The organism is Streptomyces sp. MMBL 11-1, assembly GCF_028622875.1.
Lineage (GTDB): Bacteria > Actinomycetota > Actinomycetes > Streptomycetales > Streptomycetaceae > Streptomyces.
The window spans coordinates 1-57,671 of record NZ_CP117710.1; the positions used below are offsets into that span (position 1 = coordinate 1).

General features: G+C 71.6%; 47 protein-coding genes, 1 tRNA gene and 2 pseudogenes. 11 read left to right on the forward strand and 39 right to left on the reverse strand.

Annotated elements, in window-relative coordinates:
* Positions 1-695: 695 nt before the first annotated feature.
* The 9 genes and pseudogenes from PSQ21_RS35370 to PSQ21_RS35405 all read right to left on the reverse strand — a co-directional run bounded on the left by PSQ21_RS35370 (position 696) and on the right by PSQ21_RS35405 (position 10,638).
* Complete coding sequence (locus PSQ21_RS35370; RefSeq protein WP_274036202.1) at positions 696-1,076, reverse strand: hypothetical protein; 381 nt, start codon at positions 1,074-1,076, stop codon at positions 696-698.
* Between the two features lie 14 nt (positions 1,077-1,090).
* A pseudogene (locus PSQ21_RS37925) lies at positions 1,091-1,195 on the reverse strand (hypothetical protein); the annotation flags it as partial.
* Positions 1,196-1,509: 314 nt separating this feature from the next.
* Entirely contained in the window at positions 1,510-1,779 is a 270-nt protein-coding gene (locus PSQ21_RS35375; RefSeq protein WP_274036204.1) for a hypothetical protein, read from the reverse strand.
* Between the two features lie 507 nt (positions 1,780-2,286).
* Positions 2,287-4,500 (reverse strand): hypothetical protein, encoded by a 2,214-nt coding sequence (locus PSQ21_RS35380; RefSeq protein ID WP_274036208.1) that lies wholly within the window; start codon positions 4,498-4,500, stop codon positions 2,287-2,289.
* A 74-nt stretch (positions 4,501-4,574) separates the two neighbouring features.
* On the reverse strand, positions 4,575-5,189 hold the full coding sequence (locus PSQ21_RS35385) for a hypothetical protein (RefSeq protein ID WP_274036210.1): 615 nt from the start codon (positions 5,187-5,189) through the stop codon (positions 4,575-4,577).
* A gap of 700 nt (positions 5,190-5,889) precedes the next feature.
* A pseudogene (locus PSQ21_RS35390) lies at positions 5,890-6,069 on the reverse strand (helix-turn-helix domain-containing protein); the annotation flags it as partial.
* Positions 6,070-6,113: 44 nt separating this feature from the next.
* Positions 6,114-6,488, reverse strand: coding sequence for a hypothetical protein (locus tag PSQ21_RS35395; protein ID WP_274036212.1), 375 nt, complete (start codon positions 6,486-6,488; stop codon positions 6,114-6,116).
* A gap of 1,760 nt (positions 6,489-8,248) precedes the next feature.
* Positions 8,249-8,644, reverse strand: coding sequence for a hypothetical protein (locus PSQ21_RS35400; RefSeq protein ID WP_274036213.1), 396 nt, complete (start codon positions 8,642-8,644; stop codon positions 8,249-8,251).
* 1,586 nt (positions 8,645-10,230) lie between these two features.
* The gene (locus tag PSQ21_RS35405; RefSeq protein ID WP_274036215.1) at positions 10,231-10,638 is read right to left on the reverse strand and encodes a hypothetical protein; all 408 of its coding nucleotides are present in this window, start codon (positions 10,636-10,638) and stop codon (positions 10,231-10,233) included.
* Between the two features lie 1,092 nt (positions 10,639-11,730).
* On the opposite strand from PSQ21_RS35405, the gene PSQ21_RS35410 reads away from it, so the two are divergent.
* Positions 11,731-11,994, forward strand: a complete 264-nt coding sequence (locus PSQ21_RS35410; protein WP_274036217.1) for a hypothetical protein — start codon at positions 11,731-11,733, stop codon at positions 11,992-11,994.
* Entirely contained in the window at positions 11,991-12,884 is an 894-nt protein-coding gene (locus PSQ21_RS35415) for a helix-turn-helix domain-containing protein (RefSeq protein ID WP_274036219.1), read from the forward strand. Before PSQ21_RS35410 ends, PSQ21_RS35415 begins: the two co-directional genes overlap by 4 nt.
* A gap of 231 nt (positions 12,885-13,115) precedes the next feature.
* Here the strand turns inward: PSQ21_RS35415 and PSQ21_RS35420 are convergent, their stop codons facing one another.
* Both PSQ21_RS35420 and PSQ21_RS35425 read right to left on the reverse strand, forming a co-directional pair.
* A complete protein-coding gene (locus PSQ21_RS35420; RefSeq protein ID WP_274036221.1) occupies positions 13,116-13,892 on the reverse strand; it encodes a MarR family transcriptional regulator in 777 nt (258 codons plus the stop codon).
* Positions 13,893-14,764: 872 nt separating this feature from the next.
* Positions 14,765-15,181 carry a hypothetical protein gene (locus tag PSQ21_RS35425; protein ID WP_274036223.1) on the reverse strand — a complete coding sequence of 139 codons (417 nt, stop codon included), beginning with the start codon at positions 15,179-15,181 and terminating at the stop codon, positions 14,765-14,767.
* Between the two features lie 856 nt (positions 15,182-16,037).
* Between PSQ21_RS35425 and PSQ21_RS35430 the strand changes: the two genes are divergently transcribed.
* From PSQ21_RS35430 to PSQ21_RS35440, 3 genes are all read left to right on the forward strand, one after another.
* Positions 16,038-16,562: a hypothetical protein gene (locus PSQ21_RS35430; RefSeq protein ID WP_274036225.1), complete on the forward strand. Its 525-nt coding sequence runs from the start codon at positions 16,038-16,040 to the stop codon at positions 16,560-16,562.
* 263 nt (positions 16,563-16,825) lie between these two features.
* A complete protein-coding gene (locus tag PSQ21_RS35435; RefSeq protein ID WP_274036227.1) occupies positions 16,826-17,383 on the forward strand; it encodes a Uma2 family endonuclease in 558 nt (185 codons plus the stop codon).
* A gap of 662 nt (positions 17,384-18,045) precedes the next feature.
* Entirely contained in the window at positions 18,046-18,291 is a 246-nt protein-coding gene (locus PSQ21_RS35440; RefSeq protein ID WP_274036229.1) for a hypothetical protein, read from the forward strand.
* Between the two features lie 268 nt (positions 18,292-18,559).
* On the opposite strand, the gene PSQ21_RS35445 is transcribed toward PSQ21_RS35440, so the two are convergent.
* The 3 genes from PSQ21_RS35445 to PSQ21_RS35455 form a co-directional block, all read right to left on the reverse strand.
* On the reverse strand, positions 18,560-18,916 hold the full coding sequence (locus PSQ21_RS35445; RefSeq protein ID WP_274036231.1) for a hypothetical protein: 357 nt from the start codon (positions 18,914-18,916) through the stop codon (positions 18,560-18,562).
* A gap of 143 nt (positions 18,917-19,059) precedes the next feature.
* Entirely contained in the window at positions 19,060-19,710 is a 651-nt protein-coding gene (locus tag PSQ21_RS35450) for a 2'-5' RNA ligase family protein (protein WP_274036233.1), read from the reverse strand.
* A gap of 104 nt (positions 19,711-19,814) precedes the next feature.
* Positions 19,815-20,264: a hypothetical protein gene (locus PSQ21_RS35455; RefSeq protein ID WP_274036234.1), complete on the reverse strand. Its 450-nt coding sequence runs from the start codon at positions 20,262-20,264 to the stop codon at positions 19,815-19,817.
* Positions 20,265-20,394: 130 nt separating this feature from the next.
* Between PSQ21_RS35455 and PSQ21_RS35460 the strand changes: the two genes are divergently transcribed.
* Positions 20,395-21,381 carry a phosphotransferase family protein gene (locus PSQ21_RS35460; protein WP_274036236.1) on the forward strand — a complete coding sequence of 329 codons (987 nt, stop codon included), beginning with the start codon at positions 20,395-20,397 and terminating at the stop codon, positions 21,379-21,381.
* Positions 21,382-21,512: 131 nt separating this feature from the next.
* Here the strand turns inward: PSQ21_RS35460 and PSQ21_RS35465 are convergent, their stop codons facing one another.
* The 6 genes from PSQ21_RS35465 to PSQ21_RS35490 form a co-directional block, all read right to left on the reverse strand.
* On the reverse strand, positions 21,513-26,363 hold the full coding sequence (locus PSQ21_RS35465; RefSeq protein WP_274036237.1) for a hypothetical protein: 4,851 nt from the start codon (positions 26,361-26,363) through the stop codon (positions 21,513-21,515).
* 344 nt (positions 26,364-26,707) lie between these two features.
* Positions 26,708-27,046 carry a hypothetical protein gene (locus PSQ21_RS35470; protein WP_274036239.1) on the reverse strand — a complete coding sequence of 113 codons (339 nt, stop codon included), beginning with the start codon at positions 27,044-27,046 and terminating at the stop codon, positions 26,708-26,710.
* Positions 27,047-27,391 carry a hypothetical protein gene (locus tag PSQ21_RS35475; RefSeq protein WP_274036241.1) on the reverse strand — a complete coding sequence of 115 codons (345 nt, stop codon included), beginning with the start codon at positions 27,389-27,391 and terminating at the stop codon, positions 27,047-27,049. It abuts the gene before it with no gap.
* A 160-nt stretch (positions 27,392-27,551) separates the two neighbouring features.
* Positions 27,552-27,992: a hypothetical protein gene (locus tag PSQ21_RS35480; protein WP_274036243.1), complete on the reverse strand. Its 441-nt coding sequence runs from the start codon at positions 27,990-27,992 to the stop codon at positions 27,552-27,554.
* Positions 27,993-28,050: 58 nt separating this feature from the next.
* Positions 28,051-28,644, reverse strand: a complete 594-nt coding sequence (locus tag PSQ21_RS35485; protein ID WP_274036245.1) for a hypothetical protein — start codon at positions 28,642-28,644, stop codon at positions 28,051-28,053.
* A 35-nt stretch (positions 28,645-28,679) separates the two neighbouring features.
* Positions 28,680-29,300: a hypothetical protein gene (locus PSQ21_RS35490; protein WP_274036247.1), complete on the reverse strand. Its 621-nt coding sequence runs from the start codon at positions 29,298-29,300 to the stop codon at positions 28,680-28,682.
* A 599-nt stretch (positions 29,301-29,899) separates the two neighbouring features.
* Here PSQ21_RS35490 and PSQ21_RS35495 point away from each other — a divergent pair.
* Complete coding sequence (locus PSQ21_RS35495; RefSeq protein WP_274036249.1) at positions 29,900-30,556, forward strand: hypothetical protein; 657 nt, start codon at positions 29,900-29,902, stop codon at positions 30,554-30,556.
* Positions 30,557-30,806: 250 nt separating this feature from the next.
* Here the strand turns inward: PSQ21_RS35495 and PSQ21_RS35500 are convergent, their stop codons facing one another.
* From PSQ21_RS35500 to PSQ21_RS35515, 4 genes are all read right to left on the reverse strand, one after another.
* Positions 30,807-30,968, reverse strand: coding sequence for a hypothetical protein (locus tag PSQ21_RS35500; protein WP_274036251.1), 162 nt, complete (start codon positions 30,966-30,968; stop codon positions 30,807-30,809).
* A gap of 223 nt (positions 30,969-31,191) precedes the next feature.
* Positions 31,192-31,368: a hypothetical protein gene (locus tag PSQ21_RS35505; protein WP_274036253.1), complete on the reverse strand. Its 177-nt coding sequence runs from the start codon at positions 31,366-31,368 to the stop codon at positions 31,192-31,194.
* A gap of 404 nt (positions 31,369-31,772) precedes the next feature.
* Positions 31,773-32,213 carry a hypothetical protein gene (locus tag PSQ21_RS35510; protein ID WP_274036255.1) on the reverse strand — a complete coding sequence of 147 codons (441 nt, stop codon included), beginning with the start codon at positions 32,211-32,213 and terminating at the stop codon, positions 31,773-31,775.
* A 128-nt stretch (positions 32,214-32,341) separates the two neighbouring features.
* Complete coding sequence (locus PSQ21_RS35515; RefSeq protein WP_274036256.1) at positions 32,342-33,808, reverse strand: hypothetical protein; 1,467 nt, start codon at positions 33,806-33,808, stop codon at positions 32,342-32,344.
* Between the two features lie 1,823 nt (positions 33,809-35,631).
* Between PSQ21_RS35515 and PSQ21_RS35520 the strand changes: the two genes are divergently transcribed.
* Positions 35,632-35,919: a hypothetical protein gene (locus PSQ21_RS35520; RefSeq protein WP_274036258.1), complete on the forward strand. Its 288-nt coding sequence runs from the start codon at positions 35,632-35,634 to the stop codon at positions 35,917-35,919.
* 246 nt (positions 35,920-36,165) lie between these two features.
* On the opposite strand, the gene PSQ21_RS35525 is transcribed toward PSQ21_RS35520, so the two are convergent.
* The 6 genes from PSQ21_RS35525 to PSQ21_RS35550 form a co-directional block, all read right to left on the reverse strand.
* The gene (locus PSQ21_RS35525) at positions 36,166-36,537 is read right to left on the reverse strand and encodes a hypothetical protein (protein ID WP_274036260.1); all 372 of its coding nucleotides are present in this window, start codon (positions 36,535-36,537) and stop codon (positions 36,166-36,168) included.
* Between the two features lie 1,330 nt (positions 36,538-37,867).
* Positions 37,868-38,317 carry a hypothetical protein gene (locus PSQ21_RS35530; protein ID WP_274036262.1) on the reverse strand — a complete coding sequence of 150 codons (450 nt, stop codon included), beginning with the start codon at positions 38,315-38,317 and terminating at the stop codon, positions 37,868-37,870.
* A gap of 240 nt (positions 38,318-38,557) precedes the next feature.
* Positions 38,558-39,061: a hypothetical protein gene (locus tag PSQ21_RS35535; protein WP_274036264.1), complete on the reverse strand. Its 504-nt coding sequence runs from the start codon at positions 39,059-39,061 to the stop codon at positions 38,558-38,560.
* Positions 39,062-39,137: 76 nt separating this feature from the next.
* On the reverse strand, positions 39,138-39,293 hold the full coding sequence (locus tag PSQ21_RS35540; RefSeq protein ID WP_274036266.1) for a hypothetical protein: 156 nt from the start codon (positions 39,291-39,293) through the stop codon (positions 39,138-39,140).
* Between the two features lie 191 nt (positions 39,294-39,484).
* Positions 39,485-39,556: transfer RNA gene (locus PSQ21_RS35545), tRNA-Arg, on the reverse strand.
* A gap of 713 nt (positions 39,557-40,269) precedes the next feature.
* A complete protein-coding gene (locus PSQ21_RS35550) occupies positions 40,270-40,401 on the reverse strand; it encodes a hypothetical protein (RefSeq protein WP_274036267.1) in 132 nt (43 codons plus the stop codon).
* 1,393 nt (positions 40,402-41,794) lie between these two features.
* Here PSQ21_RS35550 and PSQ21_RS35555 point away from each other — a divergent pair.
* Positions 41,795-43,093, forward strand: coding sequence for a hypothetical protein (locus PSQ21_RS35555; protein ID WP_274036269.1), 1,299 nt, complete (start codon positions 41,795-41,797; stop codon positions 43,091-43,093).
* A gap of 535 nt (positions 43,094-43,628) precedes the next feature.
* Here the strand turns inward: PSQ21_RS35555 and PSQ21_RS35560 are convergent.
* The 5 genes from PSQ21_RS35560 to PSQ21_RS35580 all read right to left on the reverse strand — a co-directional run bounded on the left by PSQ21_RS35560 (position 43,629) and on the right by PSQ21_RS35580 (position 47,845).
* Entirely contained in the window at positions 43,629-44,180 is a 552-nt protein-coding gene (locus PSQ21_RS35560) for a hypothetical protein (protein ID WP_274036271.1), read from the reverse strand.
* Between the two features lie 2 nt (positions 44,181-44,182).
* Positions 44,183-46,057, reverse strand: a complete 1,875-nt coding sequence (locus tag PSQ21_RS35565; RefSeq protein ID WP_274036273.1) for a hypothetical protein — start codon at positions 46,055-46,057, stop codon at positions 44,183-44,185.
* A gap of 265 nt (positions 46,058-46,322) precedes the next feature.
* Positions 46,323-47,057, reverse strand: coding sequence for a hypothetical protein (locus tag PSQ21_RS35570; protein WP_274036275.1), 735 nt, complete (start codon positions 47,055-47,057; stop codon positions 46,323-46,325).
* A 148-nt stretch (positions 47,058-47,205) separates the two neighbouring features.
* Positions 47,206-47,484, reverse strand: coding sequence for an HU family DNA-binding protein (locus PSQ21_RS35575; RefSeq protein WP_274036277.1), 279 nt, complete (start codon positions 47,482-47,484; stop codon positions 47,206-47,208).
* A gap of 163 nt (positions 47,485-47,647) precedes the next feature.
* Positions 47,648-47,845 (reverse strand): hypothetical protein, encoded by a 198-nt coding sequence (locus PSQ21_RS35580; RefSeq protein ID WP_274036280.1) that lies wholly within the window; start codon positions 47,843-47,845, stop codon positions 47,648-47,650.
* Positions 47,846-48,796: 951 nt separating this feature from the next.
* Between PSQ21_RS35580 and PSQ21_RS35585 the strand changes: the two genes are divergently transcribed.
* Positions 48,797-49,261 carry a hypothetical protein gene (locus PSQ21_RS35585; RefSeq protein WP_274036282.1) on the forward strand — a complete coding sequence of 155 codons (465 nt, stop codon included), beginning with the start codon at positions 48,797-48,799 and terminating at the stop codon, positions 49,259-49,261.
* Positions 49,258-50,583, forward strand: coding sequence for a hypothetical protein (locus PSQ21_RS35590; RefSeq protein WP_274036284.1), 1,326 nt, complete (start codon positions 49,258-49,260; stop codon positions 50,581-50,583). The genes PSQ21_RS35585 and PSQ21_RS35590 overlap by 4 nt, the downstream gene beginning before the upstream one ends.
* A gap of 51 nt (positions 50,584-50,634) precedes the next feature.
* On the opposite strand, the gene PSQ21_RS35595 is transcribed toward PSQ21_RS35590, so the two are convergent.
* The 4 genes from PSQ21_RS35595 to PSQ21_RS35610 all read right to left on the reverse strand — a co-directional run bounded on the left by PSQ21_RS35595 (position 50,635) and on the right by PSQ21_RS35610 (position 57,365).
* Complete coding sequence (locus tag PSQ21_RS35595) at positions 50,635-51,384, reverse strand: nuclease-related domain-containing protein (RefSeq protein ID WP_274036285.1); 750 nt, start codon at positions 51,382-51,384, stop codon at positions 50,635-50,637.
* Between the two features lie 995 nt (positions 51,385-52,379).
* Positions 52,380-53,042, reverse strand: a complete 663-nt coding sequence (locus PSQ21_RS35600; protein ID WP_274036287.1) for a hypothetical protein — start codon at positions 53,040-53,042, stop codon at positions 52,380-52,382.
* Positions 53,043-53,235: 193 nt separating this feature from the next.
* On the reverse strand, positions 53,236-55,827 hold the full coding sequence (locus tag PSQ21_RS35605) for an MXAN_6230/SCO0854 family RING domain-containing protein (RefSeq protein WP_274036289.1): 2,592 nt from the start codon (positions 55,825-55,827) through the stop codon (positions 53,236-53,238).
* Between the two features lie 860 nt (positions 55,828-56,687).
* Positions 56,688-57,365 (reverse strand): hypothetical protein, encoded by a 678-nt coding sequence (locus tag PSQ21_RS35610; protein WP_274036291.1) that lies wholly within the window; start codon positions 57,363-57,365, stop codon positions 56,688-56,690.
* Between the last annotated feature and the right edge of the window lie 306 nt (positions 57,366-57,671).

Sequence of the window (57,671 nt, forward strand, 5' to 3'; positions counted from 1 at the left end):
AAAGGGGCCTCCTGCCGTGATCCTTCCGGCCACAGCTGCCGCTCCACCCACACCGGCGGGACCTCGTGCCCGGCAGTGCCGCTCCCACACCGCGCCCGCGTACCGCTCGACTCCGTTCATCAGCCCCATCCCCTCCTCGCCGGCGATCTGGGTCGCCACCGCGACCGGGCGTACCCCGGGCGCGGTGAACAACTGCAGCCGGAACGTCCCGGCAGCCCCTCGGCGGTGAACACGGGCTCGTCCACGAAGAGCCGCCGCGGCGCCGCCAGGCGCGCAGCTCGTCCCGGCCATCGGAACGGGCATCGGGGCGCGGCGCCGGGGCGGGAGCCGGCTCGGCAGAGAGGTGGTCATCGCTCATCCCCCGATCATTCCCGACCCGGCCGGCCCGGGGCCCGGACCAGTCAGCCGGTCGAGCGCCCCCGGGCGGTCCCCTCGACCAGCGCCGGGCGCAGCTGCTTCGTACCGCGACCGGGCGCCGGGGACCGTCGCGGTACGGCCGAGGTTCGGCGACAGCGCGGGAGCGGGCGGGCACACGGGCTCGTCGGTCATTCCCGGCCTGGCTGCCCGGGCCCGCCCGGCCCTGCTGGCCGCCGCCGGGCGGGCCGCTGCGGTCCAGGCCGGTGCGCCGGCTGCCGTAGTGGTGCTGGGGCTGCTGCCGGTGAAGGACTTGACCAGACCGCGGGGAGAAGGGCTGTTCACGCCGTCGTCCGGCTCGAACGCGGTGACGACAACGGCGACTCCGCAAGCGCTTCGCAGACGGCGATGGTGCCGCTCGGCCTCCTCGGCGTCCGCCAGGGGCCCGGTCTTCGTCCACCCGGTCTCACGGGCAGGCCCTGCGGCCTGGTCGTCCAGTACACACACGGCACCGCCAGCAGCCGGCGCACCGCGAGCAGTCCGCCGGCGAACTCCTTGACGGTCAGCCCCAGATACGACAACTCGCCCGCGTAGTGGGCCAGCGCGTCCGTGCCGTCGGCCTCGAACCTCCAGTGCAGGAGGCCGCCTGCTGCTGCATGGCGCGCGCGGGGACGCGCAGCGCCGCCTCCATCGACCCCAGCCAGCTGTTGCAGCTGCGGCACACCGCGCCGCGCACGTGCCCCGTGACCGCGTCGTGGTCGACGGCGGCCGTCGGGCGGCACCGGCACAGCCGGCACTGCGGGTGACGGTCGCGGTAGGCGGCCCGCTGGCTATGGGACATCCGCGCGTACAGGAGCGGCGGAGTACGGCGGGCCTCCCACCGGGCGCGCGGCACCACCGGCACCGGCACGATCCGGGCGCCGCGCGATACCGGTGCCGGCGGCGCTCCCGGGCTCCCGGTACCACGCCGCCCACCAGGTCCGTCACCGGCAGGGGACGCAGCAGCGGAAGGCGCCGGACCGGGCGCGGAGGCGGGCGTCGTCTCCTGCTCCGGCACGGCTGCCGGGGCACCACGGGCCGGTCTCACCCCTCGCGCCCACCCCCGCAGCACGGCCAGGCGCTCCCGGAGCCCGTCCGCCGGCCACGTCGAACCGTTCACCGGCTCAGTCGTCGCAGCACATCGGGCAGAGCGTCAGCACACACGTCCACGGGATGCTTGCCGCACCCGACGCACAGCCACTCCCGGCAGTTGCGGCAGGCGTCGCTGTCCTCGTGTACCAACGCGCAGCGGCCCACGCACGAGTCCTTGGGCACACGGTCGGCAGGCACGTTGGAGTAGCAGCCGGGGCAGAGCCAAGCGGCACGGTGCGCCACCGGGCCGCTCTCCGGCGCGGTGACAACGGAAGCATTCGAAGAGATCGTCATGCGGTGCAGCCTCTGGCCAGCGGCCTGTGGACACGGGCCGACGGGCGGGCGGCGGGCGGTTGAGGGCGAGCAGGACCCGGTGGCCGGCAGGTCCTCGGCGAGACCGGCGCGGCACCCCCGGGCCGGATCGTCACGGACGTACGGAACAGCGGGCGGACAACACCGGCGGGGCAGGGCGCCGGCCAGCGCCAGGCGCAGCGTGTCCAGACCCCCGGCGACTGCTTGTCCGGGCGCGGGCGGCCGGCCCGGGCGGGCGGTGTCCGGGGCGGCGGCCAGGTGCTCGAGGGCACGGGGCGGTCGACCACATGCCGGTCACCTCGTCGGCGAGCAGCAGGTGCTCGGTGTGCTCGCTCAGCGCCTTCACCCAGCCGGCCAGTTGCAGGACGCGTGCGGCGCGGACGGGCAGCGACACCGGCAACTCCAACACGTGGTCCTTCGGCACCGGCCAGGCACACCGTGGCCGGGCGAGCGGAGACCGGAGGACGGCCGGCGGGCGGGCCCGGCCGGTCAGTTCGTCGTTGCCGGAGCGTGAGCGAGGTCCACCTCGCCGGCTTCGACCAGGGCACGGCGCAGCTGCGCGGCCTCGGCCGGGCGGTCGGGCGCCGGCAATGCCTCGGCGGCCTGCAGCAGGGCGCGGGCGTGATGGCGGACGTCGCTGTCCTGCGCGCCATCCGGGGCGGGGCGGGTGAGCAGGTGCACGGCCAGGAGGAGGGCGTCGGGCTCACGGGGGTGCGCGGCGGCGCGTTCGGCGATTCGGCCGGCGTCCGTCTGGGCCGGGGTGTGGGCGGCGCTGCGCCGGGCCAGGGGCAGCCAGACCTCGTCCGGCAGCGACGCGGCGAAGTCGCCGGCGCCCGCGAGCGCCCCGGGCGGCAGGCCGGCCTCCAGAGCGGCGGTCCACCAGATCTGCTCGGTGTCCACCGAGGTCCGGTCGAGCGGGCGCAGGGAGGTGAACAGGGCGAGGTACCCGAGGAAGCCGGAGGCGGCCTCGGCGCCGTCCGGACCGGTGGCCAACTCCCGCCAGGCGGCCGTGGGGTCGCCGAGCAGGCTGTCATGGCCGGTCAGGAGCGCGTGCACCACGCGGAAGGCGAGCGTCCCGGCGGGTTCTCCGCGCAGGGCGGCCAGGAGCTGGCGGCGGCCCAGGGCAGCGAGCAGCAGCGGATCGAGGCCGGGGCCGCGGCGGGCGTGCAGCCACGCGGCGGCCGGGGAGGGCCGGCCGGGGACGAGCGCATACAGGTCGGGGTGGGCGGCGGTGAAGGCGGTGGCGCGGCGGTGGAGGAGAGGCAGGTGCTTGCCGAGCACGCCGGCGACCGGCTCGTCGCCGCCGCGGGCCTGAAGGACGGCGGCGACCAGGTCCAGGACGTCGCCGGGCATCTGGCCGTCCCGGGGTGCCTGGGCGGCGGCGTAGTCCAGGAGGCAGTCCAGCGCACGCACCGCCGGGTGGGACTCCGGCAGGCCTGCGGGCAGTTGCTGTTCCTCTCCGGCCGTGCGGCCGGCGGCGGGCGTTGCCGGGCCGCCGGCAGACACCGACGGGGCCGGGGGCGGGGCGGCGGGCCGGGTGAGCGGCTCGACGAGGGCATGCAGCCGGTCCAGGGCGGCCGGGAGGTGACCGCCGAGGCCGTCCCCGGTGCGCCACACGAAGGCCAGCAGGCCGGACCACGCCCGGCCGGCGTGCTCGCCCGCGTCGGGGATGTGCGGGTCGGCGGGGGCGGGCAGGGTTCGGCTGAGCGTGAGAGCGGCGAGCACGGCTTCGGCCGGGCCGGCGGGGAAGGCCCCGGGACGGCGGACGGCGGTCGCGGCGGCGGCGAGGTAGAACGCGCCGAGCTCCGGCAGGACGAGGGCGGTGAGCAGGGCGGGGACGTCGGCGGTCCAGGCGGCCGGATCGGCGGCCACCAGGCGCTGCAGCACGATCGCGTAGCCGGCGGCGCCCGCGTCCGGGGCGCCGGCCAGGGCGGCCGCGGCCGCGAGCGTGCCGCCCGCGGCGGCCAGTTCCCGCAGGTCCTCCAGTTCGAGGGCGGTGCGATGACGCGAGAGGGGGCGGGCGGCACTGCGCGGGTCGGGCGGCCCGTCCGGCCGGGCCCGGTGCGACGGGTCGAGGCCGGCCAGCAGGGGCGCGGGCAGGACCGGTGACCAGGCCCCGGCCCGCTCGGCGCCGGCGGGCCGTACGCGCTCCACCTCGGCGGCCGCGGGCGCGCAGAGCGCCTGACGGGCCCGCCGGTGAAGGTCGGCGGTGCGCTCGGGCGGGCAGGTGGTGAGCACGAGGTCGACCAGGCGGGCGCCTTCCGGCGTCGGGTGGCCGGCCAGCAGCCGGACCGTGGCCTCGACCGCCAGGTCCCACCACTGCCCCGCCTCTTCGTCCCCGGCGCCGGGGTGCGGCGGGTGGGCGGCCAGGTGGGCGGCGAGCACCCGGTCGTGCACTCCTGTGTCCGCAGCCGCGATCCTCGGCCACGCCCGCAGACGGTCGGCCAGCGGCAGGCCGGCCGCGGCGTCCGCCGCGGCGAGGTCGAGAACCGCGCGGGCCAGCAGCGGGCCCATGTCCAGGACCGGGCCCAAAAAGAGCGTGGCGTCCAGGACGCGGACCTCGTCCAGGTCGACGAACTCCGACCAGGGCCGCCGGCCGGACGCTTCGATGTCGCGGCACAGCAGGCCCGCCAGCGCGCCGCGGACCGCCCGGGCCCACCGGAACGAGCCGCCACCGTCGCCGGCGTCCGGGGTGACGCTCACCACCAGCTCCCGCAGCAGGCCCGTGATGTCGTGCTCGGGCAGGCGGGCCGCCCACTGGCGCTCCAGGACGTCGGTCAGCTCGGGCAGCGGACGGCGCTCGGCGTGCGCGCGCCAGCGCTCGTCCCGCCAGGCCCGCCCAGCCGGCGGTGCCCGAGGTCGACGGCGTCCTTCAGCAGAGCTCCTCGGCGACCAGGACCCAGTCCCCGTCCGTGCGGGCACCGGGAGGTGCCCGCCCAGCCGGCCACGAGCCGGCGCGGCACGTCCGCGTGCTTCGGCCGGCCCCTCCGCCCGGCCCGAAGACAGCACGTGCGGGAGCAGCCCGCGCACCCCGGCCGGGCGGAGGCGCCGGCGTCGGCCAGGCGCAGCAGCGCGCCGAGAACGCGGGGCCGGCCGGGGCGAGCCTCGGCGGCGTGGTCGGCCAGCCACAGCCCGGCGGCCTTGGGGGCGGTGGCGGCCAGGTGCTCCAGGAACGGGGCCGCCGGCCAGGTACCGGCCCTCTCGTCGGTGAGCAGCAGGTTGCGGCGCGTGCTCCTCAAGGGCCCCCAGCCAGCCGCGGCCGGGCGGAGCCGAAGAAGAACCGCGGTGGCGCGCGGGTCCGCCCAGCCGGCCAGCTCTCGCGCCTCCGCCCCGCCCGGCTCCCTCAGGGCGGCCAACTCCAGGACGCGGGCGGCGCGGCCGTGCAGCGGCACAGCAACTCCCGCGCCAGCAGCAGCACCTCCGGTAGACAGAAGCCGCGCCGGCCCGATCGGCCTCGCCGCCGTGCAGCGTGCCGACGTCCTCCCGTACACCTCGCCCCACCGACAAGAGCCTGCCTCTGTGGTAGGCGCCGAGCGCCACGCCCATCAGCCGCTCGGCGATCCCGCCGCCCTCGCCCGGTGGAAGCCCCCCGGGCGCGTCAGCTGCCCGCGCAGCACCCCGCCGCCCGGCGTACCCGGCCGAGCGGCGGCCTGCGGCGGCGCGCGGCGGACGGGCCGGGAAGAGTGTCCCACGCGGCGAGCAGGTCCTTCGCCGCGGACTTCAGGCCACCGCGTCCGGGGCGCCCGGCAGGCTCAGCAGGGCGTCCGCCGCACCGCGCAGGCACGACTCCGCGACCTCCGCCGGCCGCTCAGCCCGGTACCGGCCAGGACCCGGCGGGCGTCCCGCAGCAGACACCAGCGCCCGCACGCCGGCAGCGCCCTGCGCCATCAGGGCGGCGGCCAGGACCTCGTCGACCACCGGCAGCTGTATGTCGGGCAGTTCGCCGCCGGCGGCGGCATCATGGTGCTCACCGGTGCACCGTAGAGGCCACCGGGCGCAGCGGTGGGCGAGAACCGGCCGGTCGCGGCCGTCCTTGCCGTCCTGCCGTCTTGTCCGTCCTGCCGTCAGCGTGCGGCGTGGCGGCGGGTGTCCCCCGCCGCGGGTGCGCAGGGTGGTGCCGGCCTCGGTGAGCAGGCGGTGGACGAATCCTAACTGCGCCCCGCAACTGTGCGCGAGGGTACGGACCGAGGCCCCCGCGGTGTACGCCTTCTTCAGCTCGGCCCCGAGCTTGAGCCGTGGCCGGCCCGGTGACGTGGACGCGGCGCCCAGCATGCCGGCTCCCTTCTCTCCCTCTCCTCGGTGTCCGGGCGGGACGGCTACTGATGGCGGGCGGCGGCGACGTCGCCGGCGTTGACCAGCGCCCTCCTCAACCCCTGCCACGCCGGGGGGCGTTCGGGAGCGGGCAGAGCGGTCGTCGCGTCCAGCAGGGGTACGGGCGTGCCCGCGTACGGCGGTGTCGGTCCACGTCCCGGGTGCGTCGGGTGACCAAGCAGTTCGGCGAGCAGCAGGGCGTCCTGGCTGCCGGGGTGGGCGGCGGCGCGTTCGGCGCCGAGGTCGGCGTGGCTCAGGGCCGGGGAGTGCTCGGCGCTGGTACGCGGCAGCTCCAGCCACACCGGCTCGTCGACGGCCGTTCGGCGAACGCGCCCGTCCCGCCAGCGCCGCCGGCGGCAGGCCGGCGGCCAGCGCGGCACGCCACAGTCCACAGCAGCCCGCGTCCGCGCCTGCTCGGCCGGCGGGAGCGGGCGCGCGGCGCCGGTCCGCGGCACACGGAGGGCGATCGCCTCCAGCAGGACTGAGACCGCGGCCGCCGATTCTCGTCACCGTCGGCGTCGCCCAACTGCGTCCACCAGGCGCGGGTTCGCCCAGGAGGGATGGATCGGTCAGCCAGCGCGGCCGCGGTGTGGCCCGCGGCGTCGCGCGCCAGTCCGCCGGCGCCGCGCAGCGCGCCGATCAGGTCGGCGCGGTCCAGGGCCGCGAGCAGCGGCGGGCTGGGCGGTCCCCAGCGCAGCCACGACCCGGCCGGCGAGGGCCCCTGCGCGGGGATCCGGTACAGGGCGGTGCGGTGGACGGCGGTGAAGTCCGGGGCGTAGTCGTGCAGGGCGGGCAGCCGTACGCCGATCGCGTCGGCCACCGCGTCCTGGGCGGCGGCCGCGGGGATCGCCCGGCCACCGCCTGGAGCACCTCGGCCGGCATCTGTTCACGGGCGCGCGCCTGGTGGAAGGGCGTACTCGAGCAGGCACCCCAGCGCCCGGACCCGCGGGTCCGACCCCAGCAGTACCGGACCCCCGGGCCTCCGGCCGCGGGGGAGCGGTCCGCGGGAAGCCCCCGGGCCGGACCGACGGCGCGGCGGAGCCGCCGGCGGGAACGGGACCTGTCTCCGGCCTCCTCTGCGTCGGCGGCGGGATCGGTGAGCTCGGCGGTCAGGGCGTGCAGGTGGGCCAGGACGTCCTTCTCCTGGCCGGGTCCAGGACGGCGTCGGTGCGCCACATGGCGGTCAGCAGGTCGGCCAGGCCTGGTCGGCGAATGTCCAGCCCGGTGCCCCGGTCCGCGGCCGTCTTCTGGGCGGCTGTGGCAGCCGGGGCGTCGAGGGCGCGGCGCAGGTCGAGCGCGCGGTGACGGCGCCGGTGAGCGTCTTGCCGGGGAAGGCGCCGGGGGCGGTCGGCGTGGCCGGCGGCCGCGGCGAGGTAGAACGCGCCGAGCTCCGGTGTCTTGAGGGCGTTCAGGGATCGCGGGCACGTCGGCCAGTCCAGGCGGCCGGGGCGTCGGCGACGAGGTGGTGCAGGACCATCGCGTAGCCGTCGTCGCCTGCGTCCGGTGCCGCGGCCAGCGCGGCGGGGCGGCCGCCGCCGGCCCGCGGGCTTCGGCCGCCTCGGCCAGATCTTCGGCGGTCAGGGCGGTGGTCGCCGTGACCGGCACCGGCGCGGGGACGGTGCGCGGATCCGCAGGGCCGGCAGGCTTCAACGGGCGCACCCGCTCCAGCACCGGTCCCAAGCCGGCCAGCACACGCGCGGGCAGCAGCGGCGACCAGTCCCACACCCGCAACCACGAGGCGAGCGGCTCCTTGGTGCCGTCCACCTGGCCGGCACCGGCGGGAAGGACCTGCTCCAGCTCGGCGGGCGCAGGAGGGCCAGCCGAGCGCGGTGCGCACCCGCGTCTCCAACTCCCCGGCGCGCTTCGGCGGGCTTGTGCTGAACACGAGGTCGACGAGGCGGGCCGGCTCCGGGGCGGGCCGTGCGGCCACCAGGACGCTCCGTGAGCTCGATGGCCCGCTCCCACCACTCGTTCACCACCTCGGCGGGCACCGGGGTCTGCCCGGCGGGCGCAGGTGCGGGCGGCCGGGCGGCGAGGTGAGCGGCCATCAGGCGGTCCGTGCAGCGGGGCGTCGACGGCGGCCACCCGGCGCAACGCGCGCGTGCGCACCCCCAGGGCGATGCCGGCGTCCGCGTCGGCCTCAGCCAGTGTCCAGGACGGTGCGCGCCAGCCGGGGGCCGCCGTTACGCGGCCGTTGTCGCCCGCGTGCACCCCGTCGAGGTCGCCGCGGAACACCAGCGGCCGGGCGGCGGCGGGCCAGCAGCGCGACGTCGCGGGCGAGCAGGCCGGCCAGCACCGCCCGGATCATCGCGACGTCCCCGTGCGCGGGGCCGCTGGGGCCGGACGGGTAGGCCGTCAGCGCGACCTCGGCGCAGCAGTTCCGCGGCGTCGTGCCGGGCAGCCGTGCAGCCGTCTGCTCGGCGACCCGCTCCCGCATCTCCTCCTCGGCCGCCAGCGCGGCCGCCATCGCCGCTTGGGCGGCGGCCGGATCCCCGGCCGCCGCCAGATCCTCGGCCGCCTCCTCGGCGGCGGCCACCCGCTCGGCGACAGCGTGCAGGCTCAGGTGGCCGGCGTGCTCGTCCTCGACCGCACCGGCCAGCAGCCCCCTCGGCCGCGATGATCCAATCCCGTGTCCGTTCCGCCCGCGGGACCGTACGGGCCCAGCGGGCCGCCAGGCACAGCGTCGCCCCCGCCGCCGGGCCCCCGCCGTCGCGCAACCCCGCGGTGTCGGCCAGGACGGCGCGCACCAGGGCGGCGCCGACGACGTCGCCGTGGCGCAGCGCGAGGCCCAGCAGCGCATCCAGAGCCGGGCGGCCGGCCGCCGCCACCTGCTGCGCCCGGCTGAGCGCCGGGTCCTGGCCGTCCGGTGCCGTCAGCCACGCCCGGACGCCGTCCGGGTCGGTGCCGGCGACGTCGTCGAGGAACGGGGCGGCCGGCCACCGCCCGCCGGCCGACCCGTCCGGCAGCAGCAGGTGCGGGGCGTGCTCGGCCAGGACGCCCCACCACACCGGTGCCGGGCCGGAACGGAAGAAGTACGCCTCGGCGCGCGGGTCCGCCCAGCGGGCGAGCTCGGCAGCCTCAGCCGCGCCCGGGTCCTTCAGCGCGGTGAGCTCAAGGACCCGGGCCGCGCGCTCGGCCAGCGGCACCAGCAGTTCCCGGGCCGCGTGCAGGAGTTCGGTGTACAGGAGGCGGGCATCGTCGGGGCCGGCGCTACGGCCGTGCAGGATGCCCGACGCCAGCCCGTAGACGACTCCCCACACGTCCAGCGCCTGCTCCTGGGCCGCGCCCAGCGTCACGCCCGTCAGCCGCTCGATGACGCCGCGGGCCCGGCCCCGGTGGTAGCCGCCCGGGCGCTCCAGCTCGCGCGCACCACCTCCGCCGCCCACATCACCCGCTCCCACCGCGCCCCCGCCCCGCCCGGCACGCCCAGGGGATCACCGGAGCCGTCACCGGCGGCAACGGCACCGCCGGACGGCGTCTGCTGGACGGCGGCCCCCTCGGCCGTCTCCCCGATCGAGCCGGAACCCGCGGCAGGCGGCGTCCCCGACGGCGTCCAGCGCCGCCACCAGGTCCTGCGCCGCGGCCTGCAGGCCCACCGACCGCGGGGCCCCGGGCAGACCGAGCAGCGCGTCCGCCGCGGACCCGCACACACGCCGCGGCCACCTCCGCCGGCCGCGCGAACCCCGCCCCCGTCAACGCGCGCCGCGCATCGAGCAGCAGCCCCAACGCCCGCACGCCCGCATCACCCTGCGCCGCCAGCGCACCGGCCAGGACCTCGTCCACCTCCGCCGGCACTACCCCGGACAACTCCGCCCCACGCCCCGCGTCCCCGCCGACCGGCGGCATCTCGATACCCACCGCTGCACCGTAGAACCCCGGCCCCCGCGCCCGGAGCAGAACCCGACAACCCCCGGCACCCCACGGGCCCTCCCGCCCGGTGCCGCGACCGCACCCCCGGCCCTGGTCGGGCCCACGGGGAGCGGCGACGCCCGGCCGGCGTGGCGCCGCTCCCGGGCCCCGGAGACGCCGCTCCGCGCAGCGGTCGGCAGCCCGGCCGGAATAGGTAGGCTGCGAGTCGCCGGTACCCCAGGGCTGCTGCCCAGAGGCACCGCGAGGACGGCCTCACTCCTGGGACAACCCGGACAACTCGTCGCGTAGGTTCTCCAGATACCCCCACAACCCGTGGAGAACAGGGTTCGGCTCGCCTACCTCAGCTCGCCACCTCTCCAGCAGCCGGACTCTGATTTCTGCCAGCTCCTGGTCCGTAGTGCTGGCGGTGACCCCGGCTTCCTCGGCCGTCCAGGTGTCACCCATCTCGTAGACGTCCCAGACCGACAGCAGGTCCTCGGGCCCGAAGCATGACTCGGAGCAGCATGCCCCGAGCTCGGCATCTGCCCGGACGGCATCCTCGGTCGTCAGCTGGCCGACCATGTTGTGGCCGTCCCAGATGATGTCCGCGCCGTCGAGAACACGCTGGGCGAGGGGAGCAACCTCCAGCAGCAGTTCGTTGGCCGCTTGCATACTCAGCAACGGAACCTCCCACGACCGCACGATGCGATGGAAAGCCTTCGCCTCCACGCTCCGGCCATCGGGCGAGTCGTCATGGCACGCTGTGAGGACACCCTCTTCCAGGTTCAGGGTGAGGAACGCAGCTCGCGCTTCGGACTCTTCTTCCACCCCAGCAGTACAGCTCCAATTCGTCGGTGACCGGCTGCACCGTCAACTTCTTCTCGGACATGGAAATCCCCTTACAGCAGGCGTGACAGGTCCTCCGCCCGATACGGAAGCCCGTGCTTGTCACCCCCGCTGACGCGGGCAGAGATCCGCGCTCACCTCCACCACAACCCCGGTGAGCGCCAGGGATCCGTCACTACTATGCCGGACTCGGCCACTCTCCACGGGGCACATGGCTACTCACCCGTGCGGCAGACCGGTATCGGGCCGAAACAGGCTCGAACCCACTTGGTACAAGCAGCAGTTGCGCGTCGAGCCAGCGTGTCCGCGCTGCCGGGGCGAGCGGCGGTACCGTCAGCGCACAGCTGGGCGTCGGCAAAGGCCAGCACCTGATCCTGCCCGGCCGGCGGCAGCGGGACCTCGGTGCGGTCGCACGGCGTGTGCAGGGCGGATCACCTCCAACTGCCGTGGAGGCGCGGCGGGATTGCCGACGGTTCAGGCCGGCACGGCCCACCAGGTAACGGGGCCGCCCATCAGGGCCAAGCCGGTGATCAGCACGGCCCGGTGTGGCCGGCCCCGTCGTACTCCCGGCTGGAAGCCACGACGGGACCGGTGATGCCCGGCTGCCCCGGGAGCCGGTGAAGGGCGGTCGGTGGTCGACGGTGAAGTCCGCGGGCGTAGCGGAGGAGGGCCGGCAGCGGACCATTGAGTCGGGCGTGACCGGCTGAAGACCTGTCCCCGGACCGCCGGGCGGGGACGCAACGGCATCCTCTCGTTTCTCCCCTCTGAACTGGGGTGATGTGGGCGGTCGGGAAGGTACGCCGGTCCGGGCCGGTGTGGTCGGCGGGTCGCGCCGAGGGGCCGTGCGCTGCCACGATCGGCGGGCGCAGCCGGGGACACCGCCCCGGGCTCGCCGGAATGTCCCAACGCCCGTACGGAGGAACCCGCATGCCCGCCGACCCGCCCCTCCCGCTCCCGCCCGCCACCGGACCGGCCGCTCCGACCGCTGTGGCCGTGGGCGCCTCGTCCGGCCGCCTGGGCGCGGCCGAGGCCACCACGGTCATCTCCGCCATCGCCTCGGTGACCGTCCTCGCCGTCCTTCAGCGCCCGGTCCCCGCCGTGCTGGCCGCCCTCGCCGTGGCCGCGGGGCTGCTGCTCCTGCCCGGCTACGCCCTGCGCCTGCTCACCGCGCTCGCCGGCCCCCGCCCGTGACCCGGACCGCGCGCCGGGACGAGCCGGAGCCGGAGCCGGCCGAACTCGCCGTCCTGCGCGGCTGGCTGCGCGGGCGCAAGACCGCCGCCGCCGTGACGGCGGCCGCCGAGGGCCGGCGGGCGACGTATCCGTACCTCGCCGAGCGGGCGAGCGCGGCCGGCACCCGGTACGTGGTGAGCGCCTGCACCCTGCGCCAGGCCCTCGACGGACGCCTGCCCACCCTGCGTACGACGGTGGCCTTCGCGCGCGCCACCGGGGCCGACGAAGCGACCGCCCGCCGGCTCTGGGCGGCGGCGGACCGCGCCGTGAACCCTCCGCGCGCGCGGCCCGCCCCGCACGTCCCGGGGCGCTTCACCACCCGGGCCGGTCTCGCCAACGCCATGAACCGGATCCGCGACACCGCCCCCGACACCACGCTGCGCACCCTGGCCCGCCTCGCCGGGCCCGGGCTCTCCGCCAGCACCCTCTCCCGCCTCCTGGCCGGTAAGCAGTTCCCCACCGCCGTCCAGCTCACCGCGTTCGCCGCCGCCTGCCAGGTCGGCGACGAGGCGACCGCCGCGCTCCTGGCCGGACACCGGCGCGTCCTCAACGGCCCCCCGCCGCCGCCCTTCTACCCGTGTGCCGTCGTCGAGCATGCCGAGGAGCGGCGCCAGCGGGACGAAGCCGCCCGGCCCTGGCTCGCCGAGCCGGAACTCGACTGGTACGAGCAGCAGCGGCGCGACGAGGAGGAAGCCGCCTTCCGGTACTGGGTCACGGACGCCGAGGCCTTGCTCGACGAGCTCGGCGACGACGCCGAGCAGCACACCGGCCCCGGCCCCGCGGCCGCGGGCCCCCACGGCGGGCTGGAAGGGCTGCTCTCCGTCCGGTTCCGGGCGGCACCCGGGCCGTGACCGCCCGGGACCAGGACGGCAACCGGACCGGGCCCCACCGGCGGCCGGGCGAGACCGGCGGCGGCAGCCCGGCCACGGCGGCGGTGCGTGCGCTCCAGCCTCGGCGCCTTCAGGACCTGCCGGGTCCACACCCGCCGCACCTGCACCCGGCGCGGCCGGACAGCAGCCCGGCCCCCGGGGCCCCTCCCCCTGAGGCACCCCGGCGCCCGAAGGTGCGGGCGCCGGGGTGCCTCAGGCGGTGCGGGAGTGGAGCTGGATGACGGTGCGCTGGCCGGTCGCGCGTTCACCGAGGCGGTAGATGGGCGAGTTGGAGAGCTTGTCGACGAACTCCAGCCAGCCCTCCTCGACGAGCTGGCCGCGGACGCGGGAGAACAGGCTCGGTGTCCAGCCCAGCTCGTCCTCCGCCAGCTTGCGAGCCGTCACACGGACCGCGCCGCTCGGCTCCTTCGGCATGAGCGCGTACAGCTGCAGCACGAGGCGCTGGTTCGGGGTCAGGGCTTGCGAGCGGCGCAGGATCTGTCGCGCCAGCGCCTGCGAGTCGTTGGCGGTCATCACGACTGGTTCCCCCTTGCGGGTCCGTGGGCAAGACCTGGAATATCGGGCGGGTTGTAGGCCCGGATGGCTTTCGCGCTGCTCGGCGGAGGTCCCCTGGCTGGCGAGGTAGGGGGTCACCTTGTAGAACTTCTGGCGGCCGAACTCGTCAGCGAAGAACAGCAGCCGGCGTTTGACGAGGGTGCGGATGATCCGGCCCAGGGCGTCGCCCGTCATCCCGTTACGCCGGGCGATGTAGGCGGTGGTCTTCATGACGGGCTGGTCGAATCCGGGAGCCGCGGCTACGAACCACTGCAGGATCCGGAACTCCCGGTCGGTCAGGCCGCCCTGCTTCCTGGGCACGGCGGCGAGGGCTTCGAGGCGGACGTTGTCGATGGTGCTGTAGGGGCCGATGTAGCCGAAACGGGTCTGCGGCTCGCCGCGGCCGTCGTGCCGTTGGTGCGCGGAGCGCGGCATCGGGAGTCTCCGAATCCCTCGACATGTCCTATGAGTACAGGCGTCACGATATCCCGTGCCGGATCCGTGAACTGACTGGACATGTACTTCCAGTACATGCATGCCGTTCCCGCGACCGGGATATCCGGACCGGGGAGTCTGAATGAACCGCTCCGCGAAACGGCATGATGCGGTCCACCGACCGGTACATCCGATCGCCCAACCGGTATCGGAACCTGCGAAACACCAGGTCAGACACAGTTCCGGCGTGGCTCTGTCTGTACGTATCCAGGAGCGCGCGCACCACCGGGTCCTACGTTCACAACATTCCCCGCGGCCATCGGCGCGTCGCCCCGCCCACCCGCACGACCGCCCCCGACGGACCCCTGACGCCGACCCCGGCCACAGCACGTGCAGGACCGCGGCGCCGCGCGTCCGCCCCGACGGGGAGGAGGCATCCCAGCCGTGCGGCCGGCCACGGCCTCACGGCGGCACCCCCCACCGGCACCGGCCACGCTTCCCTGTCGTCCCGTCACCGCCCGCACCACCCGCCCCCGGGACCGCTGCCGCCCCCCACGAGCCGCACCTTCGTACGCCGCCGCACGCGCGAAGCGAGCCCAGCCCCCCCCACCCCGTACCCCCCGGGCTCAACCACCGCCCAGACGCGCGAGGACGGCACGACGGGCTCTCCGCCGCCCGGCCGGCGACCGGGCCGGGAGCGGGAGCGGGAGCGGCGTCAGCGGCGGTGGCCCAGGGAGGGCAGCCCCGCCGAGGCCGTACGCACGCTCCGGCCCCGGCGGGCAGAACGGCGGGTCAGCGGCGGTGGCCCAGGGAGGGCAGCCCCGCCGAGGCCGTACGGACGCTCCGGCCCCGGCGGGCGGAACGGCGGGCCTTCAGGATCTGCCGGGCCCTCCCCGCCACACCTGCGCCTGCCCGGTACGGCCGGCCGCGCGGTGCACCGCGGCGACATGCAGGGCCGCGGCCCGGGCCCGGCCGGCCAGCAGCTCGGCCACCGGGGACAGCGGACCCTCGACCCGCAGAGCACCCGGCGCTCCCCGCAGACACAGCACCAGAAACGAACCGGCGGCGTCGAGTTCACGTACGTACACCCGGGCCCGGGACGCGCCCACAGCGATCCGGGCGATCCCCTCCAGCTCCGGCCACGTACACGGCAGCACGACGTCCTCCAACACCACAAACGGCCCCGGCCGCCACGACGCCGCCCACAGCCCCCGGCCGGCCTCGCGCCCTACCCGCACACCGATCACCGGCCACACCTCACCCGCCAGCGCCGGATGCCCGATCTCCACGCCCACCACTCCCCCCGCCCACCTCGCCACCGACCCGCAGTATCCGCCGCCGGCCACCAACCCACCCCGCGAACGGCCAACACCCCCGGCCCGCGGGCCGTGATGCCGGACCCGCAACACCCCACCGGCACCCGGCCCCACGAAACCGGCCGTCAGACGCCGACGGCGGACGTCGACCGGACACAGCGCGACGGGCGACGCGGGTCACGGCGGCCGGCACCACGCCGAGCCCGGAGCGGACCGGGCGGACCGGGCGGACCGGGGCGGACAACGGCGGACAGCGACGCGGCGGGGTGGACAGCAACTCGGCGGGGGTGTTCAACCGTGTTCGGCGGAGTTCACCGAACACCACCGAACACCCGGGGCTCACGGCTTCCCGCGCAGGTCACACGAGGGACACCACAGTGCGCGCCGTGAGGTGCGGCCAGCACGCGGCCCTCCGGGGCACAGCCCAGCGCGCGGTGCAACCACCGAGCGGACGGAGGGCCGGCGGCCCCCCGCGCGGCGGCGAGCCCGTCCAGGCGCAACCCGGCGAGGGCCCGGCCGCGCCGCCGGCGCCGAGCAGGGAGCGGACGGTGCCGGTGCGGGCGCGGCGCTCGGCGGTGGGCAGCCGGGCGGGCGAGGGCGGTGCCGGAGTCGCCGAGGCGGCGGTGGATCCCGATCCTGTAGCGGGCGATCCCGCCCCACGCCCACCAGATCGTCCTCCACCACCGGCCTGTTCGAGCCCCACTACCGCCGCATGACCCCCGCCCAGCGCGGAGCCCGGCGGGCCCGGGACCGTAACCGTCCAGCCGGCTCAGCGTTGAGGAGGCGGAGTCCTCAACCCCCTTCTCGCCGCTGCCTGCTGGAGTTGCCCGTGCCGGTCCACACGGCCCCACCCGCGACCGACCCCGCCCCCGCCCCCGCCGAGGGGCGCGGCCCGGTCGAACAAGCCGTCGTGGCCGACGCGCTCGCCGCGGCCGGGCCCGAGACCCTGGTGCGCACCGACATCCCCCAACCCGACGGCAGGGTACGCCTGTACGCGTCCTGGACCGACCGCAGCGGGCCCCTGGCCGACCGCATCGACCGCCTGGCGCTCGCGCGCGGCCTGGACGCCTGGTCCTGGGTCGAGATCCTCACCCACCACCAGCACACCACCCACCGCGGCCGGATCGAGGTACGCACCCACCCGCTCCGGCAGGTCCTCGCCGACGTCGAACGCGGCCACCACGGCAACGAGGAACACCGGGCGAACTTCGCCCGACTGCTGGCCGACAACGCCGAACAGGCCGGCCGGCCACCGCTGCCCGCGCCCGGCCTCCCCGCATGGCCCGGCATCGGCCCCCGCCACCGGCAGCGGACATCCGCCCCCGCCACCCAACCGCACCGACCCGGCCCCTGAGAGGACCCCCACAGTGCCCACGAAAATCGGCAGCAGCTCCGGCTTCCGACGCCCTGCTCACCGAGCTAGTCGGCCCCACCGGCCGTCGTTGCCAGCCTCGACACCTACCCGACCCGCTGGGCGGGATGCCACACCGGTAGTCCCGGCCGCCGCCCCGGTGGCAGGTTCGGACCATCGCCCGCAGGGGCTCACCACATCGGTCTGTACCGCAGTACCGTGATGCGCCACACCTCTGTCTCGCACGTGGATGGAAGCAGGATGTCATGACCAGCGCACCGGACTACAGCCACGGCATCAACGCCGAGCGCGCCCTGAAGTTCGCCGTGCAGCGGATCCGTGGGGATCGCGTCCAGATCATCGAGGGGATCATCGAACCGGTGTCACCGACGTGGGACCACGAGCGCGCCGCGAAGCTCGTACGCCGTCAGATCGAGAACCGGGTGGACGAGCTCGGCTGCGTCGAAGGGTCCGGGAATCTGGATCTGCCCGGCTCGTCGAACTGGTACATCCCCGATATCGCTGTCGTGCCGGAGGAACTGGCGAAGGGAGGCAGCGCGCTTCTCCCCGACCAGACACTGCTGATCGTGGAAGTGACGTCCGAGTCGAACGCGGAGACGGACCGGATCGTCAAGCGGCGCAGGTACGCCGAGTACGGCGCGCCGCTGTACCTGCTCGTCGACCGCATCGACCACAGCGTGACGCTGTTCTCGGAACCGGGAAAGCTGGGATACACCCGCGTGGACGGACCCTACCCGTTCGGGACGGTCGTCCGTCTTCCGGCACCGTTCGAACTCGACATCGACACGAGCGCGCTCACCTGACCCGGCAACGTCAGCGCCACGACGGGGATCAAAGGCGCGTGACAGCCCAGCGGCCGGCGCTGGCCGGTTCCGTCGACGGAAAGGGAAAGGCGAGGGTGACGGCGCAGCGGTCCCACGAGACCACGGCAGGACCCAGGGCCGCGCCCCGCGGGCAGCGAGCGGGCCGGGGCAAGGCGGCGGCGCTGGCGCGGAGGTCGAGCCGGGGCACGGCGAGCCAGCGAGGACGACGGACGGCGGCGGGGTAGACAGCGCATCGCGCGGCGGCGCGGCAGACGGCCGCCGCCGCGGACCGAGATGCAGCGGACGGCCGCGAACGGTGTCCACACCGTGCACTTCGGGTCGAAGGACGCCCGGAACGGTTGGGCTGTGAGCGTGCTGATGCTCCTGGTGCTCGTGAACAGCCAGCGCACACGGGCCAGCGAGGATCAGAGGGCCAGCGGCGGTCACCCGCCTTCCCCCGGCCTGCAGCAGCGCACTCCCACGGACCCGAAGACAGGCGACCAGCACCCGCCCGGCCAGCACCACGCCTCAGGCCCGCACCGAACGACGGGCCACGGACAGCGACGGCGGGCGGCGGGGCGCCGGCGCGGGGGTCGAAGCGGGGTGCAGCGGACGGTGGGATCATCATGCGAGACGACACCTCAGCACCCCAGGAGACTTCAGTGGATCAGGAACAGTGCTGGCGGCGGGTGCTGCTCTGGCAGCGCAGGTTCCTGCTCGCGGCCTTCGCCGTCGGCGTCGCGGGCGGCGCGGTCGCGGCACGTTCCGGTGACGGGCTCCCGGCCGGGCAACTCGCCGCAGTCGCCGTCATCGCCTCGGCCGGCCTGGTCTGGAACGCCCGTCACCTTCGGCGGCAACACAGGGCCTCCCGGACTCCCGTCGACACACCCTCGGGCGAAGCGACATAACTGCGACATTCCACCTGTACGACCTGCTGAAGCCCTTGAGCACCAGCGACCGCGCAGCCGCGCGGGATGGCTGACGGCGATGCTGGGCGAGGGCGAGCTGTCGCCCTCGGACCGCACCGCCGCCGAGGCGATCACGGCGGGAAGCACGCTGTCGTACGGGCGGCACGCCAGCGGTGCCTCCCTGGCCGCCGGGGCTAACGGCACGACGAGCAACGGGCGACGAGCAGCGGCTCGGCCAACGGACCCCCCGGCACCAGATGAACACGCATTACCCTCGGTGCAGGTCATGCGGGGGACACCACGCGCGCTGTGCAACCGCCCGAGCCTGGCCGCCGAGCGGGATGGCTGCGAGCTGCTCCCAGGTGATCGTCTTGGAGGTGCTGTCCGCGGTGACATCGACCAGCTGCACCTCGGTGACATGCAGGGGCGCGTGGCTGGGGCGAACCCGGCGCAGGATGCGCTGGGCATCGTCGGAGGACGCCTCCCCGCGCGCGTACGAGATAGTGAGGTGCTGGAGGCCCCATGGGTAGCGCACCGCGTCGTCGCCGCGGACCGTGCGGATGGCCTCACGGGCGGCGCGGTGGAGGGCAGCAAGCTGGTCGTCCGGGTGGAGGTCCGCGATCACCCCTGTGGAAGTCGCGGCACAGGGCGTGTCCCCCGCAGGTCGTGTCACTTTCCGCGTGGCCGACCGAGCGGTGTCTGTCGTATTGGATGCCGCGCCCCGGTGTCGCATTCGAGCACTCCAAGCTCTTCCCGATGTGTCCGGCATCACATCTCGGAGCCGAGCGGGATCGGAGGGGCAATGGGCTCCCAAGTGATCGTCTTCTTCTCTGAGCTGGCCGTGACGTCGACCAGCTCGATGGAGTCCACGCGGAGCGGGGCGTGGCTTGGCCGGACGCGGCGCACGCGTCGATGAATCTGGTGGAAGTGATCCAAGGACACCTCGGCCGTGGCGTACGACTCAGTCAGGTGGAGCACTCCGGACTCGTACGTCGTCGCGTCGGCCCCGTAAACGAGCTCGAAGGCCCGGGTGGCGGCGGTGCGCAGAGCGTTCAGCGGCTCGTCCGGCCCAAGGTCAAAAAGAATCCCGGTGGGGTACGCCAGAGGACTTCCAGCGGTGATGGTGAACGGGGCGATGGAGTGCATCTGCTTGGACAACTCGGCAGCGAGGGCCTCGCGTTCAGCTTCCGGGACATCGCGGGCATGTCGTGAACTCAGCTGGTACAGCGTGATGTGGAACCACTCGTCGCCGACGTGGGTCAGGGGGTCGTCCTTCGTCGCGTTGCGGACGCCGCGAATGAGCTCGGCGAGCTCCGGATTTTGGCCGAGATCGACGGTGACGTAGGCGTGGAGCAAGGACGGCGTACGTCCGGCTTCCCACAAGTCTTTGCCCTGCTGAAACGTGAACGGCTTCATCATGAGCCACCGTACCGACGCGACCTCCAAGTCCGGTGGCAAAATGCCGGGTTGTCATCTCCATAACGCTCGGAGACAGGCTTACGCGAGGGCTGTCGCCCGTGTCCTCAGTTCTTGGGCTTCGGGCAAGTTCGGGAAGCGGCGGAGACGCACACGCATGTCCTGGATTGCGGCGCGGACCTTGACGGAGCGAATGCCATCGGCGCAGTCAAGGAAGTCAGCCCAGGTGGACAGGGCGCCATCCACGTGCCTTGGCGTAGGCGGACGCCGCCGAGGTCGGCCAGGACGATGGCGCGGGTGCGGCGGCGGTCAAGGCCGTGGATCTCGAGGGCAGGGCGTAGGTGTTCTTCGGCGGCGGTGAGGTCGCCGAGGCGGGTGTGGATCATCGCGGCTTCGTGGGCCCAGCGGCCGGGTGAGTAGTGGGCTGCCCACGAGTCGCCAGTGCCGGTTGGGGGCTTGCCGATGGCGGTCTCGGCGAGGGCGAGGTGCTGGGTGGCGAGCGTGCGGTCGTTGTCTTGGGCGGCGGCGTTGGCGAGGGTGGCGTTGTAGTAGGCCACGGCGCGTGGGTTCTGCAGAGTTCGGCCGTAGTTGACGCAGGCTTCGCTGAGCTGGACGGCACCTGACCTGCGTGAGCCGCCGTCCGCGATACGGTGCCTGGCAGACCACGCCAGGGGAAGGACGACGCTCATGGAGTTCCGGCCCATCACACGGACCCCCGGGGCATTCCAGCAGTCCGTGACCGCTGACGACATCGAGGCGATCTGCCGCCGCGCCTTCGGGCCGGACACCAAGGTGGCGTCCGCGGCCGAACTCGGCACCGGGATGTACAACTCGACGTACCGGGTCACCGTCGCGGGCCGGGAACAGGCGGTGATTGTTCGGATCGCCCCCGAGCCCGAGCGCCAGTTCACCTCGGAGCGGGCATTGATGCGCAACGAGTACGCGAGCCTGCCGTATCTCCCGGCGCTCGCGCCTCTTCTGCCGCGCGTCCTCGTCGCCGACTTCACCCACGAGGTCGTCGGCCGGGACTACATGGTGCAGTCGTTCCTCGACGGCGTCCCGGCGACCGAGCACCTGCGCACGTACCCGCGGTCGCTGTGGCCGGTGTACTACCGGCAGCTCGGCAAGATCGCGCGGCGTGTCCACGACGTCCCTGGTCCTGCCTTCGGCCCGATCGCCGGCCCCGCATTCGGCAGGTGGAGCGAGGCGGTCGTGACGTCCTTGGAGGACATCGCCACAGACCTGGAGGGCGTCGGCCTCGACGCATCCGATGTACGCAAGGTCATCACGGCTGCACGCCGCCACCAGGCCGTCCTCGATGAGATCACCGAGCCCCGGATGCTGGCTGGGGATCTGTGGCTCCCCAATACACAGCTTGATCATCAGGCCCCGGAGCCCGTGATCACTGGCGCGTACGACTTCGACCGGACCTGTTGGGGCGATCCGGCGGCTGATTGGACCATCCGCATGGTCACGGCCAAATCTGACGAGCGCACGACGTTCTGGGACACCTATGGCTCCTTGGACCAGTCCGAAGCCGCAGCCTGGCGTTCGAAGATCTACGAAGCCCGGCACCTCGGCGCCATCCGTCTCGAGCGACACCGCCTCGGCAATGCGGACGGCGTCCGGGACAGTTACGACACGTTCGCGGGCATTTTGGCCGCCGTGGTCTGAAGTCCGGTCCGACCGTCAGCGGTGACGAGCCGGAAGCTTCAGATCCCTGTTGTAGGCCACCGTGTGGAGGCCGATAGCCCCGGGCGCCCGAAGCGACGTACGGGTGGCCTCACGCTGTTGCCCCCTCCTGGTCAGTTCAGACCGAAGGACTCCTCCAGTTGGTGCTGAACCTGCAGCGCTTCCTGCCTGCCCGCAGCGGAGAGAGCATCGAGGAGACGACGGGCGCGTTCAGCGTCAGGCCCCGTGCGATGGACGTCGTCGGATAGGACCTGTGCGAGGAACGGCACGACCCGGCGCGCCGAGACGGCGACGGCATCCGACCGGTCACCCAAGACGTCGAGCACGAGGCTGACCTCCTGGCCGCTGAACAGGCCGTGGGCGTCGAGAACGTCCAGGAGGCGGTCGGCCAGATGCGGCCGGGCTTTGTGGAGAGGAGCCCACGCACGGATGAGATCGCGCGCCTGCGCAGGCGTCCAGGGCACTCCGCGCGCCGGTAGCGGCAGCAGCGCCTGCCCGAGCGCCTTGCTGCCCCGGGATGCGAAGCGGTCCAGCATGCCTGGCCACATCACGAGAAGCTTCCGGACGCGCGCCGGGCTGGTGGCCTGCTGTGCGAGGGCGCTGAGAAGCCCCGCGAGCGCGTGCGGGTCCGAATCGAACACGTTCAGGTATGCCTCGAGCCGGGCCTGGTCGCCGTCCAGAGCGAGCTCGGCGGTGATCGTGTCGTGGGTGTCTCGCCACTCTGCTGAGTGGCTGGCCATCGCTTCGGACTGCCGTATCCAGGTGAGCCGGTCGTGATGGGCCATCGCCTCGGCAAGGTGCCGAGCTGCCCCGCTGTGCGGGCAGTCGAAGTTGGCGGCGAGGTAAGCGGCTGCTGCGGCTGCGGCGACGAGCCGGAGATCCACGAACGGTACGGCCTCGGTGAGGGCGGCATCCACCGGCCCAGTGAGCCGAAATGGCCGTCGGGGGGTGTACATGTCTTCCTGGGCCGTCAGGCCGGCGGTGACCACCATCTCGGTCAACGCGTTGAGGCTCGTAGTGTGCAGGGCGTCGTCCGGGCCGGTGCACACCCCCGCGCTCCACAGCTGGGTGATCGCCGAACACAGCAGCGACCGCACCTCAATGTAGGCGCTGCCAGCGAGCTGGAGCACGGCCGCGCGTACGGTTTCCTCGGCGGTGTCGGCCTGTTGGAAAAGTGCTGGGGCTGCCACGAGGACTGGCAGGGCCGTTGCCGCCGAGCGGTCTGCAGCCCGGGGATCAACGGATTCGTGTACTACGTCGCAGTCGGCCGTGACAGCGGATGGCGTGGCCTCGGCTGCTGTGAGCAGCTCGTTCGCCGCCCATCGCACCTGCTCAGGCTCCACCCCGCCGGCTGTTGCGTTCGCTGACCGCAGGACGACGGCTGCAACCATGGGGCCGATGGCGTCCAGTTCCTTCGGCCGGCCGCTTGGTGAGAGCCGGTGAACGCGGTCGAGGGCCTCCCAGCGCTCGAACAGCCCCCGCGCATCCGCCTTGCCGTCACCATCGCGAGCGACTTCGGCATCACGCAGCAACGCGAACCGCTCGACGAACTCCCGGAAGGCGGCACCACCGTCCGACTGCTCCATGCGTCTGCGGTTGACGGCTTCGTTCACCAATGCACGGCCGTCGCGGTCCGGGACAGTCACGGTCCCGGGGACTGCCCGACCGTCGCTGTCGGGGAGAGTCACGATCCGGTAGTTCGAACTGTCCAGTAGCAGCGCCGCCTCCGCGATCACGCCATCCGAAGCCGCGTCGCCCTCACCGGTGGTGCCACGGTGCTGCTCGTGCTCGGCCGTCAAGCGGCGTCCCATCTCCCGGAAGGCGTCCTGCCGTTCGGCGGACGCGCGCAGGACGATCAGCGGAACCGCGTAGGTCAGCTGCACGGCATTGGAGGACGGCAGCGCCCACAGATCCGACTGGCCGAGCACCGGATCCAGTTCGTCGGTGACACGCCGGGCATGGAGGGCCAGCACCCCTGCGGCGACGGCCACCAGGGCGATACTGCGCCCGCAACCGAGTACCCGCTGCATCAGCTCTCCAAGGCTGGCCCCCGCCGCCGCCTGGGCGTGGGCCCAACGGCGCAGCGCGGCGAGCGCCGCGATCGCCGGTCCCGGCCCCAGCGCCCCGGCCCACGGCCATTCCCACGACCGGGCGGTGCCTGCGAACACAGCCTCGCCCTGATCGAGCGGCCAGACCAGCGAGTACTCCCGGCGTCCGCGCTCTGTCTCGATGCGCGTGACCGCTTCGGTGGCGGCATCGGCGACCTGCCCGATCAGGAGCAGGCCCTGGTCCGGCGCATGCGTGAGGAGAGCGCCGAACGGTCCGAGCTCAGCGGGGTCCGGTGCGTCGGCCGGAATCCACGGCGGAACCGAGGGCGTCGTGAACGGCGCGACGGGTTTCGGCCGGTAGCGAGATGGCCAACCTATGTCGCGCACACCTTCCCGAAACGGAACCGGCATGAGGCTATCGGGATGCTCCACGTAGACGGAGTGCGCCATGAGCGCGAGCAGCTCCGGTTCGTGGCGGGCGAGGTTGGTGGCAAGACGCTGCTCTTCCACAACACGCTGTACCTCTGCGGGGGCGTGGTTCGAGAGATGCTCGAAGAGCTGCCGACTGGTCGCGTCCAGGTGCTGGGCCGTGCAGGCGAGCGCGATCGCCGTCGGCGCGGCTGTGTCGGCTCCGTTGTGGAACCATCTGGTCACCGCGTGAGGCACACGAGCAGCCAGGTCATCGTCTATCCCGTCGGCCGCCGCCGGCAGCCATCTGCCCAGCAGTCGCAGTGCGCCGCCTGCTGCGACATCGTCAAGGTCGTCGGCGTGGAGGGTCAGAAACCTGAGGATCGGCAGGGCAGCCACGACGCTGCGCAGTCGGAGCCGGGCCGCAGTCACCAGCGCGCGGCCGCCGTCGGCCAGCAGCTCATCGTCCAGCCCCGCCAGGACCGGCTCCGGGTGGCCGAGCTCGAACAGCGCTTCGAAGGGAAGGTCCTGCCATCGAGCGCCGTCCAGCTCGGACAGTTCCTGTGCGGCGGTTGTGATCCACCTCCAGGCGGCCAGGACCTTGGCAGGGGAACGGCGTCCTGCGCGGGCCAGGCGCAACTGAGCCGCGATCCGGATACCCCGCAGCAGCCGCCGTGGCTGCCGCACGGCAGCCACGGCCGGCGCCGACTCCTCGCACAGCAGGAAGGCGACGGCGTAGTCCAGCATCGCATCGTGAGCGAAGCCGAGCTCGGATCGCTTCTGCTTCAGGATGCCGTCGCTGACAAGGCCGTACTTCGCCGGACCGGTGCCGGACTGCGGCAGGCGTGCGAACCGCTGCCCATTGACGACGACGGCCTCCGACAAGTCCAGGTACACATCGCTGCGATCGTCGGGGTGTCCCAGCCCGGGACGCTCGCTCCCTCCCCGGCGCACCAAGTGGTCGTACACGAAGTCGGCGACATCCTCCTCACCGAGAATCTGCTGGGGGTTGGCTCCCACATCGAGCAGCCTCACCAGCAGGTCTACCGTGTAGAGGGTGCGCAGCAGCTGGGCCGGACGAGGCAAGCGCTCCATCGGGGCCAGGGCCGGGAAGGCGTCCAGGACTTCGCGGAGCTCGCCGTCCGAAAGACCGCCGATCCGCATCCTCTCGACCCGCCCGTCCCTGGCTGCCAGATACTCACTCACGTCATCGGCGGCCTGCTCGCGGGCGACCGCGACCACATGCCAAAGCGGCTCGCCCTCCTCGTCGCGGGGCAGCAACGAGAGCAGGCGTCTGAGAAGTTTCCCGCCGTCGGACAGGGCTTGTTCGGCGCCGTCGATGACGAACACGCGGCGGCCGGTCGGGGCACCGCGCAGGGCAGTAGCGAGGCGTCCTGGTCCCCCGAGTTCACCGTCGATGTCGGCGACCGTCCCCCAGGTGTGCTCGGTGAGCGAGAAGCCGACCACCGTCACCTGGTCCTGCTGCCGTATCTCTCCGGCGACTGCGCGGGTGAGCGCGCTCTTCCCCGTGCCCGCAGGGCCGGTCACGAGCACCAGCTTGTGCGCGTCGATGGTGCTGGCGAGCTTGGCCCTCAGCGCGACGCGGTTGAGCTTTCGGTTCCTGCCGAGCCGGTCCCTCACCTGCGGCCGGCTCAGGAAGACATCCGTCCACTCCTCGACCGCTTCCAGCTCAAGGCGAGCCGGTGGATCCCCGCGCAGCACCAGCCCCTTGGCCGACAGTCGGTTCCGGAGCATCTGCCGGTCGACAGACCCGCTACGCGGCCCCCACTCTTCCGCTAGGTCCTCGATGATCCGGAACACCTCGGGGGCGTCATAGTCGGCGCCCGCCGGGATCAGCCGCTCTTCCAGCGCAGCACACAGTGCGGTGTACCGGGCGCCGGGGCCCTCGGGCTCGATCTGGACGACAAGGCGCCGCACAATCCGAAACGCGGTGAGTTCCACCAACTCCGGCACCAGAGCCGAGCCGCCGGACTTCGTCATGGCGTCGGTGATCGTCGTCTTCAGATGCTTCCACACACGGTGGTACTGCCCCCCGAGTGGCGGCAGCGCCTCCTGGAGGAAATTCTCAAGCGAGGCTTGCGCCGCGGCGGTGGCTGCGAGCTCACGCAGGTCTTCCAAGTCCTTGGACGGGCCGGTGGCGGTCACACCGAAACGGCGGCGCTCCGCGTCGACATCGTCACCGAACCGTTCCAGGCTCTCCAGGCACTGGCTGATCAGGCCCTTCCATGCCTTCGCCGACGGCACAATCTCCAGTGTGCGCTTGATCTGCCGTTCGAGAACGAGCAGGTACGGGCCCTTCCAATTGCTCACGACGACGTCGTCGAGGGGAGCCATGGACGCCTTTTGCAGCTCCACCGCATCCGGAATGACCTCAAGTCCAGGGACAGGTACGCAGCACAGCAGCGCCACCAGATCCAACGCCGCGGCACGGTACTCGAAGACCGTGCCGGCACCACCCGAAGAGATCGGGGACGCACCCTCCGCCACCTGTACGTCCCTTCCCCGGCCGTATGGCCGATCGCTGCCTCACGCTGATGAGGAAGCGTAGCGAGCTCAGCCAACTAGCGAAGCTTGTACGGGTTATGGGGCCCCTCGAACATACATGCCGAACCTGATCAGCATGGTCACGGCGCGCATCCACTGAGCTGATCTACCACCACCCCACCGTCCGTACCGCGTACTGCGGTCGAGGACAGAACCGGCCTGGTCCACCGGGTCCAGAGTGTCAACGGCGGCTACGACAGCGAGATCGCGGTCCGGCTGACGCTATCGTCGGGCTCCGTGACGCCAGGCACGGAGCCCGACAACATCACTCCCGACATCCGACTTGCCTAGTGAACGGTCCACAGGTCGCCGGTCAGCAGGCTCGGCTCGGCGACCTCGTCCAGCACGGCGCGGTCGTGCGCGGCCGCCGCGGCGACCTTCCGCACGTCGGCCGCGTCCAGGCCGGCGTCGTCCAGGTCGGCGGCGATCTCCTCCAGCGACGTGATCATCGCCTCGCTCCAGGTCCCGTACCCCGGGCCGTTGACGGGCCCGACGTGCGGGCCCCGCACGTCGTGCACGGAGCGGGTGATGGCGCCCAGTTGCCGGAAGAACGTCGGCCACACGGTGCGCGGGTATGTTCCCAGTTGCTCCGGAGCCGGGACGCCGTCCAGGTACGTCTGGATCATTCAGTCCCGGCCGATCACCTCGTGCGACCAGTCCGCCGCGATCACGCGTGGCATCAGCGGCGCGATCACTGCCAGCCAGGGCACGGAGGCGTATTCGTTGCGCATCAACTGCTGCTCGGAACGGAACTGGCTGCCCGGCTCCGGCGCCACCCGCAGGATTACCGGCCTGTCCTGGCCGGCCAGCTCGACCTTGTACGTGCTGTTGTACATGCCCAGGCCCAGCTCGACGGCGGACAGCAGGCGGGACTCGGGACCGAAGGCCCGGTCGCACACCGCCTTGATCTCCTCGGGGGGCAGCGACTGCTGGAACGCTCCAGTGGTGCGCTTGACCGGACGGAACTCCATACGACTCCTTACTACGGCGCTCAAACTCGGCGCCTTGGCGTGGCCCTGCACCGTGCCCTTGCTGATGCTATCGAGGGCGGCTGAACCGGAGCCTCAGCCGCAGCGAGACGGTGCCTCCTGGCGTTGAGAATCCCAAAGGACCTTCAACGCCAGGGTTGTCTCAATTACATGAGCCGTACGGTGCCTTGCGGCTCGCGCTGTGCGGCAGCTGCCGCACAGCGCCGGCTCCCGCGACCTGTCGGCGCAGTCGTTCGATCTCGTCGTGCTGGGCGGCGAGCCGAGAAATGCCCAGAGCCTTGAACTCGGAGAGGGCTTCAATCTTTTGATCGCGGGCGAGAATCCGAGTCTTCAAGGTGGCGACCTCGGCCTTGAGCCGCTCGATCTGTGCGTCGCGCGGGTCAATGATCTCACCGGCTTCTTGAAGCTCGGCGCGTCGGCGTTCGAACTCCTCGGCCAGATGCTGGTAGGTGCCGGGGCGCGCGGTGCCGTCGCGATTCTTCTTCGGGTAGAAGCCGGTGCGGGTGATACCGGCAAGAGAGGCGAGCGTCTTGAGGTCGCACTTGCCGCCCGGCGGGAGGTCTCCACCCAGCAGCCGTTCCATCGCGGCGCGGACGGCGGCTTCGTTGCGGTTCCGGTCGGTGGCGGTGAGCCGGGCCGTGTCAGTCGGCTCCCACGAGGTGCGCGCTGGTAGCGGAGTCGATCTCGGCGACGACGCGAAGTGCGCGGTCGCGCTCAGGTTCGAGGCGCTTGCGCTCGCCCTTCGCGACGCGGCGGTTGGTGATGAAGTCCTCGATGGCGTCGGCCTGACGAGCCCACAGGGGCCGGTGGCAGGAGTGATGGGCGGCCTGCGGGCAGCGGGCGGAGTCGCACATGCCGATCAGGGGCTTCGTCGAGTTCGGGGTGCCGGCCAGCTTCAGGCACAGTGCCTTGGACGGGTCGCAAAACCAGCAGAAGTTCGCCGGGCCGATGTGGCGAGTGGCGGCCAGCTTGCGCAGGAGACTTTCCAGGTGGGCGTCGTCCTCAAGGATCTTCGGCGGCGTGCGCGCGGCTTCGTGTAGTACCGCGTCGATGTGGGCGAACAACTCGATGAGGCTTCTCGCACCCGGTCCCGCGGGCATCTGCCCGTTCTCGAACTCGCGGAACGCCTCAACGGTCAGGGCGACCTGGTTCTCCTCGTCAGCGGCTTCGACCTCGGCGAGGAAGAGCCGCTGTGAGCCACCGGGGCGCGCGGCGTATCCCTCCGTTGTGGCCACGCTGATGTGCTTGAGAGCCAACTCGTTGCCGGTCGCTACCGGTAAAGCGGGTCCTCCGGGTCGTGGATCTCGAAAGGCCGGTCGGAGGCGCGCTCAGCGTTGCGGATCGAGAGCCGCGCCGACGTCTCCGCCATCACGATCTCTACCATCTCCGGAGGGCGCGGCAGCAGCACGCCGAGCGGAAACCCGTCGGGCAGCGCGCTCCGGTCGAGGTTCTCCAGCCACCAGCGCATCCAGCCGTAGAGGGCCGACGCGTAGAATTCCGGCAGTCCGCCCTTCGCATGTACGTGCACGGTGTACCCAACGGGCTGCCACACCGACGGCGGCTGTACGCGCACCCACACCAGAGCGCTGTGGCGGCCGGTGACAGCACCGACTACCAAGGCCCCAGGGTGTGCACACACCGCGTCCTCAAGAACGTCGAACGCGCCGTTGGGCGACGGGACGTTGGTCGCGTCCACCACGAGGACGGATGCGCTCTCCTTGATCCCCGGCCCGGAGTTCGGCGGTGCCATCAGATGCAGAGCGGGCCCGTTTTCTCCCTCCTCGGCCGACAGATCGCGGAGGGTCACGTGAACGCGAAGGAGCTCTGCCGAGGGCGAGACGCGAGTCTCCAACCTCCACGCCGTCAACACGCTTCCCGCTGCCTTGCCCATCGGTCCCCCTCGTAGCCTGCCCGGTGTCCGTAGCCATCGTTCCCGCTCCGGCCCGGGAAAGGAACAGGGACACCAGCCTTTCCGGCCTGTGCCGTTGTGGCTACTGAACGGCTGCGGTGTGAAGGGGTGTGCGCCAGGTCGTGGGGAGGCTGCACCACTAGGCCCCTTCGGGGTGCGCGCACTTCCCGGGCATCCCGGGGCCGGATGAACGGTCCGCACGAACCCGAGGACAACACCCGGACGACCCGAACACGCCCCGGCCGACGCGGCCGGTGAGGCGCTCGGCGTACGCGGTTCAGTCAGCCCGGCCGGGCACGGGCGCAGCGCACCGCGGCGAGCTGCGGCCGAACCCGCCGGCGGCCACGCCTGGGCGGTTCATCCGACCGGGGGAACCCGGACACGTCAGCTGTGCCGGGCGTGGCGGGGTGTTCTACCGTGAGCCCGGCAGCAGCTGCCGGGGCCGTCCAGGGTCCTTGTCAACACACTCACGGGTCCCGGTCCGACGGTGTGACAGAAGCCCGGTGACCGGGTCTGATCTGCTGTGTCCGGTCCTGTTCCTCCGAGCCGTCGGCCGCCGGGAGCACGGTACTTGGAGCGTCATGCCCACCGAATTCCGCCGTCTCCAGCACGCCGCTCGCGCGCTGAAACTCACCTACCAGCAGCTCCTCGCCCGCTACCACGCCGACCAAGGCCCCGACGCGCCCCGATCAGGAGCCCTCGCCTGGGCGCAGCAAGAGGTCAAACGCATGGCGCGGCACGAGCTGCACACCAGCGTCGCCGCCGCCCAACAGCGCCGCAGCTGGGACACCCTCGCTCTCCGTCTCGAACCCGGCGTCCACGCCCGGCTCATGGCCCGCGTCGACGCCGACCGTATGTCAGCGCCCCATACCGTCTTCGGCCTCAACGTCGACCGTGCGCGAACGCCCGGTGCCGTCCTCAGCCACCACCTCAGCTTCACCTCTGGGACAGCGCCCCGTGTGGACCCGGGCCACTACCTCGACGCCGCCCTGCGCACCGCCCCCCGCCACCGGGCAGGACAGCTCGGCTGCCTACGCGACTTCCTCACCACCCACGGCGTCCCCCTCACCCCGGGCCGCCAAGGCCTCTACCGCCTGGGCCCGCGAGCCCGCGAAGTAGTCACCGCCCTCAAGTCCCCCCACGCCCCGGACCCACTCCCCCGCCACCAGACGAACGCCGTGATCACGGCCCTCACCGCCCGCTACCTCGACCACCTCGACAACCAGCACCCCCGGTAACCACCCTCCACCCGGGCAGCACGACGCGGCCGGGGCGACGCACGAACCGCTGGAGGAGCCTCGCCGGCAACGACGCTCCTCCAGCGGGACGGCACGACCACAGCGGCCCGCAGGCGCAACGGCGCCCGAGCCCTACACAGAGCGGGCGAGCCCCGTGCGCGGAGTGCCCAGCACGGAACGCCAGCGCGGCCGGGTGCCCGTCCGCCCCCGCCGCGTCCGCGGACACCGGGTGGCGGATCGGCCGCGTCATCTACCGCTCGCCGGTGGATCCGTACACATCGCCGGTCACGCCCGCCACCTGGCCGGACCCGCCGGACGCGCGCTCCGGGAGCGGCCGGGAGTGAGCAGCCCGCCCGAGACCGCCCGCGCCGTCGACGATCCCGGCCAGGTACCCAACCCCCGGCACGGGCACGGCAGCAGAACCTCCTGGAAGACCGTGCGCGGGCCCGCGACGACCACCAGAACGCCGCCCGCGGACCGGGGCGCCGGGCGCGTCCGCACACCGATCACCGGCCCGCGCGCCCCGTCCCGGCCGCTGTCGCTCAGCGGCCGGACCTCTGACCTGGGAACTGCCGTCGATGCGGTGTCCCTGGGCATCGACGCCACAGCACAGATTCCAGTAGCTACTACTTCTTCTACTTGGCCGCGCGTTGCTGGGCACGCCGAGCCGCGCGACCGGTCAGCTGCCTGCTGAAAGGTTCGAGGCTCAGCACGGACTTGGTGACGCCGCCCGTCCTGAGCGAGCGGTCGACCCGCTCCAGCGACGCTGACTGCACCGGACGACGATCCGACTGCTGGCCGTTCTCGTTCATACGTTCTCCTCGGATCGCGGTGACATTACTGAACCCTCCGGCGCGGTATGGACGAACCTACTGGAGTCACGCGTGCGCTACTGAAGTGTTCGGGCGATCCGGCACACCGAGCCCGAAGGCAACGCCTGGACTCGGTTACCGGCACTCGCGTTCCTCCAGGTGGACGAGCTCCCCGCCGCAACAGGCGGAGGACGGCGCCCTCGCTCGTGGAGCCGGTCACCAACGTCCTCGGACAACACCGGACGTTTCGGACGACACCGGACAGCCGGTCCTCGACGAGCCGCACGGGCGTACCCGCCGGGAGCAGCGGCCGATGAGCAGCGGGGCGCCGCCAAGGCGCGCGGGCCGGAAACCAGGTACCCGGCCGGGCGCGTGCGGCGCCGGAGAACCACGGGCGTCGGTCTTCAGTCGCTCCCCTCAGCGACCAAGCGCTTGAGCATCTCGCGCTTGGCGTCGAGCGCCGCCGCCTTCGCGGCGATCTCAGAGGACCAGGCCGCCAGTTGTACGGCAAGTGCCATCTGGGGCTTGCCGGTGTGCAGGTTGCTCTCCCGGTACTCGGCGTGAACCCCGAATCCCTTACCGGCGCCGTAGGCGAGTTCCATATAGGAGTCCGCGATGCCCATCATCGCGCCGCCGAGACCACTGACGGCCAGATCGATCTCTTCACGCAGGGCCTCTGCCGTGGCCCGAGGGTTGCTTTCGCTCATGACCTCATCCTTCCAGCCCTCCGCGCACGGCATGCGGCGCGGCGTGGCGGTCGTGCTCTTCCAGAACCAGGCTCCCGGACTGAAGGGCGCGGGACCGCGCCCCGCGCTCGTCGAGCCGTTCACCGGCGGCACCAGCATCGGAGACACCCCGGCTCTACGAAGACCGGGCTCACGCTCCCGGTCCACGAGGGCCTTCCCGCGCGGCACCGCCCACCGGCCCGGACAGAGACCGGTTGACGAGCGCCCCGTGCCGGGGCGCACCCGGTTCACCTGCCGCGCTCCTCATCTGCGGCTCCTGCAGGCCCCTCGGTCTTGGTCTTCTCGACGGCGGGTGCGACGCACTCGGCCACGATCTGCTCCAGGACCTCATAGACCCGGTCCGCCTTCTCGCCGTTGCCGAAGGTCTCCCGCTCGGTGGTCAGGAGCACCAGCCAGTGCGCGCCGGTCACCCGCATCCGCTTCGCGGCCCGCACCGCGGCCAGCACACCCCGGTGCCGCTTCGCCTTCAACGGCCCCGGCACCGGCGTCACCAGATGGTGAGCGGACATCCGCAGACTCTGGCGCAGCGGGAGCGGCACAGCGCTCCATGACGGGTCGTCCTGCGCGGGCAGCAGCAGCCCGCGGGCGGCCCCCGCCACCCCCTCCACTCGCCGCACGGACCCTGGCTTCGAAGGCCCCGCTCCCCCGGAGGACGCCCCCCGACCGGCCGCGGGCGTCGTCTCCGGCTCGGGCTCCGCCGTCAGAGCGCCCTCACCCCCGCCGCCCCCGGCCGCGGGCAGGACGCCGGACGCCTCCGCGCCCTCCGGCACCCCGGGCCCCTCGGCCACAGTCCTCTCCGTACCCCCGGGCTCCCCGGGCCCCTCGGCCGCGGTCTTCCCGACGGCCGGCGCGACGTACTCGGCCACGATCTGCTGAAGGACCTCGTAGACCCGGTCCGCCTTCTCGCTGCGGGCGCTGCCGAACGACTCCCTGGGCGAGGACAGCAACACCAGCCAGTGCCTCCCCGTCGCCCGCTTGCTGCCGGCCGCCCGCACCGCGAACTTCACCTCACGGTTCTTCTTCTCCCGCAGCACCTGCTGCTCCGGCGTCACCAGCCGGTACGCGGCCCCCGCGAGGTGCACCCGCAGATGCAGCGGCACCTTCTTCCACACCATGTCCCCCGAGCCGGGCAGCAGCAGCCCCCGGCCGGGCCCGGCCCCGGCCAGCACCGGACCCGTGTCCTCCCCGCCCGCCCGACGGCGCCGGCGGCGCCCGCTCTCTCCGGTCGTCTCCCCCTCCGCCAACACCCCGGTCGCGGAACCACGTTCACCCCGCGCACCGGCCCCGGCCCTGGTGGCGGCTTCGGCGCCGGCGGCGTGCGTGGCGGCAGCGGTGGCAGTGGTGGCCACGGCGGTGACGGTGGCGGCCGGCCGCCCGGGCACCGCACGGCCGGCCCCCGCACACCCGCCGCCGCGCACATGAGCCGCCAGCCCTGACGTTGACCCCGCATACGCGCACCCCGCGCACCGCACCCAGCCCGCCCGGGCCACCGCCTCCCCCACCACCGACCGCTCCGGCCCGTACCCGGCCGCCACCAGCCGCTGCGCCAGACCCGTTCCCTCCAACGCCCGCAGGGCCGCGCTCGCGGTGATGTCGTGCCCCCGCACGAACCACCGGCCGATCTCCGCGTCCGAGCCGCACCCGCAGAAACAGATCCCCGTCGGCACCAGCCGACGCACCCTCAACTCACCCATAGCGCAAGACCGTAGTACCCCCGACACTCCCAGCTCAGCGGATCCCGCACCCCGCCCGGAAACGACCAGAACTGACCACCACCGGAACACAACTGACCACCACGACCACCCCGCACAACACCCGAACACGCCCGCCTCGCACGACACGACACCGCGCCCGCACCACACACCACCACCCCACGCCCGACACTCACGCCACCACCCCACGACTTCAGCCAGCACCATCAGCACGACTTGCGAGCGAGCAGTACGAGAGCGACACACGAGCGTGCTGTGAAAGCACGCCGTATCAGCAGGCTCTAAGCGCGTGACCAGGCAGAACACCACCACAACCAGCCACACCACGGGGACACCACGACGGGCGGCCGCGACGGCGTCACGGCGACCCGGCGGCACGGCGGGCGGCGGCGGGCGGGGAGGGGCACGGCGCAGCAGCTGGACGAGTCCGTCACCGCCGGGTCGTCATGCCGCGCAGCGGGGGTGGGCGGGACAGCGGCGCGGCGGCTCGGGCGGCGGCGAAGCAACGGGACGGCGGCGGGGGCGGAGCGGCACGACGGCGGCGGGCGCGGCGCGGCGCGGGCCGGCGGCGCGGCGGCGCGCGCGGCGGCGGACGCCGAACGGCCGAGCAGCGGGACGGCAGGGGCGACCGGCGCCGAACGGCCGAGCACGGCGACCCGGCGGCACGGTGGGCGGCGAGCAAGAGCGAGCGATCGGCGGCGACGACCGGCGCGGCGGCACGACGAGCGCCGAGCGACGGCGAGACGCCGGGTGCGGAAGGTGGACGGCGCAGCGAGACGCCGGGGCGGCCGGGTGCGGCCGGGCGACGGCGGCCGAAGAGCAGCTGGGCGCCGGAAAGGCCGGGCGAACGCGTCGGCGGTGGCGGCGACTGCAGGGCGGGGCGAGCGGGCGGTGGCGGCCGCCGAGCAGCGAGCGGTGGGCGCGGCACGGCGGCGGACGGCGGCGGACGGCGGCGGAACGCCAACACGACGGCAAGGGCGGGAGGCGGCGGACCGCGGCCCCAGGTCGACGGGCGCAACAGGACGCCGAGGTCCGCCCAACCAACCAGCAGCGCGGGCGGTGGACAGTGGCGGGCGGCGGCGGACGGCGGGCCAAGCGGCGCGACGAGTACGCCGACCGGCCTTCCTTGCCTGAGCCACCCGGTCGATACCGACGTTCGCGCACGTTCTCATGAAAGCGCCCGGGCATCCTGCGCGTCCTCATGCAGGTTTCGGAGTCGCATGTGCACGGTCGAGGACTCTCTCCGCCTCGTCCCTGACCATCGGACCCATCGGACCCGCCACCGACCGGACGGGCGACCCCCCGATACGGGACGGCGCGGCGCGGCGGCGGCACGGCGCGGGCCGGCCGCGGCGGCAGGGGCGACGCAGCAGCGAGCGGCGGGCAGGCCGCGTACGCGGCTCCGAGTCAACGGGTGCAACAGGACGCGAACACCCGTTGGACCGACCGGCAGGGCGGGCGATGCCGCGGCCGGCGGTGAAACGCGGCAGGCCGCGCGACGGGCGACGGCGGACGGCGGCGGTGCGCGGCCGCATCGGATTCCACCGAACACCGCCGAACACCGCCGAACACCACCGGACACCTCCGCCAGCAGCGGGCGCAGCGGACGCGCGGCGGCGGGCGGCGACGAGGCGGCCCGGGCGGAGCGCAGTGGCGGCACGGGGGAAGCGGCGGCCGACGCGGCGGCGCGACCGGGACACACCCCCTACGACACGTGATAATTGACACGTGTGCGCGCCTTAGAGTAAATTAGAGCCATCGCATCGATGGCCGCCCGTTCCCAACCACCCTTTCCCGGAGCGCAGATGACCACGACGTACACCCGCACCGACCTCTGGACCGGCGGCTCAGGCACCTCAGCCATCACCAGGGACAGCTACCAGAGCTTCCTCGCCGGAATGTACGAGATGGGGAACTTCCGGACCAATGGACTCGCCACCTGGACCCGCTGCGAAGAAGGCACCGCCACCTGGTACACCGCCCTCTGGTTCTACGCCGACACCGGCTACACCGCCGACGTCAGCGTCGCCATGGTCTACCTCAAAGAAGCATTCCTCTGCGACTGCTGCGAACACGAACCAGACAACGACTGACCAGCGGGGGACGGGTACGGCGACGGGGCGGCGGGCGCGGCACGGGGGTGCGGCGGCAGCGCGGGCGGAACGGCGGCCGGCTCGGCCGAGCACCTCAGCTCGGAGTCCGCCGTACGGCTCCGAACACACCACCGCCCAGCAGCCGCCAGTCGCGGACGCACGCGTGGGGCACTCGGTGTCGGGCGGCACCGAGGATTTCAATCGGCGCGGCTTTGACTCGGGCACTGCAATCTTCCGTGCAGTGGCTCACAGAGTGCTCACCGATGCACAGGTGTCAGTGCCCTCGCCGTTGGCACCGGTCAGGTCCTCGACCACAGACAGGTCCAACTCAGCGGCCCGCTCATGAAGATAGAGAAACTGCTCGTCCGTGAGGCCCAGGCGTGGGTCGCTGGCGATGCGCAGCAGGGCAGCAGCCGCGAATCCAGGCGACACCGACTGCAGGGCGTGGCTCATAGCCTCCGTGGTCGCCGCCGCTTCGTCATCCTCGGCCTGGTAATGCAGGGCGATGCCGTACGACACCCAGGCGCGTCCCGTCAGCTGACGAAGGGCGAGGGTCCCCAGCGGGTCATCGACGGGTTCGAACCGCAGGGCGGGATTCGGCTGCTTCGGATCTGCCACGGTGGTCCCTCACTGAAATCATCGGTGCGTCACTGAAGAACGTACTGAAATCTTCCCTGCGGTACTGAAATCTGCGCCACGCTCCGACACTCGGGAGCGTCCGGGCACGTGCACAGCGTTGTGCACCGAAGCCCAGCGATCAACGCCGAACAACTCCCTGCAACAGGGAACACCCCGGCCACCCCGGACGACAACCCACGGCCCCCGGGCCGTGGGAGAGGACGAGGACGCCGGAACGGTATCGGACACCGTCGGACAGAGTTGGACGACGTCGGACGGAGGCACGACACACGGGCCCGCACGACAACGGGCGCAACCACGGGGCCGTGGGCCGAGCGGCGGCCCGCACATCGCACGAACCCCACCCCAGCAGACACCGAGGCAGCATCACCGAATCGGAACAGTGCCGGCGCGGAGCGGTGACGCCGCGACCCCGCGCTCAGGCGGCCTGGAGTGCAAGGTTCACGCAGGCCAGAGATGGGACACCACCGTGCGGTACGCGCGGTCGGCCCGGGCCCAGCAGTTCGGGGAGCTCAACGGCTGGCGGCCCGTGCCGGTGCCGAGGCGAGAGCCCGGCAGCGCAGCGGCCGGCCGGGCCAAGGGCCCAGGCGTCACGACGGACGCACAGGGCCAGGAATGACCAAGGGGACCGTTCACCGTTGCTCCCCGCACAACCGCCAGGTCCCACGGTCCACCCCCGGACAACAGCCAGGGTCCACGACGGGATCGAGGACAAGGACGAGGGCGCCGGGACAGAGCCAGACGATCACGGCGGCCCCGGGCGGCGACACGGCGGACGTCAGCGAACGGCGCACCACCACCCCGTCGGGCCACCACGAAAGGGACACGGCGCCCGGGAAGGAAGCCGCGGAAGGACCGGTTCACGCCGACGGGCCGACACCGGGGTGCCCGCCGACCCGCACGACGATGTCGGCGGATCTGCGGGGAGCAGCGGCGCCTTCGTGAGGTCCCCACCAGGCTGGGTCCATCAGGGTGGCGTGCCTCGACGCCACGGCGATACAACAGATGAAGAAGGCGACACCAGGCAGATCCAGTGGTAGGCAGGCTGCCGGAGGTCGTGCCAGCGACACGGAGAGGGCCCTGGCTCAGTCGACCGCGCGCAGCACCTGCCGCACAACACTCATGAATCCTCGCCCGATCCACCCGAGCAGCCCTGTCTCCACGACCAGTTCACCAGCGTCCGCAGCCGCATCCCGCCGGTCCGACTGAGAACGGCGGCACCGGGAGCACAGACGGGACCAACGGTGCTTTTCCGCACCGCACTTCTTGCACATCACCATGATTCATTCTCTCCTCGTCTGGGATCTCTTCACCGAGAGTGCGGTGAGCGGGAGGGCGCGGTGATCGCGTAGCGGCGGGAGGCGGCACGGACACACTGCTGCTGCTGATCAACGGGAAGCCGTCCGACGCTGGCAAGCCCTTGTGCGATAGCCAGTCCGAAGGGGGATCCGGCTTCCAGGCCGGAGGCCTGGACAATCAGCGCGGCGGCTTCGGCTTCTACGAGGATGCCGTAGGGGCTGGGGACGCCCAGTATGTGCTCGGCATGGTTGCCGACGTCATCGAGGGCTTCAGTGAGCGGGAAGCCGTCATTCAGGGCGCCCTCGATGAGGTCGAGCAGGATCAGCGTCGCGCTGTGCAGACGGTCACGGAAGCCTGGGTCGGTAAGCCAGAAGCCGTTCGGTCCCGAGGGCGCGGGCGGACCTTGTGCCACTGCGGGCGAGGGCAGTGTCTGCCGCTGTGACAGTTTCCAGCGGGGCATGGGTATCAGAACTCCGTTTCGTATTGGGTGACGTGATCAGCAGTCCGGCGTCTCGGAGCACCAAGACCGGCGGAAGCACGAGGGGCTGGTCTCCGTACGGAGGCAGCTGATGCAGAAATGACGGGAGCGCTTCGGTTCCGAGATCGCCATGCGCTGGTACGTCCGGCATCCCCTGCTGCTCGGACCTGATCGGGACATGCCGCACGCAGCCGGGCGGTGGTCCAGAGCTGTCGGCCGTGGTCAGTTCTCCGGCCGGTGGGCGTGGGCAGCGGAGTAGCGGGTGAGCCAGTCCTCGACAGTCGATCGCAGATGCGTGTACTCGGGCTGGTAGTAGTTCTTAAAGTCGCGGATCTTGGCGGCGAGCAGGTGGGAGACGTGGTGGTCACCCGCCGCGACGGGAACGTTGTTCCAGTCGATCGCGGCGACCTGGGCGAAGGCGGCGGTGCGGCCGTCGATCTGCTGTACGGCGGCATAGTCCTTGCCGTAGGCGACTTCCAGGCGGGCGACAAGGTCCCGCGGGTTGCCATCCCCGTGCGCGGCCCACCACTGGGAATTGTCGGCGGTATAGCGATACGCAGCCCACTTCGTCTCGCTCTGATTGCAGTCGACCATGTAGCCGAGCCCGCTGGTGGTCTCCTCGGGCTTGAGCATCCCGACGTTGTACTTGTAGCGGCCGGGCAGCTCGGAGGCGCGCTTGCGCCAGTTCACGCCGTCGAGCGCCGGGGCCTGGGTCTTGCTGGTCACGGATATCCTCTCGTCGCTTTGTGCTGGGGCGGCCGCCACCACGCCCCCGAAAGGGTGAACGGAAGCAGCCGGATGTTCAGGTGGTGTGCTTCTGGGCGGGTACGCGGGCGGCGTGCGGGCCGATCGCCGAATTCGTCCGCGAGTTGACGACCATCTGGTTGGCGTCGGCGCCCGGAGCGAGGAGGAGATCGGCGAGGGACTCCGGGCCGGCCGCCCAGCGACTACCGCCCACGGGGTCGGTAGGAGAGACGGCGTGGCAGCTCGTTCGGTCAGCTCAGGTCGTGGGCGACAGGCCGAACCTGCCCGTACCACTGCCCGGCGTGTCCGCCGGGACGGGAAGCGAGTCGGTGCACGGTAAGGGGGCCGTGCGGTCGCGTATCCCGTCCCGGCGGGCCGGACCACCGCTCGTGGGGAAGCGGTGAGTGCTCCTGCGGGGAATCGAACCCCGATTTCCGGATCCGTAGTCCGGTGTCTTCTCCGTTGGACGACAGGAGCGAGCGTGGTGTGCCGCTGGTGCGTACCCTCGGCGGGATGTCAACCCGCGGTCTCCCCCTTGAGAGAGGCCGAGACAAGCCGGACTACTCCACGAGGACGCGCTTTCCCTCCTTCAACCCGCACCGGGGATCAACCGGGCAGGCTCACCCTTTGTGTTGGCGTGCGCCCTCTCAACGGGGACATCGCCTCTGTAGGCGCGCACGCCAACGCATCGCGATCCAAGGGGATTGAAGCCCTGACCCGCCCCCGGCGTGGGGGACGTTCTCCGCACTGAGCTACGGACCTGCAAGACGAAGCGAATCGGCGCTCTCCACCGACTGACGGAGGAAGGGGTCGATCGCCCGCTTCGGACATGCAAAAGAATATCCCGCAACCGCCCCTCATGTCAATTTTCAATTGTCATGAGGGGGGTGCTCGCGGTTCGCGGCACGGCGGTGAACACCTTGCATTGCGGACCGGGTACCGGGGATCGCGACAGACGCTTCCCGCAGCCGAGGGCGGCACCGCCGCGGTGAACGGCGCCCGTCCGTGGGCAGGACACGCAGGTACGCGCGGTGGGCGACGGTGAAAGGACGTCGTACCACTGCGGTCAGGGAGCAGCCAGGGCCGCGATCACTAGCACCCCGAGGTGGGCTGTCCGATCGGACGGTAGAGACGGGCGCAGTAGCGCCGAGGCAGGCGCGACGGCGAGGGAATCAGGCCGGGACGACGCGTCAGGCTGTGAGGTCGACGTCGATGAAGTCCAGCTTGCCCAGGTCGAACATCCAGTCGATGCTGTTGGTGTTGTCCGGCCGGAAGTAGGCCGCGCTGGAGAAGCCGGTGCAGTTCCGTCTCCGGCGCCCCATCCCTGTGGGCGTCCAGCAGGGCACACGCCTCACCAGGACGGACGAGTTGGGTGATCAGCCGCACACGCGCTCCATCGCGGCCGCCGGGCACGTTGCGGTACCCGAACCGCGCGCGGGTATGGACCATCATTCCCGTAGTCACGGCGCCGGCCCGGGCGTGATCAAGCATGGCCGGCCGTCCCAGGCGCAGCACCTCGGCCCGCAGCCGCGCGCCGACAGAACACTCCCGCGCGTGGGAGCAGGGACCGAGCCTGAGATGGTCCGTCACGCTCGACAACGGCATGTGAAGCCAGTCCGCCACGTCGGGAAGCGCCATGTGCCGGTGCCGCATCAGGTAGCGGATCCGCGCCCGGTCGCCGCGCGGCCACGGCAGCTGATACACCGCTCGCGCGGCCTCATCGAGAGCATGCGCTATCGGCTGGACGGAAGCCATCTTCTCTGTCATAAGGCGAGCTGGAACGGCCTGCTTGTGGACAGCGGCCACGTGTCGAGCACCACACCGGCGAACCCACAGCACGGCCATCGAGGCGGGGCGGCCGGCGTACGCCGGGTAGCGGTGGGTGGTGGGCGAGCACCGAACGGGGAAGCCAGGGGGCACGGCCGAGCATCGGCAGGATCGCCGCGGGCTGGCCCGGGCGCCTGGGCGGCCAGTGTCCCCGCCCGTGCTCACCGCCTGGCCTGGTCCGGGTGGAGCTCGGCGGGATCCGCGGCGGCCAGTCCCAGCAGATCCTCCACGGTGAAGGTGACGGTGCGCGGCGCAGCGCCACGAGAGGATCCCCAGCACCCGGGCCGGGCAGCCCCGCCGGGCCAGGACCGGCGGCACGCCCGCCGCCGCGGCGCGGCAAGCAGAAGCCCCCGGTCCAGTGCGAGGAGCAGGTGCGGGTCGGCGGGCCCGTACAACAGCCAGGCGGCGGCCGGTGAGAGCCCGTCAGGCCGGTGAGGCCGTGCGGCGGGCGGCGGCGAAGGCGTGGCGTGGCGTCGCGGTGCAGGGTCGGCAGGCGGGGCCCGATGACCGTGGACACCTCCCTCCTGCGGGGGCGGGCGGCCAGGACGACCGGGGCGCCGTAAGACGGACGACCCGGCGGCGGGGTGGACGGACACCGTCAACTCCTGTGTCGGTCAGCTCTGAGATAGCCCAAGGCTGATGGACCGGACCGGCTTGCGAGGTGTTGCAAGGGACGAAACTCCCGTGGCAGCCTGTACCGGAGGGCTATCGGAAAGCCTTGTCGCAGATGCGTCCCCGCCGGTCCGGGCGACGTAGTCAAAGCGGCAAAACGGGGCCTGGCCACGCCAAGCAGCAACAGGACTTCGTGGGTAGATGATCGCTTCACCTCGCTCTCTCCCTTTTGTTCCTTCGCTGTGCAGGGCCGGATGCGCAGCAGAAGGACTTCACGTGTCGAACGACGTGCTCAAGTCGCGTGCGCGGGTGCGCATGCAGTACACCAACGAGCCCTATGCCACGGCCAGGGCGGAACTTGCGGCGGTAGGTGTCGACGCGCCTCTGATTCCGCCCGCCGCCACGGAAGAGCAAATGCTGTTCGAGGCGCAGGTATTCGCGCGGTGGGTGCGCGCCTTCGGCAGCGTCGTGCCAGCCTCGCTGTCCGCCGCTGGAAGGTTCGGGTTGTTGCATGTCACCCCGCGGTCACACGAGCTGGACGTGCGGGTGGACCCAAAGGCACTGACCGATCTGTTGGCCGCGCTCGTGCGGCACGACAGTCAGATCATGGCGTCGTACGGGGTGCCGGGGCTGCGCTTCCGGCACGAGCGGCAGCGGCTGGTACTGCTGCAGCCGGGAAGCGAGGGCCGGATCATCCTCTCAGGCGTTCCACGGCCGGTCTGGAAGGTAGCCCTCGGCAGCCTTGCCGAGGGACTGCCGTCGCGGTCGCAACTGTTGTTCTCCGGCCCGGACGAATGGGTGGCCGATGAAGTCGACTTCCAGGAGGCGGACGAGGAGCAGTTGGAAGGATCGGAGGCGTATCTGTCAGCGCTCTTCCGGCGTCCGGGGCTGCTGGGGGCCGATCAGGAGCTCCGCCTGCGCCTTGGCCATGGCCGTCAGGAGCCGGTGGTCGACGCGGCCGGAAGGCCGTGGCGTCCCTGGGGCGACGACAGCCTTCCCGTTGAACTCGCGGCCGACCAGAACGATGGCACACCGACCCCGACAGTGGAATGCACCGAGGAGGCCGCCCCGGCCCTTGGCAGGACGCTCTTGCAGGAGGTCGCGTGTGCGGCGCTGGAACGCGATGAGAACGTCGGAGGGTTCGGCTCACCGGCCGGGGGTGAATTGTTCGCGCTCGTCGACCCGGCACGCCTGACCCTCGATGCAACTGCAAGGCTGCGTGAGGAGATCCTGTCGGTGATCACCGAGCGGGACGGGCTGCTGTGTGAGGTGCCCCGCTACGGCGAGGACGGCGAGTACCTGCGCATCGCCTCCACACCCGGCCTTCGGCCGCACGACTCCTTCACCCCGCATGAACGCGATACTGCGGCCGCGTGGCTGGTTCCGCTGGATTTCAACCACGGCACCCCTGAATCGCTGTTCGAGGTCCCGCCGGCGCGACGGATGCCGGGCGCCGAGGACGAGGTCCTTGGGTTCGACTCCCCCGACGAGCTGTGGGCTCGCACCGCCGGCGCCCCGACTGGGCCAGGCGGCTCTGGCGCTGCTGTGCGGCGACGGCAAGCTCGTCCCCGGTGACCCCGGGCTCGCGCATCCGGGTCGGTCTCTTGGACGCGCCCGAGTGTCCCCAGTCGTTCCCGACCGCTCGGTACCGCAGACGGAGCACGGCTGCTCGGGCCCCCGTCGGTGTGTCTCTCCCCCAGGCCGTGACGACGTTTCTCACGGTGACCGAGTCCTGGTCGCCCATCTCCGCTCCCCGCTATCTGCCCGCCAGAAACAGGACCGGCATTCTCTTGCTGCTCACGCGAGCGGGCTGCGTCCGGCGTCCTGGCGAGTTCCCGCAGCATCATGACGTCTGCGCACCTGAGACGGCCTGGCGCCTGCAGTCCTGCCGAGTGGGTGATGTATGTTACCCGCGGGGAACAATCCTGAGATCCCCGTCCCGTGAGAGCTCAATCCGAGCTGCCACCCCCGCGATGAGTATATCCGGGGATGTGCCCAGTTCTCGCGCGATCCTTCCGATTCGGTCCCAGGTGTCTGCGTCGAACGTGAGAGTGCGCCTCACAGGCGGCCCGCTGCTCATCTATCAGCCTTTCAGGTCGACTTGGGGACATCAGGTGAGGCGGAAATCTCCGGGTTCCCACGCGAAATCGTCCCAGTGGAACCCAGCGTAGCTTCCGCCGCCGTTGAAGTATCGCGCCATTGCTTCGCCGATGATCTGTTCAGCTTCGGCATCCGAATCTGCCAGTGTGAGGGCTGCCAGCTCGTCGGCGGAGAGGCGCAGGGGGACGTAGCCGGAGCGGACAGCGCCGGAGCCGCGGATCTCGAACGTCGTGGCGCGGTCGACTTCGGCGTTGGCGCCGACGGCGGCCTTCTCGATCTGGCGTGCTCGGATCTGCCGCCCCCGTTCTGTGGTCTGCACTTCGGTGGCCTCGGCGCGAAGTCGCTCGGCGTGTTCGCCTTGGGGCGTGCGGGTGCCTTTCAACCAGCGGCCCACGGTCGCGGGGTGGACGCCGTACGCGGCGGCGATCGCCTGGCGGTTGCCGCCGTACTTCCGCTCCAGGACGTGGGCGGTTTGCGTCGTGGTGCGGACCGGGGTTCTGCCTCGGAAGAGGTTCTCCCTGACACGGGCCACCACGCCGATCTTCGGGTCGTTGGCGGACATGTCTAGGCAGCCTCCTCGGGGGGTGTTTGGCCGTCATCGCCCACCGGCTGTCCGTCGGTCCCGTAGTGGTGGGTGAGACGGGAGGGGTGGTCCCCGGCGTCCATCGCCTCGACGACCGCGTCCATGGGAATGCTCGCCTCGTGCTTGGAGGAGCCGGGCGCGATGCCGAGCCGGAGCGTTCCAGGTTCGGGCTTACCGGCGTCGGTGAAGATAAGCAGTTCCAGGGGGGTGGGTTCCATGGCGGCGTAGAAGGAGGCGTCGACGTTCACGGCGAAGGGGACGCGGCCGGTCAGCTTGAAGGTCTTGCGCATACGGCGGTGGGCTGCGATGCGGGCGGCGGCGATGATGGTGAAGCGGATCTCGGGCCGGTAGTGCCACTTGGCGACGATCTTCTTGAGCCACACTTCGTCGTCTTCAATGGACTTACGGGCCCTGTCCGTCCACTTGCCGATGCCGCCCTTGTAGAGCTCCTTGATGAGCGTGGCGAGTACCAGTGCGTCAACGGCGTCGGGGTCGTCGCCGGTCTGCTTGTGGGCCGCATAGGCGTCGAGGAACTCCTGCGGGTCTTGGCCATCGAAGAGGCCGAGTTCGGCATAGGCCTGCTTGTAACTGGCGCGTACTCGGCCGGTCCACTCCTTGAGGAGAGGGACTGTGTGCGTGGACAGGTAACCCTCGGTGATCTCGGCGGGGTTGTATCCGTACTCGGTGACCATGTAGGCGACGGTGGGTGTCGCGTACCAGCCGGGCCCCTGTGGTGGTTGCCCGTCGAAGCTCGCCGGGTGCGGCAGGTCCTCGTCAACAGCGATCTGGGAGAAGTCGCACCACCACAGAGCGGAGACCTTGGGGTCCCAGACTGCGTTGGTGTGGTGCTTCAGCGGGCCCGCCGGAAGGCGCAGCGATTCAGTGACGGCCAGGTAGGAGGCGCAGGTGTCGACGACGACGGCGTACGGCATCGCTTTCTCGTTCTCGGTCAGGGGGCGAGCCCAGAACTTGAAGTCCTCTTCCTGGCACACGGCCTCGTTCTTCTGCTGGAGGTCACGGGTGAGGGGGTGGCGTGCCCCGGCGGCAGGCGGAACGCAGATGTCGCCGGACGGCAGTGCGCCGTCGCGCAGTTGTGAGCTCCATTCCCCGGATTCCTCGTCCTGGACCCAGTGCTCGCGTGGACGCACCGCGTCCAGGAGGAGCATGCCGGTGGTTGCCGGTGTCGAGCCGGGGGCGACGCCGATCTGGGCGACGTAGGCGCGGGTTCGGCGGGCGAGCGCCGCTGCGTCCGGTTGTCCGGCGACGGAGGCGAGTCGGGCGGCCTGGTCGTTGGTGGCCTTCTGCTTCTCGGAACCTTGCCCGAGCCAGGGCGTGAAAACGATGCGGACCGAGGTCTTCGGCCCGCCGGGGGCACCCTTGCGGCGGAAGGCGTGCATGGTCGGGCCGACCTCTTCCGAGAGTTCCATCCCGACACCAGCTGCCGCGGTGGTGAGCTTCTTGTAGAGCTGCGCGCGGGACTTGTCCGTTGTGGGGAGATTCGCCGGGAGGCCGAGTGCTTTGAGTGCCGAGGCGGAGAGGCAGATGATGCCGTCGCCGTTGCGGCCGGCGTCGTGGACGCGGTCGACGCGTACGGGCAGTCCGGTGCCCAGCCACGCGAACCAGTCCGTCAGCTTCGTTCCGGCGGGGGCCGGGAACTGGGGGATGTCCAGTTGCCAGCCTTCGGGGCCGATGTCGAGGGCAACAGCCGGCCAGCGGCGTGGTGGGGCAGCCGCGGCCCGTGTGCTGGGCCGGGCAGTTGGGGTGGTGCGGCGCGCTCGTGTGGGGGTGCCTCGGTACGGTGCTGGGCGGCGCGGGGCTGCTGGGTGACGGGGAGGGGCAGCCTCAGGTTCGGTCACGGGGGGCCTCGGGTCCGCGGCTGGGGCTGATGTCGCCGCCGCTTCGCGTTCCCGCAGTTCCTGGATGCGTCGGATCTCTGCGTCGCGTGTCTGCTGGGTGCAGTTCTCGGGGCAGCGTTTCCATACAGGCTTCCAGCCCGTCTCCTCTTCGCGCACCATGATGTACCCGGGCCGGTCGTAGCCCATGCATCGGCGGCAACCTGTGAGTCGCAGCGCTGTCACCCTCTCGCCTTTCGCTCGTGCTCATAACTCACCGTGCGTACGGTCAGTTGCGGGGTGCTCCGAAGATTTGTTGGACCGGGTCGAGTTGGTGCCGGGCGGTATGCGCGGCGGCGGCGCGTCGGACCAGGTCGTCGTGGGTGATGATGCGCAGCTCGGCCTCGGCCGCCCGGGCGAGGGCCGTCGCGATCGAGGCGTTCTTGTTCACGTCGGCGCCCGGGATGGCGTCCGCCATGCGTCGCAGGAGTGCCTGTACCGGGGGTGAGCTGCTCTGATCGTGAGCGGCGAGACGAGTGACCATATTGAGGAAGTCGACTCGGGCAGACGTGGGGGCACGGAGGCGGCGCTCCAGGGGCCACTCGCTCAAGGCGTACAGGCCGCGCATGGGCGTGAAGTCGTCTGCCTTCAAAGCTGGGCAGATGTAGTTGGCTGCGCGTGCGGATGTGCTGTAGCGGCGCTGCTCGTCCCTCCGGACGCTGGCCAGCGGCGCCCATGGCAAGTCCTCCCCGGTGAAGGCCCGGGTGACCTGCCGGATCTCCTTCGGAGATGCGGGAACGCCGATGACCGCCAGCGTGAGGCGCATGCGCTCCTTGCTCTGGAGCCGCGGTTGGGCAGCGTGCTGGGGCACTTGGCCGATCCGCGTGTACCAGGCGTTCTCCGCGAGGCGGAGCTGCTCGCAGGCGGTACGCACGGTCGCGTGGTCACCATCTTCGTGTGCCGCTCGTGCATCGTTGCGGAGCTGTTCCATCTCCAGCTCAAGCACGGTGAGGGCCTGGTTCATGCCACCCCTCCTCGACTAGTTTGGCGACCAAACTCTAACAGGGTTTCACCAAGCTTTTTCTTGTCAGGGATGCCGCTGGGGCGGCCGTCGCGACGGCCGCCCCAGCGGCAGAACTCGTCCCCAGTGCGAGCAGCGAGGCGTGGACGGACTAGCCCTTCGCGGCCGCCTTGAGCTTGGAGCCGGCCGACACCTTGACTCCGTAGCCGGCCGGCACCTGGAGGATCGCGCCCGTCTGGGGGTTCCGCCCGGTGCGGGCGGCGCGGTGGGTGCGCTCGAAGGTGAGGAAGCCGGGGATGGTGACCTTCTCGTCGCCCTTGGCGACGATGTCGCCCACGGTCTCGGCGAGGGCGGCCAGGACTGCGTCGGCGGCCGTGCGGGAGACGTCGGCGCGCTCGGAGATTGAGGCCACCAGTTCGCTGCGGTTCATGAAGAGACTCCTATCGTGCGTGCCAGTTCGGCATTGTGAGAATGGGCCGGAAGCGAGTCGTCGCGTCGGAACCGGCTTTCGATCTGATCGTTGTATTGCTGTGGGCCCGGGATACTGCTCGCGCCAGGCGAGCGGGCACGGCGGGGGCCGAAGAGTCTTGGCTCTACCGTTCGCGGCGGGTCGACTGGAGCCATCGCTCCCAAGCGAGCCACGCGGCGACGGCCAGCGTGATCACCAGGCCGGCGACGAAGACGGTCGGGCTTTCCACGCTCACCGCGACGGTCGCGGCGATGAAGGCGATCGCACCGAGGACTACAAGAAGAGATGAACTCCTCGCACCGCTCGACCTCTTCCGCTTCATCGTTCACACCCTCCGAACTCTGGCAGGTTCAGCGGTGCGATGTTACGCACATACCCCTGCAGGCAGCTCACGGCGCCCCAAGCGTTCGGAGGCTGCGTCCGCGATCGACTGAAGCCATTTTATCGGATGGCGGCGTGTTGTCAAACTAGACTTTACGTCCCGATGGACCGCAGGCCACCGACTGTCGTCATCCTCACCCCTACACCTAGCAGCACCGATCGACCATCCATGCCTGCAGTCAGGTCGATTCAGTAGGGCGCACTTTGACGGACCGGTACACGTCATGTATATTTTTAGTTGTCAATAGCCGGGTGTCGCCCGGCCCAGCCCCGTGGGCCGGGCTCGAAGGGGGAACCGTGACGGATGCGCACGACCACGCGAGAGCCAGGCCGTAGCCCAGGCGCTGCGCGCTGCCTTGTCCGTTCCCAGCCGCACTCACGTGTGCACGTTGGCCTGCGGATGCCCCGATGCCGAGGGCGATCTCTCCTGGCACATCGACACCGAGACCCGGTCCTACGAACTCGACCCTTCCCCCGCCGCAGCCAGCGTGAGGCTGTCGAACCAGGAGATCCCGCCTCTGGCTTCGCGGCATCGCGCCCTCATCCACTCCAACGCCGGCACGGGAAGACCCACTCAACCGCGCCGGACCAGGCCCCACCTGTGGCGCCTGCGGCCGTCCGCCTTTGGGAGCGGTGATGTCAGATTCGTCTCAGGCCTACCACTGGGTACTCGTCCTCTGGAAGACCGAGAGCGCCGACTCCGAGGAGCCCCTGCTCGGTCGAGGCGCTGGCCTTGCTCTGGGTCGAGAGGCATCTCCAGCCCGAGAACCCACGCTCGATCATCTACCTCGGGCCGTCGGCGCTCCCTCTCCGGCCACCCCTGCACGGCACGTAGCCGCGCTCCTTCGACTTCACCCCCACCCCACCGTTTCCCGAGCACTCCGGAGGTCCCATGAGCAGCACCCCGACATCCGCCGACCCCGCAGTCACGGCGCTGCGTATCGCGCTTGAGCAGGCCGGTCACGACCTGGCCGAAGTCCTGTTCCAGCGAGTGGAATTGGAGAACCAGTCCCACTACGTCGTCGTACGCTACAACCCGCTCGACGCGGAAAAATTCAAGCGGGAGGAGGAGATGTCCACCTCCTACAGCGAAACGTTGCAGCAGGCCGGCTGGCAGGCGGCCCTCGACCTCGGGTCGCTGGTCCTGGTCCCGAACATCCCGCCTCGGGACACCGCCCCCGACAGTTACATCGCCTCCTGGAGCATCTCCATCGACTGTGCGATCAACGACCAGGGTGCCGCTGACCAGGCACGTGAACGACAGCTCGACACCGGTATCACAGAAGCCCTCTGGGACGTGACGGATGCTGCCGGGCGCAGCACGCAGGTTCTCACCCAGGACCCGGACCTCTCATGAGAAGCGCACCCGCCGAATGGAGAAGCCGGCCCTCTGAACCGCAAGAGGTGGCCCTGCCCGGTTTCGGTGTGCTGACGATCCAGATGAGCGTCCTGGAGCACGGTCAGAGCCGGTACGAGATTCTCGGCCGGCACGTCCGCGGCACCGTCGTCGTGGTTCCCAGCACACCGAACGGCGGCCCTGTCATCCCGACGGCCGTGCGGGTCCGGTTCGGTGACGCCGAGGGGAGCGCCAGTTGGTCAGCTCCGTGCTCCGACGAGCCCATCGTGCACGGCGTCCGTATTCACGGGTACACCGACGTCATCAACCCCCGCACGGTCTCACGCCGTGATCACTTCCTCACGTCCGATGCGGTCGCCCGAAGCGACGGCGGGCGCACACGGCGTATTCCGGACGGAGCTCGGGCACTTACCGAGGCGGTGGTCGTCGCGGTCGTCAAGCACTGGCACAGGCGTGACGATCGGGCCCTTCTGGTCCGTGCTGCCGCTCGCAGTAGGGCGGCTGATCAGGTGAGGTACGAAGATCGGCAGATTGCGCGGCTGCAGGCCGAGTTGCAGACGGTCCGCGACGATCGCGCGGCCGCCAGGCGGTGCATCCGGCAGGTCGTCGGCCTGGTCCGGCGCCGCCAGCCGGATGTCCAGCCGCCCGTGACGGGGGCTGCACGGGTGCCTTTCCTCGGGCCGGACGGTGTGCCGATGGGCATCCTGACCGTTCGCGAGAAGGAGGTCGGTGTTCTGCCCGGGCGCGTCGTCTACGAGGTCGAGGGCGGACGTGTACGCGGGACCTTCACCGTGGGGCCGGACCTCTACGACTACTCGCAGGCGATCCCACAGGGCATCTACATCTCCTACGGCCGCCCGATGAGCGGAACTTCGCCCCGGGCATGCGCCGATGAGCCGTCCGTCAACGGAGTGCGGCTCAGCGGCGGCTGGGCTCACGGCCGCCGAAGCGATGACATCACCCCCACGTCCCCCGACCACCTGCCCGCCCAGGTCCGGCTGGGACCGACCACTTCGGCGTCCGCTCCGGCAGCAACATCTCAGCGGGCATCGGCCGTGTTGCGGGCTCTCGCCTTGCACTACCTGTCACGGCCCGACGGAGGTGCCCTGCGTATCGCTGCGGGCAAGCAGCGCGCCGGAGCGACTGCCGCTGCCGCACGCGAGCGATTGGGTCGACTGCGGAAGCGGGATTCCCTGCTCACGTCTCGGTTGCGTCGGCATCGAGCACGCAGGCAGGAGTTCCTCGGTCTGCTCACCGGCCCGAGCCCGGCGCTGGCCGTCGAGCCGACCCGACGTCGCCTCCCGCTGAATCTGGCGGCCTGATACGCACGTCGTTCACCTGCTCGGCAAGATTCGGGAGCGAGGAGCGATCGGTCATGCGGCGGGGCGCAGCCGCACGTTGGCGAGGCGTGCCGCTGCGCGGATGCGGCGTCGGTTCCATCCGGGCTCTGTGGGCAGGGACCGCAGGTGCCGACGCAGCTCGGTGGCCTGGACGATGGTGACGCCGTCGCTGACGAGTCCGCCGCGGGGAATGGCTGCGTGGTGGACGGCGATGATGGGCCGCACCGGGTGGCCGAGCACTTCTGCGGCGCGCTGGGCTTCCCAGACCACTGTGGCGACGGCGCGTTGCTGCGGGTAGCGCCCGTACCAGAGGCTCCCACGGGCGTCGATGCGGACCTTGGAGGATTTCGACCTCCACGACTTCGTGTCTATATACGAGGGGCCACTCCGACCAATGACCAAATGGTCAAGATTTGCCCTTGATCGCGGTATTTGCCGGTCATGCAGTACGACCCATCGGCCGATCCCGAACCAGACAAGGGGTGCGAGGGTACGGCGGGTCCGGCGTTCCCCGGCGGCGCCGGTGGCCCAGGAGCTGCCCTTGCTGCGGTAGAGGCGGCGGAGGACCGCGGCCATGGCGATGACGAAGACCGCGCTGCCCGCGCGCCAGTCCGCGACGTCCGCCGTCAGGTAGGCCGCGATCGCCGACGGGACCGAGGAGACGGGTAGCACCCATGAGGCGGTGCGGTGCTGTTTGCGCCGCTCTTCGGCTCGTATGGCGTCTGCCATCACCTGGGCGCTCGCGCCCGCACCACTCCGGCGTCTGGAAGGCGGCGTGGGCATGATGGGCTCCTCTGCATCGGTCGACGTGCTGGCGATGCTGCCGATCCGGCCCTGTGTACACGGATCGCGGACGGCCGGATGCCGCCGCGGGAGGCCGCGCCCCCCACATCGGTGGTCTGTTCGCCTGCGGCTGGGCCACCTCGCCTCTCCGGGAGTCACGCTCCGCCCGGGTTCGCGCCCTGCGAAACCGCCGCTCCTGCGGTGGCTCTCCACGCTTCGACCCGAATCTGCGCCGGCGGATCCGGCGCCGGGACGGCGGGCCGCTCAGCTCTCCCGGCGAGCAGTCCTTCCGACCCGGGCCATCTCGGTGGGCCACGCGTCAGCCCGCCGAGCTTCTCTGGCGGCCGTCGCGATGTCGCCCCCTGGCTCTGCGCCCGGGTTTTGGCCGTTTCACCAGGTACGAGGGGCAAGAGCGGGGTCAGGACGGCAGCGTCAGCGTCGGCGGCTCGACGCCTTGTTGACCACAGGGGCCCACCGGCTTCGATGGGCGATTCCGGACATGCAAAAGATCCCCGGGCTGCCAGCGCGGGGATCACCTTCTGCTGCGTGGCGCATGCTCTCTCGGCCAGAGGGACCGAGCGGGATACTCCCGGGAGCTAGCCCGCCTCGCGGGAGTACCGGATCGCGGCTCGCCTCGCCCCCCTGCGGTCCCGTTTCCCCTTGGTCCCGGCCTGGTGGAACCCGCTCGCGTTGGAGCTGCGGCGCTCCTGTGCCGCCAAGGCGCGGGCCCGATTTCCGGTGTGGCCATTTGCGTGGAGTTTCATACGGTTGTCGTCCTTTCGCGCGGATATGACCGAACTGGATGTCGGGGCGGAGGGGCTGTCGGGGGCTGCCTTCCGGATTCTCGGAGGCGCGAGCCGAACGAGTTTGACAAGTAAGATTGTACAGGAGATTGACGGTATGCACAACAGCCACCGCCCCTGAGCGCAGGGCATCGCCCACGCAAGGAGCCGCGTGTGGCCTTGCCCGCGGGGGCGGGGCAACGGTGGGACCGGCTACTGCTGCTCGGCCTTGGCGGCCATCTCCGCCGCCGTGGCGGTGGGCCGCTTGCCTGACTGCACCTGCTGAAGGCGCTTCAGCGTCGCGGCCAGCATGTCGTGGGCGTCGGTGACGTCCCCGCCGGCGTCCTGGATCGTTACCTCGATGTTGACCGTTCCGGACCGGGCGTAGGCGTACGCGGATCCGCTCTTCTCGTTGATGAGGAACGTGGTCTCCTCGCCGACCTTCGCGTTCAGTTCGTGCTTGGTGAGTCCCTCGCGGTGCGTCCACGACGAGAAGGCACTTCGCGCGTGTGCAGCGGTGTCGAACTGGCAGATGTTCAGGTCCATCATTCGGGAGCGAGTGGAGCCCTGGTAGTGGTAGTCGGTGTCTCCGCCTCTCGTCCAGCCCGCGGGTTCCGCGCCCTCGGCGTGAGAGCAGTCGTCGGCCGTCCCGGGTAGGCCCTTGTCCAGGTTGCCGAGCTGGTACTCCGCTGGGGCGTCCCGGCCTTCCGGAATCGCCTGAGTGATCTCCCCTTGCGTGAACTGCTTCGTCAGGGGCCGGTCGGTGGCGTCCTGCGCCGGCTTGCTGTCTCCGGTGTCGCCGGAGGAGCAGGAAGCGAGCGCTAGCACGAGGCAGGTCATCAGGGCTGCGGGCAGGGCGGTACGACTGCGTGTCATGAGCACAGACTCTCACTTCCTGTAGGTCGTGTTGGAGGCGGGGATGCTGGGAACCGTGAGCAATTGTTGTCCACGTTCTCGAAGTTGGGTCGGCGGGCCAGCCTCTGGGCCGGGCGTACGTGGACGCGCAGGAGGCGGGAGAACAGCTTCTCGCTGTTCTCCCGCCTCCTGCTGCTGGGCCGGGCCCGATGGGCTACCCCAGCGAGGCAGCGACGTCCGGCGCCGCCAGGAGGCGGACCTCGGCTGCTGCGAGGTCGGCCGGGTGGAGGGCGAAGACCTCGCTGTTCTTGGGCAGCGGGATGTCGCCGCGCAGGAGGAACGCGAGCGTGGCCTGGGTGATGTCCAGCTCCGGCTCCTCGTCGGTTGCCGGGGTGCCGAGACGTCCTGCGAAGTCGGTGATGGTCTCCTCGGTGCCGCGGCGGTAGGCACTGTGAGATCCGTCGGGGTGACGGACGATCACGGCGCTGGCCCGGGCGGCGGCGTGCCAGGCCGCGAGTTCACCGAGTCCGACGCGTGCCCCCGAGGTGAAGAGGCCAGTGAGGCCCTGGCCGAGGATGGCGAGGCCCTCGGCGTACCGGTGCACCGCGTGGTTGGTCCCGGTGACTCCCTGGGCGACGTCGAGCCACCGCATGGTGCGGGCCTCCACGTCGACGACCATCGGGACGGACGCCTTGGCCTGCCCGGCGAGGTCGAACTTCTGCTCTACCTGGCGGGGGTCGAAGACGTTTCCGGTAGATCCGGCCTCGTCGCGGACCATGAGACCGGCGAAGGCCTCATCGAGGGCGTCGAAGGGGACGTCGTTGTACGAGTAGACGGCGGCCACCAGGTAGCGGACGCCTGCCGCGGCCAGCCGGTCCAGATCGAGGTCGACGAACTCGCTCGCGCCCTCAGGGGCGGGGGCGTCCTGCCGGTCACCCGAGTGCACGGCGGCGTTGCGGCCATAGCGCAGGCTGGTGTAGTCGCAGGTCCCGACGTGCTTCCACTCGGAGCTGTACATGGCGACGGACAGGTCGAGGTCGGTAACGCCGGAGGTGTCGCTCTCCATCCAGTGGAGGAAGAGACGGATGGTCCGCCCGGCGGGCATGAGCAGTTCACTGCCTCGCGGCAGGGTGACCAGCGAGCGGGAGGCGGTGCGTTCCGCGAACGGGGCGATCACCCCATCGAGCTCGGCGTCGACGACCGCGAGGTCGACCTGGTCCAGACGGCTGGCCCGGCGCAGGATCTCCCCGGTCAGGACCGCCTCGGCTCGTTCGACCGCGCTGACGGCCAGCGGAGGCCGCTGGTCGGCGACGATGTGAGCCCGGGCGTTTCCGCCCTTCGGGAAGAACACACGCTGCTCGGGCGCCTTCCGGGCGCGGGTGCGGATCTCGCCGAGCGCGGAGAGCAGGACGGCCGGGGCCACACGGGGAGCGGCGTGTCCGAGCGCGCGGACTATCGGTTCGACGCTCTCTCCCCCGGCTATACGCAGTAGGTGGTCCAGGCGGCGCAGCAGCTCACCCGGGCGTCGGCTGAGCAGCGTGAGTGCGTGCGGGGTGTCGGAGCGGGACAGCGCCAGCTCAACCTCGGTTGCCCAGGTGCCCATCCGGATCCTGTCACCGTCCGTCGACGCTCCGGGCACCGCGTTCGCCGTGGTCTTCAGCTGCATGGTGAGGGAATCGGCCGCCAGGCGGAAGCCGCGAAGATCGGCGAAGGCGAGGGCGGTCTTCGGGAAGCGGTTGGCGTACTCGAACGGGTGCAGTCCTTCTCCGGCGTGCTTCCACGCCGTGAGGTGCCGGCGCATGTCCTCGGCGACGAGCTGGGGGGCGAGGTTGTCGAGAACGTCCAGCAGTGCTCGGCGTACGGGCCGGGGCACGGACTTGAAGCGGGGGAGGATGACCAGGCCCGCGTCGCCTCCCGAGCGGACCGCGAGCAGGCGAAGAACGTCGGTGGCGGTGTCCATCCTCGCCGCGAGGGCGGGGAGCGTCACGTCGTACGCGGCCGGGTCGTTGAGGAGCCAGGAGAGGACGCTGGCCTTCGTCTCACGGCCCGGGATCGACTCGGGCAGCCACGACAGGTCGGTACGGTCACGGGTGTCGAGGAACAGGCTGAGGTCGTCCATGTCCTGCGGGCTCAGTGCCGTGGGACGCGAGAGCAGGGTGGCCAGTTCGGAGGAGACGTCCGCGGAGCGGGCTGCGGTGTCACCGCCGTGGGCGAGAACGCGGAGGCGAGTGGGCAGCGCGCGGCCGCGGCCGGAGGGCCGGCGGGGCTGCTCGGGGCGCAGGAACGGGTCGTCCGCGTTGATGCGCCGCTGACAGATCGGGCAGGCCGAGACGTCTGCCCCGTCGAAGCACGCCCGGCACACGAGGTGGGCGCAGGGGGAGACGGGGTGCACCGTGCTGGCGGTGCCGCACAGGACGCACGGCTGCTCGGGTGCCTGGAGGAGCAGCGCCAGGACGCGGTCGACGTAGAGGGCAGCAGTGTCGTCGGGCGTGCTGTCGGGGAAGTTCCGGAACAGTGGGGTGTGCGTGCGGTCAGCTCCCAGCGCGCGGTCGATGTCCTGCAGCAGGGAGTTGCCCTGGTCGGTGAGTGTCGCCGGGGCGAGTTCGGTGAGGGCTCGACGGAGACCGGCCGACATGAGGTAGCCGCGGTCAAGGAGGTCGGAGTCGAGGAGCGCGACGCCGGCGAGGGTCTCGACGGACGGCCGGCTGGTTGGAGCAGGGAGATAGACGGTGCCGCGGCGTGCGAGGAGCGCCGCCGCGAGGCTGTGACGGGTGGATGTGGTCGTCGAGGTGGTGGTGGGCGTCATGGCGTTCCTCTCCTGCGGGATGTGACCGGGGACAGCGGTGGGCGGGCTCGCTCGGCAGGCGATGGCGCAGATGCGGCGGCGTCGAAGGCCGAGGGATGAGCGGTGGTGACGCAGGGCCTGGTCAGCTCTGCGGGTGAGGCGTGCGGTAGGCCCGGCCCGGGGGGGCTGGAGATGCCGGAGCGTGGAGAGGTGCCATGCGGAACCCTCGGATGCGGGGCGGGAAGTGAGCGCGCTGGGATTCCATACCAGGGGTTTGAGAAGGAAGCACGCAACGGAGCCGCCCCGCGGCCCGAGAGTACAAGCTGAGCTTCGCGGTCGCATCGGGTTTGTAGCCCGCTGACGGACTGCGAGTCGCTGCACATCTCTCCGCAGGAAAGCCAGCATGTCGGCTGCCCTGCGAGATCTAATTTAGCAGTAGGTAAGCCTTTTGCCAATTCTTACGTGTCGACAGCGCGGATTAGGGGTCACCGCCCCGCCGGTGACGTACCAGCACGGGCGGGGCGGGGTGGCCCTGCCGCTGCCGGGCAGTCGGGGCCGGCCCGAGCCGCGTGCCGGCACGTTGGCTGCGGGCGCCTCGCGGCCCGGTCGGCGACCGCGTTGCAGGGATTCCCGCCGGACTGGTGGGTGCGCACGTGGACGAACTTGACGTCGCGGCCGATCAGCAGCCCGTCTACACCGGCTGACGACCGGCGTGCCCGAAGTGGACTTCCAGACCCGCCGTCGCTAACCCGGGGTGCCAACTGGTGACCGACGTCCAGGCGTTGGTGGGCCTGCCCAGCGGCCGACGGGCCCAGGATTGCCCTTGGACGCACCGTTACGGGCGGCATGAAGCGGGGCCGTCATCCAGTGGCTCGTCCCGGTCAGTTCAGGTGGCCGGAGAGCCAGCCCTCGAAGCGCGGCGCGGGTGTGCTTCCGTGTAGCCGGACGTCGACACGCAGTTCCCGGAGCCGCGTCTCGGCGGCGGGCGCCGGCCGCCGCAGCCGCATTCCCCTCCACGCGGCGGCGGAGGCGGCGGACCAGGCGAACACCGCGATACCAGCGGAGACGGCGCGGCCCGTGTCCGGCGCCCCCGCCCAGACCATGGCCACAGAGGCAGCGCCCCACAGCCCCCAGATGACTCGTCCGAAGCCGCGGTGATAGACAGCGAACAGGAAGGACGTGCACCCGACGAACTGCCAGAATCTGTAGCCGGTTTCGGCGGTGATCGGCAAGGCGCGGGTGCAGTCCTCCAAGTACGTCCGCACAGGTTCGGTGAGAACGGCGAGCAGGCCCGTACCGCCCGGGGCCGGCGAGGAAACCTCGACCCAGGCGAGCAGCAGGGCCGTGGTGGCGTACAAAGCCGCCAGAGGAGCAGCCGCGACAGCAACGCCACGGATGAGTGCGCGCGCCCAGGGCGCGGCGTCGTACAAGGCGTCACCGATGTAGTCCCAGCGAGTGCCGAGCCAGCTGTGCTGCCACCACTCGCTGACTCGTCGCCAGCCGCCGCTCGGCGCGCTGTTCCCTACTGGCACTTCGGGCCGCCTGGATGACGTGTTCATGGAGCTCCTCATCTCTCGGGTGAACCGGGAGAGTATGGAGCTGAGCCTGTGGACACGGCCGGGCTCAAACCCTCTGCCCGTGGCCCGGGCGGCGGACGCCGCTCCACTCGGCCCCGTCCGGCAGTCCTGCGGCGCCGTCGGCGGACGCGACTCCTACGTGTCGGAGTGAGGTTGCAGGCCCGTACACGCGCGCAGCTCGCCTTGGGCAGCGGCTTGTGGACCGGGGCTCGACGGCATCGGCGCCTGTCCACAGGCCCGCGCTCGGAGGATCGCCAGTGGATGCCACCGCCGCCCGACACAGAGAGG

Coding starts and splice junctions, on each gene's coding strand:
- PSQ21_RS35560 (WP_274036271.1), bottom strand. CDS start 44,180: ATGTCCGCCAACGACCCGAAGATCGGCGTGGTGGCCCGTGTCAGGGAG.
- PSQ21_RS35375 (WP_274036204.1), bottom strand. CDS start 1,779: ATGACGATCTCTTCGAATGCTTCCGTTGTCACCGCGCCGGAGAGCGGC.
- PSQ21_RS35610 (WP_274036291.1), bottom strand. CDS start 57,365: ATGAACACGTCATCCAGGCGGCCCGAAGTGCCAGTAGGGAACAGCGCG.
- PSQ21_RS35580 (WP_274036280.1), bottom strand. CDS start 47,845: ATGAAGCGGAAGAGGTCGAGCGGTGCGAGGAGTTCATCTCTTCTTGTA.
- PSQ21_RS35420 (WP_274036221.1), bottom strand. CDS start 13,892: ATGCCGCGCTCCGCGCACCAACGGCACGACGGCCGCGGCGAGCCGCAG.
- PSQ21_RS35505 (WP_274036253.1), bottom strand. CDS start 31,368: ATGAACGAGAACGGCCAGCAGTCGGATCGTCGTCCGGTGCAGTCAGCG.
- PSQ21_RS35450 (WP_274036233.1), bottom strand. CDS start 19,710: ATGATGAAGCCGTTCACGTTTCAGCAGGGCAAAGACTTGTGGGAAGCC.
- PSQ21_RS35470 (WP_274036239.1), bottom strand. CDS start 27,046: ATGATCCAGACGTACCTGGACGGCGTCCCGGCTCCGGAGCAACTGGGA.
- PSQ21_RS35460 (WP_274036236.1), top strand. CDS start 20,395: ATGGAGTTCCGGCCCATCACACGGACCCCCGGGGCATTCCAGCAGTCC.
- PSQ21_RS35530 (WP_274036262.1), bottom strand. CDS start 38,317: ATGCCCCGCTGGAAACTGTCACAGCGGCAGACACTGCCCTCGCCCGCA.
- PSQ21_RS35585 (WP_274036282.1), top strand. CDS start 48,797: ATGAGCAGCACCCCGACATCCGCCGACCCCGCAGTCACGGCGCTGCGT.
- PSQ21_RS35600 (WP_274036287.1), bottom strand. CDS start 53,042: ATGACACGCAGTCGTACCGCCCTGCCCGCAGCCCTGATGACCTGCCTC.
- PSQ21_RS35490 (WP_274036247.1), bottom strand. CDS start 29,300: ATGGGCAAGGCAGCGGGAAGCGTGTTGACGGCGTGGAGGTTGGAGACT.
- PSQ21_RS35480 (WP_274036243.1), bottom strand. CDS start 27,992: ATGGAACGGCTGCTGGGTGGAGACCTCCCGCCGGGCGGCAAGTGCGAC.
- PSQ21_RS35515 (WP_274036256.1), bottom strand. CDS start 33,808: ATGGGTGAGTTGAGGGTGCGTCGGCTGGTGCCGACGGGGATCTGTTTC.
- PSQ21_RS35435 (WP_274036227.1), top strand. CDS start 16,826: ATGACCAGCGCACCGGACTACAGCCACGGCATCAACGCCGAGCGCGCC.
- PSQ21_RS35575 (WP_274036277.1), bottom strand. CDS start 47,484: ATGAACCGCAGCGAACTGGTGGCCTCAATCTCCGAGCGCGCCGACGTC.
- PSQ21_RS35570 (WP_274036275.1), bottom strand. CDS start 47,057: ATGAACCAGGCCCTCACCGTGCTTGAGCTGGAGATGGAACAGCTCCGC.
- PSQ21_RS35520 (WP_274036258.1), top strand. CDS start 35,632: ATGACCACGACGTACACCCGCACCGACCTCTGGACCGGCGGCTCAGGC.
- PSQ21_RS35590 (WP_274036284.1), top strand. CDS start 49,258: ATGAGAAGCGCACCCGCCGAATGGAGAAGCCGGCCCTCTGAACCGCAA.
- PSQ21_RS35605 (WP_274036289.1), bottom strand. CDS start 55,827: ATGACGCCCACCACCACCTCGACGACCACATCCACCCGTCACAGCCTC.
- PSQ21_RS35410 (WP_274036217.1), top strand. CDS start 11,731: ATGCCCGCCGACCCGCCCCTCCCGCTCCCGCCCGCCACCGGACCGGCC.
- PSQ21_RS35495 (WP_274036249.1), top strand. CDS start 29,900: ATGCCCACCGAATTCCGCCGTCTCCAGCACGCCGCTCGCGCGCTGAAA.
- PSQ21_RS35475 (WP_274036241.1), bottom strand. CDS start 27,391: ATGGAGTTCCGTCCGGTCAAGCGCACCACTGGAGCGTTCCAGCAGTCG.
- PSQ21_RS35550 (WP_274036267.1), bottom strand. CDS start 40,401: ATGGGGCGCCGGAGACGGAACTGCACCGGCTTCTCCAGCGCGGCCTAC.
- PSQ21_RS35595 (WP_274036285.1), bottom strand. CDS start 51,384: ATGCCCACGCCGCCTTCCAGACGCCGGAGTGGTGCGGGCGCGAGCGCC.
- PSQ21_RS35510 (WP_274036255.1), bottom strand. CDS start 32,213: ATGCTGGTGCCGCCGGTGAACGGCTCGACGAGCGCGGGGCGCGGTCCC.